This window comes from Paenibacillus puerhi, assembly GCF_009846885.1.
GTDB lineage: Bacteria > Bacillota > Bacilli > Paenibacillales > NBRC-103111 > Paenibacillus_G > Paenibacillus_G puerhi.
In genome coordinates, this window is sequence record NZ_WUWM01000003.1 from 173015 (window position 1) to 230685 (window position 57671).

A 57671-nucleotide genomic window follows, 5' to 3' on the forward strand; every position below is an offset into this window, starting at 1 on the left:
CAGGCTGTTATAAGGCTGCCAGTTCTGCTGGCTCGGCGTCTGCTCCATCAGCATAAATGGCTGTCCGTGCTTCAGTCCGCGCATATAGTCATGACGCATGGCCACCTGGCTCATCGGCTCATTCATCTGCGGATAACTATCCCAGGAGACAACGTCCATACGGTCCGCCCATTGCTGCAGATCCAGACCGTTGAACAGCCCCCAAATATTCGTCGTCACCGGCAGGTCGGGTGTGATCCGCTTGATCGCCTCGTACTCCGCCTGATAGCAAGCCAGGATTGCATCGGACATGAACCGCTTGTAATCCAGCGCCATGCCTTGGAAGCACCGGTTGTCCCCGTTCAGGTTCGTCGGCGGCACGATCTCGTCCCACTCGTATACGGTATGCCCCCAAAAGCTCATATTCCAGCGCTTGTTCAGTTCTTCAATCGTACCATAGCGAGCCCGCAGCCAGTGCCGAAACTCCGCCGCACATGTATCGCAGTAGCAGTGCGGTCCATATTCGTTGCCGACATGCCAGATCAGCAGCGACGGATGCTGGCCGTACCGCTCCGCCAGCTTTTCGGTCAGGCGGACCGCATAGGTGCGATAGGTCGGAGAGTTCGGACAGAAATTAACACGGGAGCCATGCGTCCGCTTGCGTCCGTCGATATCGACCGGAAGCACGTCCGGATACTTGCGGGACATCCACGCGGGCTGAGCTGCGGTAGAGGTAGCCAGGCAGACGTAGATTCCGTTATCCTGAACCAATTGTAAGATCCGGTCCAGCCAATCGAAGCAATACGTATCCTCCGATGGCTGAAGCTTCGCCCAGCTGAACACGGGCAGCGTCACGACATTGATGCCCGCCTTGCGGAACAGCCGCATATCCTCCTGCCAGATGTCCTCCGGCCATTGATCCGGGTTGTAATCGCCGCCATACCAGATCGCAGGCAGTTTGGGATGAATCATGAACGCCAGTCCTTTCTTTCCCCGCCGTACAAATAGAGAGAACCTGATGAGGGTTCTCTCTATACGTTCGAGCCGGTTTGCAATTTTATTTTTTGCTGGAGTCGATCAGCTTCTGAGCGCGGTCCTGCGTATTTTTGAGCATCGCATCCAGGTTTTGCTTGTCAAGAATCAGCTTCTCATACTCTTCGTTGATCACTTTGTACACATCCGCCTGGTAGGACGTCGGAGGCACCAGCTTGGAAGCTCTCGAGTTCTGCAGAACGGTGATCAGGGATTGCTTGTCGACCTTATCCGGCGATTTCGTACCGGCCAGGATCGTATCGATGATCTTGGTCAGGTCTTCATTTTTGACTTTGGTCCAGGACGGAACGTATTTGCCTTGGGCAATCGTACCGTCTGTCGTGAAGTAACGAATGAATTTATAAGCGGCTTCCTTGTTCTTGGAGCTTGCCGCTACGGCCATGAAATCTGTCGTTACCATCGAGTAGCCTGCCGGATCGGATGCCGTATTTTTCGGGAATGGAGCAACCGCTACCTCGAAGTTCAGCGGGAACTGCTCCGTACCGCCCAGCTCGGAGTTCATCCAGCTGCCGATCACGACCATGCTCGCCGATTGGTTGAAGAACTGCGGACGATAGTGCAGCTTCTGCGAGATCATATCCGTATAAGGAGTGGACGACTTGTCGACCTTCTCCATTTGATAACGAAGCTCGATCGACTTGCGGAACAGCGGGTTATCCAGGTTGGATGTTCCATCCGTCTTCAGGTAATCCGAGTTATCCGGCTGATTGGCCAGCGCAAGACGCGTGAACTCCAGCCATCCTCCGCCCTGAGGTCCATGGAAATACGTGCCGTAGCGCTTCGTCGGGCCATCGCCCTTCGTCAGCTTCTTCGCGTAGTCGGCGAACTGATCCCAAGTCCAATCGGTCGGAACTTCCAGTCCGGCTTCCTTCAGATGATTCTTGTTTAGCATGACGTACCAAGGGTTGAACTTGCCCGGCAGCGCGTAGTACTTGCCGTTCAGCTGCGTATCGACTTTATATTCCTCGGTAACCTTGAAGCCTTCTTTGTTGATAAATTCGTCAATGGGAGCTACCATGCCGAGCGCCACGCGCTGGGCGTACATGCCGGCTTCACTGAACATCATGACGTCCATCGCTTCGCCCGAAGCGGCCGCCAGGTCAAGCTTTTTCGCGTATTCCTGCGTATCGCCCTTCTCGCTCAGGTTGATCAGTTCAACCTTGATATCCGGGTACTTCGCTTCGAAGGATGAAATGACCTTTGTCCAGTTCTGCTGGGCTTCGCTTCCGAAAGCGTGGAATTTCAAGGTGACCGGCGCCGCAGGTGTCGTGCCGCCCGAGGCTCCGCCGCTCGGTGCCGCGCCGGAGCCGCCCTCCGTATTGCCGCCGCTGCAGCCAGCCAGCATGCCGACTGCCGCCAGTCCGGCGATCATTTGACTCCATCTCTTTTTGTTCAAGTGTACCCCTCCGTTATCTGTTTTTACGTTGATCTGAGATTTATCTTATACGCTGCCTTACACGCTCATTATAGCAATCCGCCTTGGCGCAAGTATGACGCGATATTGACCACTATCCACGTTATTTTTACTTTTGGTCCAGAGACCGGTACACTTCCGCGGGCCGTCAAACGCGGGACGCTCCCCGGTATTCCTGCGGCGTGAATCCCGCTACAGTCTTGAACATCTTGATGAAGTAACTGTGGTTATCATAGCCCAGCGCTTCGCCGATCTTGGCGACGGACAGATTCGTCTGGTCCAGAAGCTCCTTGGCGCGGTCGACCTTCATCCGGTTGACATATTCGATGAAGGTTTCGCCCGTTTCTTTTTTGAACAGCCGGCTGAAATAGCTCGGATTCAGAAACAAGCTCTCCGCGACTTCATCCAGACCGATCTTGCGATGAAGATGGAGGGAGACGTAGTGGCAGGCATCCAGCACCTCCGGGCGCTTGCTCAGCACCTTGGCTTCCTCGACGACAACGAAGGACGATTCGAAGAAATGGATGAGCCAGCTTTCCATCTCCGCTAATGTATCGGTTTCGAGGATTTCGCGGTGAAGAATATCGACGGAGAACGGGCTGCGAAACATCTGCATCGACTGCAGCTTCAGCTTCAGATCCAGCACGAGCTTCAGCATCCAGTCCTTCACCGTCTCCGGCCGGAACAGCTGCTCCTGCAGGAATCCGGTCCAGCGCCCGACCACCGGGCGGACATTGGACGGATTCCCGCCGATCATCATATCCCTGAGGCTGTTTAGCGCTTCGTCGTACTGTCCGAACAGATCGACTGTCGCATACAGGACCGGCAACTTTTTCTCGATCGTGCGCGGCTTCATATAGAAACGCTGCCCGCTCGACCCGAGCAGCTCGATCAGCTCCTGACGGATCACGCCCGGCTTCTCGCTGCCCACGCCGATCAGGAAGGAAAGCTGAAGCTTAAGCGTACGCTCGACGGCGGACTGCAGCTTGCCCAGCACGAGAGCGGCGCGGTCATACGGATTGGTTTTGATCCCGCCCTGATAAGGAAGCAGGATGAAGGATCTTAACGCGTCATAAGTAAAATGAACCGCCTCGGGCTCTTCCTCCCGCAGGATTTCCTCCACGATATTGTGGATGGCAAAGCGCAGCACATCATCGGAGACAAACCGCTGCCTCGCTCCTCGCTGACCATCGATATAGACGGCAGTAGGCAGACAGGTACTGCCGGTCACCCGCAGACCCAGCGACTCCGCTTCCAGCGCCCAGGCTGCCTCGCTCAGCATCGGATCATGGATAGTGCCGCGGATGAAAGCCTCCTTGTGCCGCTCGCGGCTGCGGTCGACCATATGGCGCAGCTGCTTTTGACTCTCGGATCGGTGGAGCTCCTCGTCCAGACTTACCTTGAACTGCTCCAGCAGCTTGCGCACATCGGCAGGGTCGAGCGTATCCTTCAGCATATAGTCCTGAATGTTCATCCTCATCGCCTGCTGCGCGTATTGAAATTCGCTGTGGCAGGACAAGATGGCGACGCGCAGATTAGGGTGAATCGCCTTCAGCTCGCGGATCAGCTCCAGGCCGTCCATCCTCGGCATCCCGATATCGGTTACGAGGATGTCAGGCATCTGCGCCTTGGCCGCTTCGAGCGCAAGCGCTCCATTCTCATACAATCCGACCAGCTCAAGTCCGAGCTCGGTCCAGGGAATCGTATTCGATAATAATTCGAGCACAGGATAATCGTCGTCCGCCAGCATGACTTTATACATGAGCGCTTTCCTCCTGTTTCGGGAAATAAAGGGTAATCTCCGTGCCTGCTCCGGGCTCGCTGGCCAGTACCATCCGGAAGTGGTGGCCGAACGTCATGCGCATGCGCTCGTAGACGTTGGCGAGGCCGATGCCGGAGAAGCCTCTGCCTGGAGTCTGCGGCTGTTCGTCTCCGTGCGAGTAACGGGCAAGCCTCGCCTGCAGCCGGGCGAGCTCGTTCTCTTCCATCCCTCTGCCGTCGTCCTTCACGCGGATACGGATCGTGCCGCCTTCCGCCGACGCTTCCAGCAGGATGGTTCCCGCCTGCTGGCTTAGCCCATGGATCAGCGCATTTTCGATAATCGGCTGAAGGAAGAACCTCGGCACACGTTCCAGGAAAACATCAGCCGCGATATCGAGCTGCAGACTGACCTTTTCCTTCTGTCTCATATTCATAAGCTTGACATAATCGGCGACGATCTCGACTTCTTCATGCAGCGATATCGTGCCATTGTCCTGAATCGTCATCCGCAGCAGCTTGGACAAGGAGCTGATCATATCGGCGCTTTCCCGGTCTCCCCGGCCAAGCACCTTCATCCGGATGGAGTTCAGCACATTAAACAGAAAGTGAGGGTTGATCTGCGCCTGGAGCATATCGAGCTCTGCCTTGCGCTTCCTCGCCTGCGTCGCGGTCACCTGGACGATCATATCGGAGATGCGGTCCAGCATCTGGTCGAAAGATTTGCCAAGCCGGCCGATCTCATCCTGGCCGCGAATAGAGGAGCGAACCTCCAGATTTCCCTTCTGCACCGCTACCGCTACTTTGTCCAGCTTTACTAGCGGACTCGTAAAGGCGCGCAGCGCCAGAAGCAGCAGCCCGAAGAACAGCGCGAAGGAGATCAGCTGAAACGTAAATACATTTTGAAAAATCGCATTTATCTTGGCAATAGCGGACTTGTAGGGCGTAAGCGAAACCAGCTTCCAGCTGTTAACCCGGATGTCGGACACGGACAGCAGGTATTCCTTATCCTGCATCGTCACGATATTCGAGCGGCTTGTCCCGGCTTGCTGAAGCAAGGTGAACGGTTGCCCGATCCGCCCTGGATCGACGTGAGAGACGATCCGGCCCGTGCCGTCTACAAGCATCATCTCATGTCCCGGCGGGAGATTCCGGAAATACTTGTGGATATCGCTCTCCAAGATGGAAACGACCACATAGCCGTTGATCCCCTCCGGAAGCTTCCGTCCGACCGTCAGCTGATACGGACTGATTTTTCTAAACGCCTGGAACGCGGTGGGGGATGTTCCCGCCCAATACGATTGAAAGCCGGAAAGCCCTTTGACCGAGTCGATCCAAGGCTCCTTCAACAGGTTTCGGGGATCGAAGTCAGCGATCTGGTAATTCATCATGAACAAAGCATCGTTTAATACGATCGTATAAAAGCTCTGGTCACCGGCATAAGTCAGGCTGTCTATCGTATTGGTGACCTGTCTGCGGGCCTGGTATTCCTCGTAGAGCACATTGTCCGTCGTGTACCTTCCCGTACCGATCTGCTTGAGCGCCATCAGCATATCCTGATCGACTTGAATATAATTGCAAAGGTACATCATGTGGTTCAGCGCATTGGTCACATGTCCGTTGACAAGCTGCAGCGTCTGCTGGGCGTTGGACGCCGCCTGCTCGCGCACCGCATCCCGCGTCAAGTAATTGTACACGACCATCGTGACCAGCGCGGGAAGCAGAATGCACAGAACCGAGACGACCATGAGCTTCGTACGAAAGGACTGGAACCAAAGAGATCGAAGCCAACGCATCACACACAGCCACCCTCCCCACTCGAAATAAAGCTTCTCCTGCTGCCAACCGGGCTTTTATATCCTTCTCTTTCAAGAACGGCCCGGAACGGAAAAAGAGGAAGAATCGATCTCCCTCTGTTCCATTATATAGGATCGCCTGCCCCGTCAGGAAGACAATTCGCTCCCGCTTTACCGAAAAACTCTCCGTTAGCCCTTCACACCACCGAGCGCAATTCCCTCGATCACGCTCTTTTGTCCGATGACGAAGATAATGAGCAGCGGCAGGATGGCGGATACGGCGCATGCCATAATCAGCGAGTAAAATTCGCCGTTGATCGAAGCAAACTTCTGAATCGCAAGCGGAATGGTGTACAGCTTATCCGTCCGCAGGAAGATCAGCGGATTCTGATAATCGTTCCACGTCCAGATGAAGCGCAGGATCGCATAGGTGGCGACGGCCGGACGGACGAGCGGCAGAGCGATTTGCCAGAAGATACGGGCATGTCCGGCGCCGTCGATCTTGGCGGACTCGATGTACTCATTGTGCAGACCCAGGAAGAACTGCCGCAGCATGAACGTACCGAGTACGCTGAAGGAGCCCAGGAAGATCAGACCCAGATGGCTGTCGAACAACCCGATATTGCGGTACAGAATAAATTGCGGAACGAGCATCGCCTGGCTTGGCACCATGTAGGTCGCCAGTACGATCAGAAACAGCCATTTGCCGGCGGGAAAATCGATCTTCGAGAACCCGTAGGCCGCAAGCGCCGAAATCGTACATGATACGAAGGTTGTAATCAGCGAAACCTTGATCGAATTCCAGTAATATAAGTAGAACGGATTGGCGCCCAGCCAAATTTCCTTATAGTTTTCAATCGCATGCCAGCGAGTCGGAATCCACTCGATCGGATACTTGAACACGTCGGTCTCCAGCTTGAAGGAGGTTGTCAGCATCCAGATAAACGGCAGCAGGAACATGAGGCTTATCAAAAACATGATGATCGTGATAATCACTTTGGATATACTTAACGGTTCTCTTGCCTTTTGCACGATGGCACCTCCCTAGTAGTTGACCCATTTCTTCTGACCGATCCACTGCAGCAGTGTGATGATCAGGACACATCCGAACAGTACGACAGCCATCGAAGAAGCGTAGCCGATGCGCAAGTTGAGGAAGGCCGTTTCGTACAAGTACCAGACGAGCATGCTGGTCGACTGGATCGGCCCGCCCGCCGTCAATACGGCAATCAGGTCGAATACCTTGAAGGTCGAGATGATCCCCGTAATCAGCAGGAAGAACGTGGTAGAAGAGAGCATCGGCAAGGTAATGTGGCGGAATTGAACCCATGCATTGGCCCCATCGATATCCGCCGCCTCATACAGATCTTTAGGAATCGATTGGAGACCGGCCAAATAAATGATCATGTTGTAGCCGATGGAGATCCAGACCGAGATCATCATCACGGAGATCAGCGCATAAGCAGGATCGGCGATCCACTTAGGCGGATTCTCAATTCCGAAGGACATCAGGAACTGATTGACGGGACCCGCCGAAGGGTGGAAGAGCACCTGCCAGACGATGGCAACGGCAACGACGTTGGAAATATAGGGCATGAAGTACGCGACTTTGAAAAAGCCCTTCATATACACATATTTATTGATTAGTATCGCTAGCAGCATAGAAATGGCCAGGTAAATCGGAACCGTAAGCAGGAAGATGAAGTTGTTCCGCATCGACTTGAGGAAGCTTTCATCTGCGAACAGCTTCGTGAAGTTGTCCATCCCTACCCACTTGAAGCCGTTCAGCCCCGCAACGAAATTCCAATCCCCGAAGCTGAGCACGAATGTCGCAAGGATCGGCAGCAGCGTTAGGACGGCAACCCCGATCAGCATCGGGCTGACGAACAGAAAACCAGCCAGGCTCTCCTGCCTTCGCAATGCGCTTGCTTTGTATTTGACTTTCACAGTAAGTTCCCCACTTTCGGTATGAAGTATCTCCATCGTTGTATCGTATGGGTCTAATTATAGAAAATCGGCCGACTCGCCAGATAACGTTATTTTGATTTTTTCGAGGTCTATTTTGACCAGTTAAGGGGAGTGGGATCTAACCCGGGGGCAAATGGAGTATAATCGGACCATCAAATCTAGGAGGTTGACTCACCGATATGGACACCTGGCATGTACCGATTTCCGATAACCCGCTGCGCTCCCGCGATGATCTGCGCACGGCCTTCAGGCAGCTGAGCGAACCTTTGCGCGCCTATTATAGTCCGGGATGCGCGCAGCTGCGCCTGGGCAGTACGGGAACGAGCTATTCCCGCGAGGTCGCCGGCTTGGAGGGCTTCTCTCGCGTCCTCTGGGGGCTGGCCCCCTTGCTTGCGGGCGGCGATGAGAGCGTCCTCTGGGAAACCTATGTTCGTGGAATCGTCAACGGCACGAATCCGGAGCATGACGAATATTGGGGAGAGGCCGCCGACTACGATCAGCGGCTGGTCGAGATGGCCGCCTTCGGCCTGCTGCTTGCCCTCATCCCGGACAAAGTCAAGGGAGCCTTGTCCGCTGCGGAGCTGGACAGGCTTGCGGCATGGCTGGATCAGGTAAGCAGACGGAAGCTGTGGGATTGCAATTGGCTGTTCTTTCGGGTAGTGGTGCAGACCGGATTCCGGCGGGCCGGGCTCCCCTTCGACCGGGAGCTGACGGAACGCACGCTGGACGAGCTCGACCGGTTCTACCTCGGAGACGGCTGGTATGCCGACGGCATGGGCGGTCACTCGGATTATTACGTGCCCTTCGCTATCCATTATTACGGGCTGCTGTACGCCGCGCTGATGGGTCAGGAGGACCCTGAGCGAGCGGAGCGCTACAAGACGCGAGCCGGGCTGTTTGCGAGTTCGTTCGTTCATTGGTTCTCCGATGACGGCGCTGCGCTCCCGTACGGGCGGAGCCTGGCCTACCGTTTCTCGCAAGCCGCCTTCTGGAGCGCGATGGTATATGCGGGTGTCGATACCATCCCGCTTGGCGTGATGAAGGGGATCATCCTGCGCAACCTGCGCTGGTGGTTCCGGCAGCCGATCTTTCATCCGGACGGCACGCTGTCGATCGGCTACGCCTACCCCAATCTCGTCATGTCGGAGAACTACAACTCACCCGGTTCGCCTTACTGGGCGTTCAAGACGTTTCTTATTCTGGCGCTGCCGGACGGGCATCCGTTCTGGGAGGCCGAGGAGCTGCCGCTGGACGCGCTCCGACTCGATGCGGTGTCTGTGCAGCAAGCGCCGCATCTGCTGCTCTGCCGGGATAGCGGCGACCGCTCTAGCGGGACGGCGCCCCATCTGGTCGCGTTCAACACAGGGCATCCTTCTACGAACGAGCATACGCACACGTCGGCCAAGTACGAGAAGTTCGCCTACTCCAGCTTCTTCGGCTTCAGCGTGCCGCGAGCCGAGTGGGGCTTGGCGCAAGGAGCCTTCGACTCCACGCTGGCGCTTGCCGAAGGGGACAATCAATACCGGGTGAAGCGAACAAGCGTGGAGTCCTCGATCACGGAGCAGCTCATGTACACCAAGTGGCGACCATGGAGAGATGTCGAGATCGCGACGTGGATCGTCCCCGGCTTGCCGTGGCATGTCCGGATTCATCGCGTCGAGACGAACCGTGCGCTCGATGCGGCGGACGGAGGCTTTGCGCTTGGAGTGGAGCGCCCGGGAAGGCCGCAGGCGGCTAAGAGAACAACCGGATACGGGGACGCGGCTGACCGGCCAGCTGGCGCCCCGGCGGATCTCATGTATGCGGCAAGAGAAGCTCGTGAGGTTTGGGCCGGCCAGCCTTGGGGGATAAGCGGCATGAAGTGCTTGTATGGCAGCGGAGCGTGCGAGCTGTTCGTTCCCCAGGCGAATACGAACCTGATGAATCCGCGTACGGTTCTCCCTACCGTGAAAGCCCGCTTCGAGCCGGGCGTCAGCTGGCTTGTCACGGCGGTTTGCGGAGAGCCTTTGGATGAAAATACGGGGAGCATTGACGGGCTGGCGCGTCGAGCCAGCGAACGAAGCGATGTCCCTTATGCGCTCGTGCACAACGGCGAGCTTCTGGTGTACCGGATTCGCGGCGAAGCCGAGCCGGTGTTCCGCAGCTTGCTGACCTAGCAGCGAAGCCCGGCCTATGCGGCCGGGCTTCGCTGTTTCTTCTATTCAACTCTACGATTATCGATTTTGCTGATGGATATCGGCCTTAGTCCGTGACATCGGATGATCGCCGGCAGGCTGAGGCGCTGACCGGTTATCCCTTTCCTGCTGGCGTCCCTCCTGCCGGAAACGGCTCGGCGACTGCCCGTTCAACTGCTTGAACATTTTGCTGAAGTGATACTCCTCCAGGTAACCGCACAGCTTGGCGATCTCCTTGACCGGCAAATCCGTATACAGCAAATAGCGTCGGGCCTGCTGGTTACGAAGCTGGTTATGATACTCCTTCGGCCCCATGCCGGTATGCTTCTGAAACAGCTTGCGCAGATAGGAAGCGGATATATCGTACTCCTGGGCAAGCTGTTCAATTTTCAAATTATCCTTATAAGCGTTCTCCAAGTGCTTTTTAATCTGCTCGAATGCGGCGAAGGCGCCCGACTCGGCCAAGCTCCAGTCCGGCTGCTCCAGGCTGTGCAGACGATGCAGCAGCATGAGAAGCCTGGCTTGTGAATGAGCCGCTCCATCCGGCAGACCCGGCACCCAGTCTTGTTGAATTTCTCGGAATGCCATACTCAGCTCTTCGGCTTGAGAATGGCTGTATCGACTCAGAAAGGGCAGCTCCAGCCGGTCGATCGGCGTGACTCCCTTCCACACCGCATCGTATTCCCATTGGGCGCAATCAAAGAGCAGCATGGTCATTCGCAAAGGCGCATGCTCCTCCGACCGCATCGACATCTCCAGCCCCGGTCTTAGGTAAGCCATCATGCCCCCTTGGACCTTATGCTCGGTATGGGTCAGAAACGTCCCCTCTCCTTCATGGATCCAATAGATGCTATGGACATTAACCAGATTGCGAATATCCTCCCAACCGGGATAGGTTTGTTTATCCAGCACGAAATGAATATGAAGCGCCAGGCTGTTCAAATCATAGGAACGGTGTTCCATATCGAACCGATGCTCCTCTCTCTCGTTGCGCATGCATGAGCAGGATCGTTTTTGACAAGCGATAATTCGTTTTTGCCATTCCTAACGATCAGGACTCATGATACTATCCGTAATATCAATCCATGGTCAAGTATACTACAAAATAGAGGCAAAACAAGGAGGATGTCCACTTTGCTACGAACCTTTCAAGAACATCATATCCGCCAAACCGAGCTGCTGGACGGTCCGTGGGACTTCGCGGCCGACCCCGGAAACGTAGGCATGCAAGAGAAGTGGTTTGAGCGTTTTCCACATGAAAACCGCTCGCTGTATGTTCCGGGCTGCTGGAACAACGAGCTGAACCTTTTCGACTATGAAGGCGTCGCCTGGTATAAAAAGACCATCCGCACCGAAAAGCGGCAGCATGTCCGTCTGATCTTTCATGCCGTGCTGGGGCACGCCGACATCTACCTGAACGGCAAGCATCTGGGCTATCATTACGGCGGGTATACACCTTTCGAATTCATCGTCCCGTCCTTGCCGGAAGGGGAGCATCTGCTCGTCGTTCGCACCGACAGCACGCTGGATCGCCTGACGATCCCGACCGAGCATGTGGACTGGTTTCATTATGGCGGCATCATCCGCCCAGTAGAGCTGCAAGTCTTACCGGATATCTACATAGAGCGGCTGAAAATCGACTATGAGCTGGACGGCAGCGATGCCCGACTTCATGTTCAGGTTCAAGTCACATCACTCGCAGCTGCAGGCTCATCCGAAACGTTGACGCTTTATGCCGATAACGATGTCTTTCATACGGAGCCTATTCAGCTCGCCGCCGGACAAACCCTTATATGCTCCATCGAGCAAGCCTGGCCCTCCATTCGGCTATGGAACCCGGGCAAGCCGGAGCTTTACTCGATCCGCGCGTCGACGGGTCAAGACGATAAGATCGACCGCATCGGCTTCCGCCGGATCGAAACAAGCGGTCACCGGATCCTGATCAACGGAAATCCGCTCTTCCTGAAGGGCGTCAACCGCCATGAGGAGCATCCCGAGTGGGGCTTCGCTTTTCCGCCGAGACTGATGCAGAAGGATCTGGATATCGCGAGGGAGCTGGGCTGCAACGCGATTCGCGGCTCGCACTACCCGCAGAGCGCTTATTGGCTTGACCTGCTCGACGAGCACGGGATCGTGTTCTGGAGCGAGATTCCGATGTGGGGGGCATTTCTTCCCAACGAGACGGCAGCCGAGAGCTTGTTCCAGGAGAGGGCGCTGGTCATGCTTGAGGAAATGATCACCGCCCAGTACCATCATCCGTCCGTTATCTTCTGGTCGGTTCATAATGAGATCGACAGCCGGACCCAGGAGGCCTACACGATGACGAAGCGGCTGGTCGACCTGGTCAGACAGCTCGATACGTCCAGGCTCGTAACCTATGCCACCATGCATCCGCTGGAGGATGTGCTGCTGCCTTTGTTTGATGTCATCGGCATCAATAAGTATTATGGCTGGTACGAAGGCAAGGTCGGCGGCTTCGAGGGCATGCTGCGCCAGTTCCATGAACGGGCCGAAGCCATGGGGGCCGGGGATACGCCGGTGCTGATGACCGAGTTTGGCGGAGCCGGGATTTTCGGGGATGTAGGCTGGGAGCCGAGGCTGTTCAGCGAGAATTATCAAGCGCATATCGTCAGCGAGGCGCTGCGCCTCTTTAAAGCCGATCCGAAGATCGGTGGCACCTTTATCTGGCAGTTCGCGGATACCCGGGGTGACCTGAAGAGCGGCGGAACCTACTTCCGCGACCGGGCGCGCAGCTTCAACAACAAAGGGCTGGTCAATGAATACCGTAAGCCCAAGCAGGCCTTCCGCGAGGTGCGGGACATTTACCGGTCTTGGGCGGACTCGCATTAATTTTCGCTTTGCCACCTAAAGCAGTCCCCTCTCTTCCTAGTTACAGAAGAGAGGGGACTGCTTGCTCGCGGAAAAGAAGTCCGCTTAGCGGCTATAAGCATGGTCTGCCGGCACATTCTCGCCCGACCAAAGCTTGCGCGAGGTCCACGCCTGGGGCTCACCGCTCCAGAACGGATCTTCCGCCGGCAAGCCCAGCGGAAGCAGCCCGGCCGTACATAGATACAGGCTGCCGGTCGAAATATACGACTCGGCCAGCGCGGGCTGGCTCCCGTACAGGCCGATCCGCAGCCATCCGGCGTCATCGAAGTTGCCGGGAGCTTCCATCGTGCGCCGGATCACGGCGGTAAGGGCACAGCGTGCCTGCGCCGGGCTCACCGATGCCGGAAGACTGCCCTGCAAGGCCAGCTGAGCGAGCGGCTGGAACGCCCCGAACCGGTACGTCAGCGACCTGCCGATAGCCGGATACGTGCCGTCAGGCGCGATCAGACGCTCCAGCACCTCCGCATAGCGCTGGGCTCTTTCGCTTACAGACGCTGCCATGCCGTCCCATTCCGGATGCTCGGAACGAACGGCGGACAAGATGTCGAGCAGCATCGGCTGAATAACAAAGGAATTGTAATAATCCCAGTGAAAATGCGGTCCGTCCGAATAAGCCCCATCGCCCACATACCAGGCTTCGTGCTGCCGGAGCGCATAATCGATGCGCATATGATCCCAATCCTCCGCTCCCGTCATCCGGAGCGCCGTCTCGGTCATCGCGGAAAACAGCAGCCAGTTGTTGAAGTGGGGCTTACGCCCGGTCCGTGTTTCCCTTAGCGACCGGACTACGTTCGCCTGGACTCGTGGCTCCAGCTTTTCCCACAGCTCCCGCGGCGCTCTAAGAAGAGCTTGAGCCAGGAATGCCGTATCCACGATCGGCTGCCCTCCCTCGGCAAAGTTCATCCGATCCGGAGAGTCCGGGTCTGTCGCACTGTCCAGTGCTTGTCTAGCCAGCTCGCGATAGGACTCTACAAGCTCGCGCTCCTCCTCCGGGTGCTGGCTGAGCTCCAGCCATGGGGCCAGTCCGACCAAGGTGCGGCCCAGCGCCTCCAAGTGACTGTACGGTGATCGGTCCGCTTCCCCGCCAATCTCTACCGGCATCGCCGTCCTAAGCTGCCGCTTCGCGAGATTGGTTAGGACGGGTTCGGCTATGCGAAGCAGCGTACTCAGCCAATAGCTCCGGTCTTCCTTTTCATTCATCTGGTTTCTCCCCCTAGGCTATCATTTGGATGAAGGATGGTTGTTTAGCCATTCCAGCATGTCGTCAAGCGTACGCACCGGCACGATATTCAGAGCCGGCGCGCCTTTACGCGCGTCCGCTTCCTGACCCGCAGGGACGAAGAACACGTCCGCCCCCGACTGTTTCACGGAATAAGCCTTCTGCTCGATCCCCCCTATTCGTCCCACGACTCCTGCAGCGTTGATCGTGCCGGTCCCTGCCACCCGGCGGCCGTTCGTTACGCCCCCGGGCGTCAGTTGGTCGAGAAGGGCAAGCGCCAGTACGGCGCCGTGCGAAGGGCCGCCCTGATAAGCGAGATAGGAGCGGTAAGCGACCTTGCGCGGCAGATCGGCTTGTACCAAATCCTCCACCTGAATGCCGAAAACCGTTCGCTTCGGGGCATCATCGCTTTCCTTTGTCTTGACCGAGAGCTCCAGCGGGCTTCCTGCTCGGATCAGCTTCACAGGAGCCTCCGAGCCGGGCCGAACTTCCCGCATCGCTTCTGCCAGCTCTGCCGAAGAAAGCACTTCCTTCCCCTTCAGCCCGATCAGTCGATCCCCCGGCAGCAGCTGTCCGGCTGCAGGACTGTCTGCCGGGACGCGAACGACCTGGACGCCATCCGGCATGACGCCGCGCCCGAGACCGAGCTTCTGAAAGGCTACCGCGCTGCCGATCTTATTCGCATCGGTCCGCTGCAGCTGAGCCGCTTGCTGGATGTCGCCGAGGGGCACGCGCGTATCGCGCTTCTCGATGCGGATATGGGGGAGCAGCGAGGCATAGAGCCAGTCGATCGGAAACGCCGGCCGTTCGATCACCAGAACTCCGTCGATCGCTCCCCGAGGCTCTCCCCCTTCCACCGTCGCATACCGGTTCATGTTCAAGGTAAATCCCGGGGAGGTGACTTGATAGGCGGTGGGCCAAAATAATAACCATGAGGCAGCCAGCACTAGGCTGATGACCGCGAGACTTCGCCGTGGCCATCCTGCCCTCCTGCGCTTCTCGGAGAGCAACAGATCCGCCAGCGTCAGCAGGCCGGACGTCGCCGCGCATACGGCGATTGCGAACAAGCGGCTTGCGTCGGTAAGCAGTAGGGCAGCCGCTCCGATGCCGGATATGGCGGCCGCCAGCCGGATCCATCGCTCCACCCTGCTCCGATCCGCTGCGCGGGTCAGCGCACCGATCGCCCACAGCAATGGCACCGCCGCTACCAGGGAAGCCAGCCATTGAAGCAGATCGATCCAGTACAGATCGCCTGCCCGGATCGGATCGGCAACCCAGATGGCTTCCCCCAGGACGGATAGCCCTACCACCAGCAGGTATCCGCTGATATACCATCTGCTTGATACGTTCATGGAACGCCCCCTTTGCCTGTCCCTTCGTCTCGTGCTGCACTTATTGTAAAGCTTCCCGGGCAGCGGGAGCAAGCTCAGGTTGAAGCGACGAGCGTCTCCCTTTTCCCCTTTCCCAAGGAGACATAACCCTCCGCCCCTTTCCATATAAATGATAGGGACAAGGATGAACTTGCTTGGGTAGGGAGGCGCTGACTACATGCCGAGCCGCGATCAGCTTGGAGAAGAGGCAGATATCTTCATTAAGGCATGTTACGGAGAATTAAATAAGTCTGTGAGCGAAACCAAGGACCGGTTATCGGAGGTGCGCCGCGAAATTGAAGAAAGGGGCGTCTACACGCATACCTATGAGGAGCTGGCACACGGTGCGCGGATGGCCTGGAGAAACAGCAACCGCTGTATCGGACGCCTTCCCTGGAACACGCTTAAAGCCTTCGACGCCCGCCAAGCCCAAACCGAAGAGGACATGGCAGCTCTGTTATTCGAGCATCTTCGCGTCGGATATAACCAGGGGAAAATCCGCCCCTGCATCACGATTTTCTCGCCCGCTCATCCGGATGGCCCGATACGTCTGTGGAATCAGCAGTTGATCCGTTATGCCGGGTACCGGACAGACGATGGCGTCGTGGGCGATCCGGCGTCCGTCGCCTTGACCGAAGCCTGTCTGCGCCTGGGTTGGAGAGGGCAAGGTACGCCCTATGATATTTTGCCGCTCGTCATCCGCATCGGCGACAAGGCGCCGAGATGGTTCGAGCTGCCCCGGGAGCTGGTCGTCGAGGTGCCGATCCGCCACCCCGAGCTGGATTGGTTCGAGGAGCTGCGTTTGCGCTGGTATGCCATGCCGTTTATTTGCGACATGCTGCTGGACATCGGGGGAATCTCTTATACGGCTGCCCCCTTCAATGCCTGGTATATGGGGACGGAGATCGCCGCCCGCAATCTGGCCGACCCGGGCCGGTACAACGTCCTGCCGCGGCTCGCCAGGCGAATGGGACTCGACACCTCGACCCATGCGACGCTTTGGAAGGACAGAGCGCTCGTGGAGCTGAATCTCGCTGTGCTCCTCTCCTATCAGGAGGATGGCATCAGCATGGTGGACCATCATACGGCATCCGATCAATTCAAGCGCTTCGAGCATAATGAAAAGCAACGAAACCGAACCGTGACGGGCGAATGGAGCTGGCTGATTCCCCCCGTTTCACCGGCTACGACTCATATGTACCATAAGGATTACGATAATTCCGTGCGCAAGCCGGGCTTCTTCCGTCAACCCTCCGCTCTGCCTTGACGAACGAGGTCCGAAGCCGGGGAGCAAGCCGGCGACATACGGGCCGATAGACGGCACGCTGCTCTACTTCGGGAGGTTGCCTAGATGCTCAGTACCTTTCTCACCTATATCGTTCTCGGACTATCCATGTCTGCTCCCATCGGACCGATCAATGCCGCCCAGCTGGACCAGGGACTGCGCTACGGCTTCTGGCATGCCTGGGCCGTCGGCTTCGGCGGTTTATTTGCCGATATTCTCTATATGGCGCTGGTGTATATGGGGGTTGCGCATGTTATAGAAACCCCGCTCGCACAGCTTGGGCTTTGGCTGTTCGGCAGCGTGGTCTTGTTCTACATGGGCGCGGAGGCGCTGCTGGCCGCCGGCAAGCCCGTCGAAGCATCCGGCCATGGAGAGAGCAGCATACGCCGATCCCTCGCGACCGGCTTCCTCATGTCGGTATCCAGCCCGCTTACCATTCTGTTCTGGCTGGGCATCTTCGGCTCCGTCCTTGCCAAAACCTTCTCGACCCTGGACACGCAGTCACTGCTGCTGCACAGCGCGGCCATCGTGTTCGGCATTGTGCTGTGGGATGTCGTGATGGCCCTGGCGGCCAGCGTCTTCCGCAAGCGGTTGTCGGCGAGGGCTATCTTCGTCATTTCGGTCGTATCTGGCAGCTCGCTGATCGCTTATGCCCTTTATTTCTCCCTGACCGCTGCGCGCGTCATATTCGGGTAGTCCAAGCGTCAGAGCCTGCTGCAAGCCGAATAAAACTGGCCTGCTCTTCCTCCGATCGTCCGATCGATAGAAATTAGCCGGACGCACGGCAATGAGCCGTCAGCCGCAACAGCGGCCTGACGGCTCCTTAGCATCCTGCTAACACTGGATAAGATACCGGAGTTAGAGCTCTATCCGGCTTGTATCTCCATATAGAACACGGACAAAAATTTGCGCACGTTGATGCGGCACTTGGTCGTCTTCTCCTCTTGTTCGAGCTCCTGCATCCTGACCCGCACCTCTTGAAAATCAAACAAACGCGGGGCAAAATGCTCGAAGGTGGGATTGCCGTAATCCGATAAACCAAGCGAGGATAGATGCGTAAATGCCTGCAGCACCATCCGCCGAATCCGCTGCTCCATCGCGCGAACCTCGCGCTGAAGCTCCGCTTGTCCGCAGGCCTGATCCCGAGGCCCTACCGCGCTTTGCCAGGTTTCCGCGTCAACCCCACGACCGCCATTCTCTGGGGACGAGCGGGCCTCGTCACCTGCGCTTCCGCTTCCTGTGTGAGCGCCGTTCCAGCTGTTCAGCTTCTGCAGCGTCTGGGCGTACAGCTCCTTCAGCTGGAGGTCGTACAGCAATTCGCCGCCCCGCTCCTCCTGCCGAAGCCACTGCATGATCATCAATAGATCCGGCGCCCCGGCTTCGCCGGCGATGCCGAGCTGAAGCATCAGCTGCTTGACCTTCTGCTCCAGCGCATGATGCTCATAGTCGCTATAGCTGTAGCCGCTGCCGCCCGGAGCGTTTATCTGGCCGTCCGACACCGAGACAGCGCTCTTCGGCTGCTCCAGTCCCCCGTCAAGAAGCTGCAGCGACTTGCGGATCGAATGGAGGGAGGCCGCCAGCGAGATATGGTTGGCGACGCGCTTCAATACGGACAGTACTTCCAGCCGGTTGATCGGCTTCTGAATAAAGGTGTCGATGCCCTGCTGGTATGCCTCGCCGATCATCTCCTTGTTCTCTACCTGGGAGATCATGATATAGCGGCCGGCGAAGCCGCCCGCCTGCAGCTTGCGAATCGTCTGGATGCCGTCCATGCCGGGCATCAGAAGATCGATCAGCACGACATCCACCCCGTACAGCTGATCGCAAGAGACGCGTTCGCCGTCGTCCGCCTGGCCGGCCACTTCGCCAAGTCCGCTTTCGTTAATGATTCGCTCCAGCATGCGCCGTACTACGGCATCGTCTTCAATCAGGAAGAATCGGAGCATGTACGTAACCCTCCTTCTTCAATAATCGATTGGTCGGCACCTTGACCTCGAAGCATGTTCCGCGCTCGTTCGGCACGATCTCGATCTGGCCCTCCAGGTTGTGAACAATGCCCCGGGCATGAGTTAAACCGATGCCCGTCGAGGCATTCCCTTCCGTGTCATACTTCGTCGTATACCCGGATTGGAATACCCAGTCCTGCTCTTCCGCAGGAATCCCCGGACCGTCGTCTATTACCCGAAATACGAGGTTTCGACCCTCCAGGCGCACCTGCAGCTCCACCCTTCCTCTTGGCCCGCCGGCCTCTACCGCATTGGCCACCAGATTGTTCAGCACGGACAGCAGCTCGTAGATTTGCGAGGTGACCAGATCGACGTCGCATGATTCGCGAAACTCGATGCGCTTGCCGATCATCTCAGCGTACTTGCGGTTCGTGTTCATGACAAGCTGGCAGAGCTCGCCGATGGAGATGCGCGCGGCCAATCCTTCCTGGTTCATCAGCTTGGACAGTCCGGCCAATATGCGCTGGGAGTCCTTCTTTACCTCATGCACATGCTCGGCAACGCGCAGCGCGACAGGGGCATCCGGGTGCTTGCCCTCGCCCAGCCGCCTGTACAGCTGGTAGCTCACTCTCGTAATCTCCTCGAGAAGCGCCATCGACTTGCGCAGATAGAAAGCTTCCTCGTACAAATTCGTATTGATCATCCTCAGCCGCTCCAGCTCCTGCTGGCGAAACTCTCCGACGGCACGGACTTGCCGGATGGAAAAATTATTGAACAGTCCGACGACGAACAAGCTGCGCAGCGACCCGAACAGCAAGAGCAGCGAAAGACTTTGCCAGGTCGGAGAGATGCTGTCTCCAAGCGCATGCCTCACCAACAGCTCGATAAGATTCGATCCGAAATCGATCGCCGTCCCGATCAATCCCACCCGAAACGGATATTCCAAATGGCTGCGCGCGCGGCTCAGATGCAGCAGCAGCGTAAAGCTGAGATAGTAGACGGCTGAGGGCATATGAACATGCAGAGCGTCCCGCAGCTCGATTCCGTATATCAGCGTATCGAAGCCTGTGCGAAAGCACAGGATGAACGCGCCCGTCAGCAGTCCTGTTGGGATGACTGGCACCGAGCGGAACCAGAGCAGTCCGAAGAAAAAGGCAGCGATCCCGAGCGAGAAGCGGAAGGAGCCGCCGAACGGATTGACCTTCATTTCACCGAAAAACGCCGTTGCCAACATAATGACTCCGATAATAAACAGCCGCTCCCGCACCTTGTCCCTCTTCTCCTGGTATTGAGGCTTCATAGAAATAAAGGAAGATCCCCACTTCTATTTTACTAGAAGTTGGCGATCTTTAGCTCCTGAAAATTCAGGAAGTCCTCTTCTCCAGCCTGCGCGACAGGACGGACAGCGCATAATTGACGGCAAAGTACATGATGGCGACGGCGGCGAATATCGGGATGACATAGTTAACATTGCGTCCGTTGATAATCTGGGCATGGTTCATCAGCTCCGGCAGCGCGATGACGACGGCCAGCGACGTATCCTTCAACAGAGAGATAAACTGGCTGACGAGCGGCGGCACCATCCGGCGCAGTGCCTGCGGCAGGATGATATGGCCCAGAGTTTGCATGTAGGTGAGGCCCGACGAGCGGGCCGCTTCGATCTGTCCCTTGTCCACGGACTTCAGCCCGCTTCGCACGATCTCCGAAATCATCGCCGATTCGAAGATGACGAGCGCCAGAATGGCGGCAAACATTTTTTCCAGTTTGAAGCCGATCTCCGGCAGGGCGAAATAAGTGAAGAAGATGATCAGCAGCAGCGGCAGGTTCCGGACCGTCTCCACGGCCAGCACGACCAGCCAGGAGATGACGGGAATGTTTGCGAAGCGGATCACGCCCAGCACCACGCCTATGAGGAAGCTGAACACAATCGCGTAGAAGGCTACCTCCAGCGTCACCCCGAAGCCCTGCAGCAAAAACCTCAAATGATCGGGAGAATACGCGCCAATAAAGTCCATCTGTCTCCCCCCTTAACGGTTAATCTCCAGGCGGCGCTCCAAGTAGCCGACCAGCAGGCTTAGCGGAATCGTAAGCATGAGATAAAACAAACCGACGAAAATATAGACGTCGAAGGTAATGAAGGTCTGGGTCGAAACGATATCCCCGAAATACATCAGGTCGAGACCTGCGATAACGCCGAGGATGGAAGAATTTTTAACGAGATTAATGAACTGGTTGCCGATCGGAGGGATCACAATCTTGATCGCCTGCGGCAAAATGACGTGTACCATCGCCTGGATGTAGGTCAGGCCCGACGAGCGGGCCGCCTCCATCTGTCCCTTGGGCACCGAGAGGATGCCCGCGCGGACCGTCTCTGCAATAAAGGCCGCCGTATACACGGTCAACCCGAGTGTCCCTGCGGTGAACGGATCAAGCAGGATACCGAGAACCGGCAGTCCGATGAAAAAGAGGAAGACCACGAGAATTAACGGAATATTGCGGATGAATTCCACGTAAGCCGCTCCGATCGCGTTCAGCACCCGATAAGGCGAGATGCGGAACACAGCCAGCACCGTACCGAGCAAAAAGCTGCCGATTAGCGCGAGTACGCTTGCCTTGACCGTGTTGCCGAATCCTTCCGCATACATCCCCCAATGCTCTGTCAGCACGGTTAGATCAAGCATGCGCCATAGCTCCCTTCCGCGTTACTTTTTGGGCTTGCTGCCGATCCATTTCTCATAAAGCTTGTCATACTCCCCATTCGCCTTCAGTTCCTTCAACGTGTCGTTCACGGCTTTCACGAACTCCTCGTCGCCTTTCTTGATCGCAATGCCGTATGGCTCCTCCGTAAAGGCGCCTTCCGTCACGCGGAAGTTCGGATCCTGCTTCGCCATGCCGTAGAGCAGGGCATTATCCGTCGTCAAGGCGTCGCCTTGGCCTGCCTTCAGCGCCGTGAAGGCTTCGGCGTAGTTTTCGAACTCAAGCACCGTTGCTTCCGGCGCTTTCTCTCGAATATTCGCTGCCGACGTGGAGCCCTTGGCCGTTACAACCTTGGTGCCTTTCTTGATATCCGCAATCGACTGGATCGGGCTGTCCTTCTTCACTAGGAAGGACTGACCGGCCATGAAATAAATATCCGAGAAATCTACTTCTTTCTTGCGTTCCTCCGTTACGGTCATCGTGGCAATGATGGCATCAATCTCGCCATTGCGCAGCATCGGGATACGTGTCTTGGACGTAACCTCCTTCAGCTCGATCTTGTTTTCATCGCCCAGCACCTTCTTCGCGATCGCCTTGGCGATGTCGATATCGAAGCCTTCGACCTTGCCGGTGCCCGGGTCCTTCAACCCGAACAGGTTGAGGTCGTACTTGACGCCGACTACGAACTTGTCCCGCTTCTTGATCTCGCCCAGCGTGCCGGACGCCGAGGCCGCAGGCAGGCTCTCTCCCGGTTTACCGGTCGCCGCCGGCTCCGTGCGCGTACAGGCCGTAAGCGCCGTTGCTCCCAGAAGTACCGCGAGTCCTAATCCAGCCATGCTTTTCCATGTTTTCTTCTTCATGCTTCATCCATCCTTTGTCCTGTTATAGGGAAGCTTAATGATTCAGAATGCGGCTGAGGAATAAGCGAGCCCGCTCCTCGCGCGGCTCGGCATAGAAATCGCTCGGATGAGCTTCCTCCAGGATGCGGCCCTGATCCATAAACACGATCCGATCCGCAACCTCGCGGGCAAAGCCCATCTCATGAGTGACGACAACCATCGTCATCCCCTCTTTAGCAAGCGCTTTCATGATATCCAGCACTTCTCCGATGGTTTCCGGATCGAGTGCGGACGTGGGCTCGTCGAACAGCATAACCTTAGGCTTCATGGCTAGGCCCCTGGCGATGGCTACCCGCTGCTGCTGGCCCCCGGACAGCTGGGAAGGATAGCTGGACGCCTTGTCGGCAATGCCGACCTTTTGGAGATAGAGCATGGCCGTCTCCTTCGCTTCCGCCTCCGAAATCCCGAGCACCTTCATCGGGGCCAGCGTAATGTTGTTCAGCACCGTCTTATGCGGGTAGAGATTGAAGTGCTGGAACACCATGCCGATTTCCCTGCGAAGCTTGTTGAGATCGGTGCTGCGGTCGCTCACCTTAATGCCATCCACAATCAGCTCGCCGCTGGTGATCGTCTCCAGCTGATTAATGCAGCGGACCAGCGTGCTTTTGCCCGAGCCCGAGGGACCGATGACCACTACCACTTCTCCTGAATTGATGTGCAGATTAATGTCCTTCAGCACGTGGAAGCTGCCGTAATGCTTTTGCACCTGATGAAAGCTGATCAACCGCTCCCCCTCCTTTATGGCCATTCAATGACAGTTTGTTGAACGTTTTGTGAAGTCATTGTAAATCCCAGCCTACCGGTTTCTACCGAAAACGACGAAAGAATATTCTGATTATTTCTTCGTGCATGCAAAAAGGAGGCTTACGCCTCCCTCCCTGTATCGACTTATCTGTCCATAATATCTTTAAACAACTGCTCTTTTTCCGCTTGCTGACCGTGATAAACATCCAGATAATCGAAGAGCTCGAACGAAAAATCAACAAATGCCCGCCCCTTGGCCGTAATTACGTGACCGTCTCTAACGACCCGCTGATCCCGTTCATTCTCGCGCGGGAATGGGTCCTGTACGCCTAACTGACGGATTCGCTCGACCGAGCAGGACGTGGTGAATTTTCTTTGATGCAAAATGCCCGCCCTTCCCAAGTACTGGGGCCCGTTGCATATGGCCGCCAGCAGCTTCTTCTCTTGATCCAGCTTCATGATGAATTCGGTCAGCTCGTCCGGCTGATTTCGAATCGGCCCGCCGGGGATAATCAGTCCTTCGATGTCATCCAGCTCCATAGCTTCACGGATCGTCAGCTGAGGCGCATAGAGCAGGCCGGACTCGCTCATAACAGGCACGTCCCGATAGCCGGCTGCCAAAACCTCTTTTTTCCCGACATTTCGGATCTTATGAAAAGCCAGGGTGATCTCAAAATCAGCGAAATCCTCGGAAATCCAGCAAATGATCTTGCCCATTATGTACTCTCACTCCTCCTTAGCGTCAAGCATGTCCAGGATTTTAGTAATTACGGCTTCTTTGTTAGACCAATGAATATAGTGCTGGGATTGGGGCAGCGTCTCCTGATAGCTATCGTTCGACCAATGCAAAAGCTGCTGCTGTACCTTCTCCCAGGACTTGCCGCTATCCGATGATAGAATGACTAAAGGAATATCCTTTAAATATCCTCTATCCATAACTAGCTGAGCATTTTCGCTCATGTTTTTTATAAAGCTCAGATTGCCAGACTCTCCCAGATGCTTGTAGAACATGGCGGCGTCTAAAGCTTTGACTTCGTTAGGAAGCCGCTCATAACGCAGATTTTCCCCTGTAAATGGAAGTAAGAGGCCGGCATTCCCCAATGCTCGGGCCACCCCCGTCACTCGCAATCCCGCCATCACTCTATTAATGAAATATGACTTCATTTCGGATTCATGTGCATAATATTCGGGACTTCCGCCATCCAATACTAAGATGCCTTGGACTTCACTCGGATAGGTTTGAGCATAATGGATAACTTCCAATGCTCCAAGGGAATGCCCTACCAAAATATAGGGCGGTGTTTCATTCGCTTTTTGAAGCAGCTCGTGCAGTTCTTCCACTAGGATATCGACGGTTCGAGGGATTTTTGTTGGCTCGCTCCAGCCAAATCCCGCACGGTCATAGCTTACCGTTCTTGCATAGGGCATTAGCTCGCTCTGCAGCTCATAATAATCGGTAAAAGCACTTGGCGTACCCGAGCCTGCCACGAAAACAAGGGTCGGTTTCCCTTCGCCCACCCCATATACATGCCTATCATGGGAATTTACGCTATAGATTTCTCCTTGCGGTAGAAACAATCGCGATTCTTTCTGAAGCATCATAGTTTGCCAAATAGCGCCGATGATCAGGAAGCTCGTTGCTAGGATAAGGGCTGCATGTTTCATGGCTCACCTCTGGTCTTCTTCTAATCGGATGCTGCTTTGAGAGGCATGCCTCCCTTTATTCTATAACATGAAGTCGCTATCCTGCCACTTGAACCAGCCTCACCATGCCCGCATAACGGATAAATTTCGACCGCCAAGCTGTCCATTCCAAGTCGTTAATGGTATGTTTAAGTAACGGCTCGCTAGTGATACGGGCGTGGATTTCCTTCTCCAGTAAAATCCTAGTATGGAGTGTGAGTATGCTGCATATATCCCTCGTTGCCGCCATGGGCACCAATCGAGTTATCGGAAACAACAATACCATCCCGTGGAGATTGCCTAAGGAACAAGCCTACGTGAGGAAATTAACGATGGGCAAGCCGCTGATCATGGGCCGGAAAAATTACGAATCCATCGGCAGACCGCTGGACGGAAGGCGTACAATCATCGTTACCAGAAACCGGGACTATGCAGCGCCCGGCTGTACGGTTGTGCATTCGCCTGAGGCCGCGCTTGCGGCTTGCCGGGAGGACAAGGAGGTCATCATATTCGGCGGGGAGGATATTTATCGTCATTTTCTGCCAATCGCGCACACCCTTTATCTCACCCGGATCGACCATGATTTCGAAGGCGATACCTTCTTTCCGGAAGTGGATCTGTCCAAGTGGACGGAAACCTCCGTCGAACAAGGGGTGACGGATGCGGACAATCCGTATACGTATTATTATCATGTGTATACAAGAGGAGCAGATCTAGCAAACTAGGGGAGGATACGATGTTTCAGCAAATCGACCAACACTATAAGGCCGTCTCGTATAACGGACGGGATTTAAGAGACGGCGAGCTTATTCGCTGTACCTTTGAACGCTGCACATTTGTGAACGCTTCGTTAGAGGAGATTACGACGAGCAGCTGTCGTTTCATCGAATGCGATTTTCGCGGCGCTTCCTTGAATGCTTCGACTCACATGGAATCCGCCTTTGAAAACTGCCATTTCGGCGAGGCCAATCTGTTCGTCTCGACTTTCAACACTTGTAAAATGACAGGCTCGGATTTTTCAGGCGCAAATATGGACGGCATCACGCTTGTCCAAGGGGATTGGTCCTACACGAATCTAAGTCATACCAGATTGGAAAAACAGGATTTGCGCAGAGTGCGCTTCTACGAGGCGGATCTGTCCAATGCTAACTTAACCAAAGCGGATCTTAGGGATTGCGACCTCTCCCGGGCAGCCTTGGATAACGCCAAGCTTCAGGGGGCGGATTTGCGCGGCGCTCAAATGGACGGGGTCAACTTTAAAACCCTCGCGGTCACCGGCGCACGGATGGACCGGGAACAGGCTGCCCTGTTCTTGCGCTCTTATGGCGCCAAGGTAGATTGAGTCCGGGTCCGCTACCGGAACTCCTATCATCTAGAACATACAAACCAGCCCGACGCCTTGCCGCGTACCGGACTGGTTTTTTTCTATGAAGAACCTCGATTAGGAGGGGTCAAGGCATGGTCTTGCGGCCGAATGCTCTCCCTTTATTCCAACTCTACCACGGCTTTGATCACCTTGGACTCCGGCTTCAGCCAATCCTCGAACCGCTCGATTACCTCATCGAAAGGAGCGCGGTGCGTGATAAACGCCTCCGCATCGACGAGCCCTTCGCGGAATGCCGCCATCACCTGCTCGAAGTCTTCGCGCGTTGCATTGCGGCTGCCCAGCAAAGTCAGCTCGCGTTTGTGAAAATCCGGGTCCGAGAAGGTGATATCCGCCTTCACAAGGCCGACATACACCAGCCTCCCGCCGTGCGCTGCATAGGAAAATGCCGTCGTCATAGACCGTGCGTTGCCGGTAGCGTCGAACACCACGGTCGGCAGCTCGCCGCCCGTCAGCGCTTCGAGCTGCTCCACCGGAGAGTGCAGCCCATTCATCGTATGATCGGTACGAGCCCACCTGCCGCAAAAATCGAGCCGCTCGTCATGGATATCCATCGCGATGACCCGCGCGCCTGCGCGCTTGGCCAGCAGCATAACCCCAAGTCCGATCGGCCCGGCTCCGATGACAAGCACGGTCTCGCCTTGGCGAAGCCCCGACCGGCGCACCGCATGCGCGCCGATGCTAAGCGGCTCCAGAATGGCCGCCTGGTCAAGGGTCAAGCCGTCCGTCACCAGCAAATGATCCGCCGGCACGGCGATACGCTCCCGCATCCCGCCGTCTGTATGTACACCGAGCACTTGCATATTCGTGCAGCAGTTGGTCTTGCCGTTGCGGCAAGCTATGCAGGCTCCGCATTCCAGATAAGGAATAACGGCTACCTGATCGCCGGGCCGCAGCCCGCGTACTTGATCGCCCACCTGCTCGACGATGCCGGACAGCTCATGTCCGAGCACACGCGGATAAGTGAAGAACGGCTGGTTGCCCCGGTAAGCATGCAGATCCGTACCACAGATTCCGATTCTGCGGATGCTGACGATGGCCTCGGCGGAGCCTGGAGCTAGCACGGGCTCGGGCAGTTCCACGGCCTTCAGTTGATTCCTTTCCTTGCATACGATGGCTTTCAACGCTTCAGCTCTCCTTTTCTCCGTTGGGATCGGAGCTCAGCCCCTTTATTCTTCGGCATATTTACGGATGCGATAAAACTCGGCGGCGTTCAACCCGAACAGCCGCGCCTTCTCCGCCTCGCCATATGAGGCGGGCAGCGCCTGCGTCAGCACATCGACCACTTGATCGTAGCTGGCGGCAAGCAGGCATACCGGCCAGTCGCTGCCGAACATGACCCGATCCGGACCGAAGCTATCCAGCGTATGGCGGATATAGGCGTTGAAGCTCTCTTGCTGCCACGACTCGTGGTCCGCTTCCGTCACCATCCCCGACAGCTTGACGTACAGCTTCGGATGCTTCGCCGCAAGCCCGGCCAGCTGGCTCGCCCACGGCTCCATGACCCCTTCCCGGATGCGGGGCTTGGCGATATGGTCGATGACTCCCCTAAGACCCGGAACCCGGTCGAGCAGCTGCACGACCGCATCCAGCTGATGCGACACGACCAGCAGATCGACCGGTACGTCCAGCCCGGCAAAGTAGGTTAGCGCTTCCACAACCTGCGGCTCCAGTACAGCGTAGGCGTCCGGCATATCCTGGATCATCAGCCGAAAGCCGACGTACTTCGGATGCCGGGCGCACAGCTCATAATGCCTGAGCCAGGAAGGCTGAGCCAGATCGAGCCAGCCGACGACCCCGGCGATCGAGTCCTCTTGTTCGCTAAGCGCAAGCAAATACTCCGTTTCTTCAAGCGTTGGCGCCGCCTGTACAAGAATCGTTTTATCCAGCCGATGCTGCTGCAGATGGGGCTTCAAATGTTCAGGCAAAAAATCACGGTACAGAACGGGAATCTCCGGCGTAATCCAGCCGTAGTCGCCGCGTTCGATCTTCCAGTAATGCTGATGTGCATCCAGGCGCATCGTCTACCCCTCCTCTTTCATCTCATCCTTTCATTCTATCAGCAAATTTACGCTTATAAATAGCGTGAATTTGCATCTTTATACTCGATTTTGATATATTCTAAGGAAGATTAATGCGGTTGGTAGAGGAGTGATGGCTTCCGCCATGAATCCTGTTCAGAAAACGTTCGACGCATCCTCTTCATTTCCATTCGCCTGCGTCTACCGCGACACGAAGCAGCAGCAAGCCGAGCTGCCGGATCACATTCACGATTGGTGCGAGCTGGTGTACGTTTATAGCGGCAAGGGCACCTTTTTCATTGATCAATCCTTCTATGAGATGAGTGCCGGCGACCTGTTTCTCATTCCCGGACATACGATCCATCGGGCTTTCCCCGACCAGGACGATCCGGTCACCTCGACGGCGATATTCTTCAGCCCGCAGCTTGTCACCCATCATTTCCCGGGCAATCCATTCTCCTATCTTACCGGATTTGAGCAGGCACGCAAGGACAGACGCTATAAGTGCGAGCAGCTTCCGCTGGCTCCTGCCGCGCTCGAAACAGTGCTGGACGATATTCAGGATGAATTGGTTACCGGTGAGTACGGCAACCGTCAAGCTATCCTGCTGCTGCTTCAGCGCCTGCTGCTCGCGATCGTGCGCAGCTGCCGGAAGTCCGACCCAGCGTCTAGGCGGCTGCCCCAGCAAGAGACGCTTATCGGGCCGTCCTGGATGAAGGAGATCCTTCACGATCTGGATGCCAAGCTGTCGGATAGCAAGCTTGGCCTCTCGGTGCTGGCCGACCGGGCATCCGTCTCCCCCGCTCATTTCTGCAGGACGTTCAAGCAGCTCACCGGCCTGAATGTTACGGAGTACTTGACGATGAAGCGGATGTTCAGGGCCAAGGAGCTGCTGCTACAGACGGACGCCAATATCAGCGATATCGCACCGATGTGCGGCTTCGACAGCCTGCCCCACTTCCATCGCATGTTCAAAAAAATAGTCGGAGAAACACCTGCCGTTTACCGGAGATCGCATGCGGCGGCGCAGGGAGTCGGGGATTTAACAGGGAAATAATCATACACGGGCATTATGCCTCTAGGAAAGGGACGATCTGGGATGACTTCAAACTCCTCAAAGCCGCAAGAAACTGATCTGGCCAAGGAGCTGGCGCAGCTGTTCGGTCAATACAAGCGAATCGGAAACGTTTTTCCGGCCTTTCAAGCTTTAAAGCAAAGCGAATCTCACATGCTGGCCAGCATCGTGTACCTATGCCCGCCAGGCTCGAGAGGTATCCGCGTCTCTGAGCTGAGCGCTCATCTCAACATCACCTCGGCCGCTGTCACCCATCTTATTACCGCATTGGAGCGCAGCGGCTATATCGAGCGGGCCGTAGAGCCGGCCGACCGACGGGCTGTGCTCGTAACGGCTACTGAGGCTGGCCATGCGCTGGTCGAGTCGAAGGAACAGGAGCTGCTCGCCAGCTTCCGCGACTTACGCGATTATCTGGGTACAGAAGACGCCCAGGAGCTGGTACGTCTGCTCTCCGCTTCGCTGCGCTTCCTGCAAAAGCAGCATAGAGCCTGACGGAAGCCCGTCAGGCTCTATACTATATAAATGCTATAGCTTCCAACACACGGACTAGCCGCTCCGATAGGAGCCCCTGCTCAGTTCATCGAGCAGGGAAGGAGCCTGGGCGCTCCATGCCAACAGCCGCTCGGCCTTCAAGCCCGATATGCGCTGGCTGATGCTGCCTGCCCAAGCAGCCGGCCCCATCCATTGCCCTGCCTCCTCTAGCGTCCATGACGTTGTCGAGTCCGGGTACCCTATTATCCCCCCTACTGCGGCAGCCAACTGTTTCATGGTAACGGCTTCCCGCGAACTCGCATTTAACAGCGTACCCGGCTCTGACAAGCGGAGCGCCTTACCCAGCAATTCGGCAAGATCCTCCACATGTATCGTAGACCAGGCCTGATTTCCCTCCCCGATATAGTAGGCCGCCTTCAGATGACGGGCGATTCGGAGCATCCCGCTTACGAGACCCCCTCCCCTCCCATAGACAAGAGAAGGCCGGACGACCACCGTTCGAATGTTTCGTTCGGCAGCAGCCAATACCACCTGCTCCTGATCGGCCTTCCATTGCAGAAACGGCAGCGGATCCAGTGGCGATTCCTCATGGACGGCCAGCTCCCCGGTATCGTTATAGATCAAGGTTCCGCTCGTATAGAGGAAGGCTTTGCCCGTGCCCGATAGAGCATCCAGCATCGTACGGACCGCCCACACATCCAACTGCTCGCAATCCGGCGTATGCGATATCGCCGCATGGAAGACGCCATCCGCCGCCTCAGCCCCTTCCCTTAGCACCAGATGATTCCCTAGATCCCCGATCAGCGGGGTATAGCCCAGCTTGCGCAGCTCTTCTGCTTGTTCCTCCGTTCGAACCAGACCGATGACCTCATGGCCTTGGGACAAAAAATGCTGCGCTGCGACAGAGCCGATATAACCCGTAATGCCCGTTATGAATATTTTCAAATGCAAACCTCCTGTGAATTAAGAAATGGATAACGTAAAGCCAATTATTTTATTAACTAACTAATTTATTTAATTATCTATATGGGTGTCCGTTTTGTCAATCCTTTCTTCCGAAAAGGTTCCCAGACGTGTGGTTTCGTCGGAAAAGATCTGTTTGTTGAACGGGCAGGATAGAGCAAAAAAGGTGATATGAAATAATGGTTGAATATAGTATTTATATATATTTGGTTAGATTTGTAAAAGGAAGGATAGGAGGAGCAGTCGGCGGGATTAGACATCCTGCATGGAAAGGAGAGGTATTATGAGCTCAAAAAAATCATCCTTGCCATACCCCTCTAATCACAGGCTCAACTAAAGACACTTCACTTTATAACGTTTCAAATAACCCTGATGAATTTCTAAAAGATGCAGCTATTGAAGGTATGTTGGGATCAATAAGTCAAAGGATCAACGATATCAATCATCTTATTGTTCAATTAGAACAGTAGGATGAATAAGGCCTGAATACAAGCAAAGACAGCCGCGGCTGCACTGGGAGGAACGGTTCATGAGAATTTTTGTCGCTGGAGCTACTGGAGCTGTCGGACGTTTCTTGCTTCCAAAATTGATTCGTGCAGGTCATGAAGTAATTGGAATCACGCATAGCGAGAGTAAGAAATCCATCATCGAGAATACGGGAGCAAAAGCCTTAGTCGCTGATGTCTTTGATTTCGAGGCAATACGATCAGCAGTAGATGAATCTCAGCCCGACGTTGTCATTCATCAATTGACTTCTTTGAGTAGTCGTAATTTTTCAGACAATACAAGGATACGGAGAGAAGTGGAAATCGACCATTGATGGCATATTGGCATTGGAAAATGCTGTAACGGAAATGCCGCAATATGTAATTTTACGCTATGGAATGTTCTATGGTCCGGGCACTTGGTACGAGCATAACGGATTCATGGCCGAACAAATTCATCAAAGGCAGGTTGCCGCAACCGAAGGGGTCACTTCTTTTCTTCATGTGGAGGATACCGCTGAGGCTGCACTTTTGGCCTTGCAATGGCCCTCTGGACCAGTGAACATCGTGGACGACGAGCCGGCCAGAGGAATTGACTGGCTCCCGGTTTATGCACAAGCCATAGGAGCACCTGTGCCTGAAGCTCTTACGAATAGCAACGCTTGGGAGCGAGGGGCATCGAACAGGAAGGCCCGTCTGGAATACGGCTGGAAACCGCTATATCCGACTTGGCGGACAGGCTTTACCGATTGTCTGAACAAGCCGTAATATGGTTCGATGTTCAGCGAACGGGAGCGGCGAAGCGCTTCATCCTTATAAGCGGGCGTTCCCCGTTACGCGTTGCGGCGTCACTTGGCGGTTGGTTAAGCTTTAAAGCACGAGGACTTCCAACTCCGATTGAATATATGCTGCATACCGCTGAGCCTCTTGCGACAAATAGGCATCCGTCCCCCGATCGGCGTTATAGGTGACGAATGAAGGGAGAAATATACCGTTGCAGCGGGTAATGGTGCTTTGGATCGGCCGCAGTAATTCATCAACCGTGAACCAGTTGTCACCACCAGCACGGTATCCGTTTTCCGAGCCGCCCGTCGTCGTAGCGACGATAAATGATTTACCTTTCAGATGGTCTCCGCCCGATCCGAAAGCCCAGCCGTACGTAAATACGTCGTCAAACCACTTTTTCAAAAGCGGCGGGCAGCTGTACCAGTAGAAGGGAAACTGAAAAACGATCCGATCATGCTCCAGCAACAATTGCTGTTCCTTCTCCACATCAATCCGCCAGTCGGGGTATGCTTGGTACAAATCGCGGACATAAATACCGCCATGGCGGGCAAGCTCTTGCGTAAACGTCCGGCTGGCGCGCGATTTTTTCAGGTTCGGGTGGGCCGCAATCACCATCATGTTCATGTTCATCTTCCTCTCAATCTGTATTCGTCATGGACACCCCCCATTATGATTTGGAATCTTGCGGTTGAAAAGTACGCATTTTATTCGTACTTAGTCCTGTCGAGCGTACGTTAGACGTCGCTTGGCCTGCTGTGTCGGTATCCTAAACCGTACCAAGTACGAAAATTGGTAGTACTGTTTCAAATCCGCATTCTCTGTTACAGTAAAGATAAGGGAGTGAGGACATGAGAGGGAGCACGCACGAACCGAATACGACGCAAGGAATTTCGGCGACGCTGCAGGTGATCGGGGGCAAATGGAAGCCGCTCATCCTGTTCATTTTGTTGAATCAGGGAACCAAACGGTTCGGGGAGCTGCGGCGATTGCTACCGAACGTTACGCAGGGCATGCTGACGAATCAGCTCCGCGAGCTGGAGCAGGACGGGATGGTCGTACGCAAGGTGTATCAGGAAATTCCGCCGAAGGTCGAATATTATTTGTCCGAGCACGGACAATCGTTAAGCGGCGTGCTGATCGACATGTGCGGCTGGGGCTTTAAGCATATCGATTACATGAATGAAGCCGGTAGACCCGACAAGGCAAAAGAAAAGGCATGAACCCGGTACAATACCGAACTCATGCCCAACAAAGGCGCCTGACGAATAATCGCTCTGGCTGGCCCTCTCTCCTATGATTCCACGGCGGCCAGATGGCCAGACGGGCAGACCGCCTAGGCCGTTCCGCTCTTGCCCGCCAGCCGGACGATAGCCTCGATCGCCGCCGCGATCTCGCGTTCGACGGCTTTGGCTACCGCATCCGTATGCGGATCGTATACTTCCTTCAGATCCGCGTCGGCATAGCCGTCCAAGGCGACGATCGCTCCGGCCCTCGCCCCGCGTAAGGACGCGATCACGTACAGCGCCGCGATCTCCATCTCGACGGCGAGTACGCCCGCGCGCTTGTACTTCTGATGCGGAAACTCCTCGACGCCCATGAAGAAAGCATCCATCGTCAGCGTAATCCCCCGGCCGACGACACCGCCGCCTTCCGAGGCCGCTTCATAAAGCGCTTGGGTCACCTCGGCATCCGCCACGGCGGGGAAGCCGGGCGGCACAAGCTGGCGCGTCAAACCTTCCTCGCGCACGGCCGCCGTACTGACGACGAGGCTGCCCGTCGGCAGCTCGGCATGATAAGAGCCGGCCGTACCGACGCGGATCAGCGTCTTGACGCCGCCCTTGATCAGCTCCTCGAAGCAGACAGCCGCGCCCGGCGAACCTACGCCATGGCTCGTTACGGTGATGGGTACGCCGGATGCCTCTCCGACAAACGTGCGGTATTCCCGGCTAAAGGCAAGCTCCCGGACGTTGTCCAGCTTGCTCGCAATCGCCTCGGCCCTAAACGGATCGCCGCAGACGATCGCATAGGGCGTAAGCTCTTCAGCATGAACTTGCAGGATTGGCAATAGCATCCTAATCAAACTCCTTCTTCTCCCATTCGTCTTCCGGTATCGGCAGCGCCTCGCCCGAGAAGCGCTGCTCCTCGAACGGATCGGCCACATTGTGGAACCCGTTCCGCTCCCAGAAGCCCTCGCGGTCCTCCGTCATAAACTCGATACCCCTGAGCCACTTGGCGCTTTTCCAGAAGTAACGATGCGGCACGATCAGACGCAAAGGCCAGCCATGCTTAGGGCTAAGCGGCTTTCCTTCATACTTCAACGCCAGTAAAATATCGTCGCCGAGCAGCTCGTCGAGCGCTATATTCGTCTCGTAGTCCTGATCCGCATGCAGCATCACATAGCGGCCCAAGGGCTTAATATTCATCAGCTTCAGAAAATCCCGGAACAAGATGCCTTCCCACACCGTGTCCAGCTTGGACCAGCGCGTGACGCAGTGGATGTCGCAGACGAGCTGCGTTTGCGGTAGAGCGAGCAGATCGTCGAACCGAAGCAGCCGCTCCTCCTCGACCGCGCCGAACACCCGAAGGCTCCATTCATTTAGGTCGTATTCCGGAACCTCTCCCTCATGCAGGATAGGGAACCGCTCCGTCACAATTTGACCCGGGGGCACCCGGTGCGCGAGCGCCTTATCGACGACAGGTACCCGCATCTGCTTGATCCGGTCGGCTTTCGCCATTTTCTTCGATCCCTCTGTCATTACGTGTTCTCTCCTCTCATCTGGAGCTGCCGTTGGCCTTGCGGGCATCCTCCATATAGCTGTTCGTACGGAAGAAGAGCATTGCCAGCAGGGTAACTACGTAAGGCAGCATTTGGGTGAAATGCGTCGGCAGCGAGAAGCCCTGCAGACGAAGACTAAGCGCATCCATCAGCCCGAACAGCAGGCTGGAGGCCATCACCCCGACCGGATGGGCTTGACCGAGCATCGTCGCGACCAGGGCGATAAACCCGCGGCCTGCGGTCATCCCTTCCGTGAACATGGTAACTTGGCCAAGCGACAGCTGAGCGCCGGCCAGCCCGCAGAGCGCTCCGCAGATCAGCACCGCCGTGTACTGCATCCGGTTGACCTTGATCCCAATGCTTCTCGCCGCTACAGGGTTTTCCCCTACGGCGCGCAGCCGGAAGCCCGTCACGGAACGGAATAGAAAAAGATGCAGGCCCGCCACAAGGACGAACGCCAGATACACCAGCGGCGAATGGCCGGATACGATGCCGCCGACAATCGGAATATCCTGGATGAACGGGATATCCCACTTGGGCAGCCCTATCATATTTTTATCGTAAAACGCACCTTTTACCTTAAAGATCGCTTGCAGGCAAAATGCCGTCAATCCCAGTGCCAGAAAGTTAAACGAGATCCCGACGATAATGACGTTGGCCTGCAGGTGAATGCTCATGAAGGCAAAGACAAGCGAGAATAGCAAGGTTACCCCTACCGCGATCAGCACAGCCGTAAACACATTTCCGGTAAAATGATTGCCGACAATGGCTGCAAACGCGCCGACCAGCACGAAACCCTCCAAGCCGACATTAAACAAGCCGACCCGGGAGCAGATGGCGCCGCCGAGCGCCGCGAGCAGGATAGGGGCCACCATTCGAAGCATGGCGCTGAACAGCGATACGTCAAACAGATGCTCCATCGCCTCGTCCCCCTTTCCTGCGTTTCCAGAACGTATAGGTAAACCTTGCCGTGACGAACAGAATCAGCAGCGACTGGATGACGCCCGAGATAGCGAGCGGCACCTCGGTATTGCGCTCCACGCCCATGCCGCCCGTCTGCAGCGCGGCAAGCAGCACGGCTGCGATGACCGTCCCGAGCGGATGGGCGCCGGCCAGCAGCGCCGCCATGATGCCGGACCAGGCATAGCCCGGATTGGTAATCATGCCGTCCACGTACCGGTACTGCGTACCGAGCACTTCCACCGCTCCGGCGAGGCCCGCGATGCCGCCGCTGGCGAACATGCCGGCCAGCATCAGCTTGACGCGGTTGATCCCGCCATAGGCGGCAAACAGCGGATTATACCCGAGCATCCGGATTTCGTAGCCGGACACGGTATAGCGCATAAACAAATACAGCAGCACGGCCAGAACGATCGCAATCACAAATCCGGCATGCATCGTCATGCCCGGCAGCAGCTTAGGCAGCCACAGGCTGTTGTCGAGCATAGCCGTCTGCGCCAAGGCCGCCGAGCCCTTCGTATCCTTCAGCGGGTAGGCGACCAGATAACCTGCGAACAGAGCCGCGATATAGTTCAGCAGCAAAGTCGTAATAATCAGATTCATGCGAAAGCGGGCGTCCAGCCAGCCGGCAAGCGCCGACCACATGCCGCCGGCCGCGATCCCGCCCAGTACTGCAGCGAGCAGCTTGACCGGAGGCGGCGCCGGGAGATAAAGAGAGATCAGCGCTGTCGCAAGAGCTCCGAGTATCATTTGCCCCTCCGAGCCCATATTGAAGAAGCCGGCCCGGAAAGCAACAGCCACCCCGAGCCCTACCAGGATCAGAGGCGTGGCCCGCGTCAGCGTGTTTGTAAGGTAGTAAGTATTGCCGAAAGCGCCCTTCCACATCTGCACGTAGGTATCGGTAACCGAGCCTCCGATCAGCAGAACGGCGACCGCCCCGCCAAGCAAACCAATAAAGACCGCAATAAGCGGCTGCAGCCAGGCCGAAGCATGAGTCCTCCAGTTAGACACGAAGCTCGCCTCCCGCCATCAGCAGACTAATCGATTCTTCCGTCGCGTCCCCCGCAGGCAGCTCGCCTGCAATTCGGCCCTCATACATGACGAGAATCCGGTCGGACAGCTTTAATATTTCCGTTAATTCCGATGAAATCAATAATATGGCCCCCCGCTCGCTGCGTTTGCGCAGAAGCTCCTCATGGATTAATTCCATCGCCCCGATGTCGACGCCGCGCGTCGGCTCGGCGGCGATCAGGAAAGGCTCGCTGCCGGCCAGCTCCCGGGCAACGATCAGCTTCTGCAGATTGCCCCCGGATAGCACCCCGGCCTTCGCATCCAGGGAGCCCGCCTTGATCTGGAACCGGCGGATCCAGTCGCCGACCATCGCGCGCAGCTTCCTTCCGGCGAGCAAGCCGTAGCGGGCCGAAGCGCGATGATGCCCCATCATGCCGTTCTCCAGCACGGTAGCAGCCTTCGCCGCCCCCCATTGATAACGGTCCTCGGGAATATGCGCTAAGCCGAGCGACCGGACAGCCAGCGGCGAACGCCCGGCTATATCGGCGCCCTGCAGACGAATCTGTCCGCTGTCGAGAGGTGTAAGACCCGCGATCACCTGAATCAGCTCGGATTGCCCGTTGCCGGAGATTCCGGCTATGCCGACGATCTCCCCGGCTCTGACCTCGAGATCGATACCGTTGAGCAGGGGCTTCTCCCCTCTCGCTATAGCCTGCCGGCTCCGGCCGCCGTACAGCGTCGCGTCCCGAACCTCCAGCACGATCTCGCCTGGATCAGGCGCTGGCTTCGGCGAATCATTCAGCTCGCGGCCGACCATCAGCCTCGACAGCTCGTCCACATTCGTGGCAGAGGTGTCCATCGTACCCGTGATCCGCCCATCCCGAAGCACCGTGACCCGATCAGCGACCTCCATCACTTCATGGAGCTTATGCGTGATGATAATAAAGCTCTTGCCCCGTGCGGCCAGACTTTTCATCGTGACCAGCAGCTCCCGGGCTTCGAGCGGCGTCAGCACCCCGGTCGGCTCGTCCAGAATGATGATATCCGCTCCCTGGTACAGCACCTTCAGAATCTCCACCCGCTGCTGCAGCCCGAGGGGGCAATCGCCGACCTTCATCAGCGGATCGATCGGCATCCGGTAGTCCGCGCATAGCTGCTCTACCTGACGCACCGCCTTCTTGCGATCGAAAGCAGGGCCAAGCCTCGGCTCGCGGCCGATGACGATATTTTCCGCCACCGTAAAGGAAGGGAACAGCATGAAATGCTGATGCACCATGCCGATACCGGCATCGATGGCATCGACCGGGGAGGCAAACGCTACGGCCTGTCCCCGCAGGCGGATCGTGCCTGAGGTCGGCTGCTCCATGCCGTACAGCATGCGCATTAGCGTCGTTTTCCCCGCTCCATTCTCTCCGACCAGCGCGTGAATTTCGCCTTCCTTCAGCGTGAAATCCACTTGCGTATTGGCCGTAACCGTCCCGTAGGTTTTCGTAATCTGACTCATCTCAAGCAGCATGAAAGCTCCAAGGCTCCTCTCCCCGGACATGCGGAAACTGTTTACGTCTGGCGTAAACAGTTTCCTTTGTCGCTATTGCGCTTTACCATTCCCTTATTTCAGCGGATTGGATACCGTAATCTTGCCTGCCACAATGTCGTCGCGGATCGCTTTCACTTTGTTCACGACCTCTTGACCGATGAACGGGCTAAGCGGCGACTTGCTGTCTCTGGTCACAAACGTCAGGCCCACTCCGTCTTCCTTCAGTCCATAGTCCACCGAACCGAACTTGAACGTGCCCGAGGCAAAATCCTTCACAGTCTCGTAGGCTACCGCATCGCTGCCCTTCAATTGGGACAAGACGATATGCTCGGGGTCCGTCTCGGTGCGGTCAATATCTTGACCCGACGTGTAGAAGCCCTTCTCCTTGGCTGCTTCGAATACGCCCAGATCTCCGACTGCCGCAGCGCCCGCGATAAAGTCGGCGCCTTGGGCGAACTGGGTCAGCGCAAGCTCCTTGGCCTTGGCCGGGTCGGAGAAGCCGCCCACGTAGTTGACGATGAACTTCGCGTTCGGGTTGGTCGATTTCAGGCCTTCCTGAAAGCCGACCGTATATTTCTTAATCAGAGGAATATCCACGGCGGCTACCATACCGACCACATTTTTCTTCGTGGCAAGACCCGCGGCTGCGCCCAGCAAGTAAGCCGCCTCATGCTCGCGGAATACGACGCTCCGTACATTCGGCAGGTCGACGACCGTATCGATGATCGCGAACGATTTCTTCGGATTCTCAGCCGCTACCTTCTTCAGGGCATCCTCCGCCTCGAAGGAGCTCGTAATAATCAAGTCATAGTTATCGGCTACGGCAGCGCGCAGATTTTGCTCGATCGCACTGTGATCGGCGGATTCGACCGTCTTCACTTCAACGCCGAATTCCTTACCAGCCTTCTTCACGCCTTCATCCTGCTGAGCGAAGAAAGGGTTCAGACCGATCTTCTCAGGCGTAACCAGGACGATCCGTTTGGCCGTCTTAGCATCAGGCGCTTTCGTTTCCGCCTGGTTAGCCCCTGGCGTTTCCGCAGGCTGAGCCGAGGAGCAGCCCGTAATCATCAAGGCAATCGCAAAAATAGACAATATAGCTTTTTTCATCATTTCTCTCTCCCTAATCCAGCTTATGTAGCTTCTCTTCTGTGCAGGGGCATCCCCTTCACATACCCTACCAAATAACTCGGATATAGTCAAAGGTTTTTTATTCCAATTCGACAAAATCAGACAAACCCTTTTTTACTTTATCACAGGTTGGCCGAATCGCCAACTCCCGCCTCTTTCCATACCAACCTTCCCTCTCGGAGCGATATTTTCTATTATTAACCACTATTATGGCTTTAGACTCAATTTTTGGAATATGAATAAGACATTTTGCCCAGCATTTTTGTTTAGTTATAAAATTTTTTCGAATTTTACGGATTTTTTGTGTGACAAAATACCCTCTTATGATGGAAAATATAAGTATGATATCCGAATTGGAGGATCGTTGATGGAGTTCTTTCGCAATGACAGCTTCTCTCTTCAAGCCGAAGAGAACAAAGTGTATCTGAACGTCGTCGCCCCCGGTTTCGAGATCAAGGAATTTGACCATGTGCTGAAACTTCACCCCCGCTTGCAGATAACCAGCTTTGTTGCGCTGCGGGACGCTCTGCAGCAAGCGGCAGCCGTCCCGGTTCTGATCGGCCTGCTGAAGCCTCGCTTCGAAATCCAGATCAGCGGGGATTGGATGGAAGCGACGCTCAAGCTGAATATGACGGAGAACGACCTGGCGGAACAGCGCGCGGACCTTTCCGACCAGGTCATCCAGGAGCTTCGCCAGCGGCAGATCGTCGAAGGCATACGGTATGAGGCTCTCCAAGACCCCCCGGTCCAGCGAGGCTTCGTCATCGCCAAGGGCATCGAGCCGGAGCCCGGACACGATGCCGTGCTTACGTACTACGCCTTTTCCGAGCGGAAGCCTACGCTCCGCCAGGACGGAAGCGCCGACTATTATGAAATGAGCTTTATTGACGAGGTGCAGCCAGGCGAATGGCTGGGCGAGAAAATCCCCCCGACCTCGGGCAAGGACGGCCGCAATCTGAAGGGAGACCGGCTGCCGGCGAGCAAAGGGATGGACATGCCCCTGCAATACGACAAGCAGCATATCGATGAGCAGTGGGAGGAGGACCGGTATGTCCTTCGCTCCCGGGTGGTCGGGTCGGTCTATAAGACAGGCAAGCTAATCACAGTCGAGGAGCTCTTGCTGATCCAGGGGGATGTCGGACCCCAGACGGGGAATCTAGACTATGACGGCGCCATCAAGATAACGGGCACCGTTCATGATGGATACTCGGTCAAAGCGACCAAAGACATCAGCATTCTGGGCGAGAGCGGGGTCGGCGCCGTCAGCCAGATCGTTTCGGTGACCGGAGACCTCTACATCAAGGGCGGCTGCTTCGGCAAGGAGCGGGCCTCTCTCCGCGCTGCCCGTCATGTCTATATCAAGCATGCCAAGGACTGCAGCATCGAAGCCGGAGAGAGCATCCACATCGGGCTTTATGCCATCGGCTGTCAATTGAAGGCCAAGTATATTCTGCTCGATAAGAAACGCGGCAAGCTGATCGGCGGTCATGTGCACGCGATGGTTCAGCTTACGACTGGCTATATCGGCAACGAATTCGAAAGACCTACCAAGGTACAGGTCGAAGGCTTCGATCGGAGCAGTATCATCAGGCAGTTGGATGAAGTCCTTGCCGAGTACAAGCGTCTTCTGACGGAGCTGGAGCATTGCCGCCGGGAGGTCGTCATGTACGAGGGGTACATCGATCTGCTGACGGATGGGCAGAAAGACGAGTTTAACGGATATACGGAAAGATACGAAGCGACGGCAGCCGCCTTGCTTGATCTGGAGGAGCAGCGTCAGAGGCTGATGGCTTACATGAGCGCCAAGGGCGACGGGGAAGTCGCCGTCTTCCAGAAGGCATACCCCAGAACCATGCTGCAGATCAAAGAAATAGAGAAGCTGATTTTGAACAGTACGGGGGGCTTTTTCTATGTCGACAAGAATAAGTTCGTTCAGGAATAGGGAATTGCCACTTGCGAGGAGGACATTACGCTTATGGAGCATCTAAGCCTGTCATATCGGTTTGAGGGACTCTTGCATGCCATCGAGTTTTTCACACAGCGCTTCGATATGGAGCAGCTCTCGCAGTATTCCTTCGAATTCGTCAATGAAATTTTAACGCTGAACGCCTCCGCCCTGTTCATACACGACGGCCATAAATACGTACTCCGGCAGAAGCGTCTATATCCTCATATCGCAGCCGATTACGTGATCCGGGATACCGACAAAATGAAGCAGCTGGCCCTGTTCCGCGGACATACGCTGACCCGGGGCTTCGAGCATTTCCTGGAGCCTGGCGACATCGAACGCCTTCGGATCAAATGGCTGATGCCCTTGATGGTCAATGACAAGCTGCATGGCTTCATCGTCTCTAACGGCAACATCGAGGATCACTTTTCTAGCAGCGATCTGGTCATGTCCGGCACTCTGATGCGTCTGATCAACAACTCTCTGGAGAACAGCTATCATCTCGCTCAGCTTCAGGCCTCCAACGCTAAGCTTGATCAGAAAAATTTCAACCTGCTCGCGATTAACCAAAGCACGAAGGTGCTGCTCTCCGAAATGTCGCTGACTCATCTATACGATATCGCTACCGATGTATTTAGCGAAGTAACGTCGAGCCAGGTAACGTCCTTCGGCGTCGTGGACCCGATCAGCGGCAAGCTCAAAATAACGGGCTTCCGGAATGTGCTGGCCTATAACCGGTATTACGGCGAGTTCGAGCTGAAGAGCAGAGCATACGCAGGACCGATCGTCCTGCATATGGAGCGCGACCGCGGCCGCCTGGACGCTCTGTTCGTCAACAGGGAGCAGTTGAAGGAGCTGGAGACGGAATACGTGATCCTGATCGTCCAGAAGCAGCTCATCGGCATGGTTACCCTGAGCAGACCCGTTAACGACGAGCGAAGCTATGACGACGCTACCTTCGAGCTGATCGAATCGCTGGCTAACTCCAGTATGATCGCGCTGTCCAACGCCACCCTGTTCGCCGAGGCGGGCCGGCAGCGTACGAGTGCCGAGAACAAGCTTCGCCTGCTGCTCAACCTGAACCGGCTCGTCAGCAACGTCAATGAATCGAGCGATCCGGAGGAGCTCTGTTATTTTACGATCAAAACGCTGCGTCTCGCTTTCGGCGTACGAAAAGCCCTTCTCTGCCTGCGCGAAGGGGACGCCTATGTAGTAACCGAGCAGACCGGCTTCTCCTGGGCGAATGGCGGAACCGCCGCGAACAAACCGAATGCCGACCTCAAGGGACAAGTCTTGCTGAGGCTGGAGGAGGTTCCCCCTTCCCTTATGGATCGCCAGCTCCTGTGCGACTACACCAGCCGCGGAGCGGAGCGTTATTTGCCCCCGCACACTTTAGACTGGCTCGAACCCGGCTCCACCAACTGCTGCGTCATCGCCCCCCTTGCCGTATCTAGTGAACGCGTCCGCCGCGAAGACCCGTATCCGCTGGGCTTTCTGGTCATTCTGGAAACCGAGAGCAGCCTGCTGGAGGAAGAAGTACTGCTGCTCGATACCGTCGCCAAAAACATCTCCCCTATCCTTCACCAGATGTTTCTTGCCCGGTCTGTACAAAAGCTGCACAAGCGCGACAATCGAGCCGGGATGCTGGAAGCCGTGAAACGAAGAATCGCCGAATGGGATTCGTTCAAGCTGGAGTATTTCCTCTATTATAAGCCGTATCGTCAGCCTCCTTTCGCCGAGGACGATTGGATCGGACTGGAGCTGGCGGCCCTCGACCGGCAGGCCGGTTCTACTAGCGGCAGGAAGCCGGAGCTGTACGCCTTCGATGGACATTTGTTCGCCCTTACGGGCTCTCCTGTCAAGGAAGAGTCTTGGATTGAGATTCCGCATCGATACGAGTTGGAGGCTGTCCTTTCGTTCTCCTATCCTAGCTGAGGGGATTATCGCCTGCCCGATTAGGGTAAAGTATAGTGTGGTTCACCGAAGATCTATTTACGAGGAGGGATACGGATGAAAAAAGTAGCGTTCCTGCTTGCCTCTGAATTCGAGGATTCGGAAATGCAAAAACCGTATGAGGCGATTAAGGCGGCCGGCCATGAGGCTGTCATCGTCGGGCTGAAAAAGGGCGAGAAGCTGACCGGCAAGCAAAAACAGGCCACCTACACGGCAGAGGCTTCCATCGATGAAGTGAAGGCCGAGCAGTTTGATGCGGTCGTCATCCCCGGAGGCTCTTCACCCGAGGGGCTTAGGCTTCATCCGGGCATCCTGCAATTCGTACAGGAGCTGAATCAGAAAAACAAGCCGATCTCGGCGATCTGCCACGGGCCGCAGGTGCTGATCAGCGCCGGTATCGTAAGCGGCAAAACACTAACCAGCTACCCGCCCCTGCAGGATGATCTCACCAACGCGGGCGCCACCTTCATCGATCAGGAAGTCGTTGTAGACGGCAACCTGGTTACCTCGAGGACGCCTGCCGACGAACCGGCCTTCATCCGGGAAACCTTGAACAAGCTTGGCACTCCCGTAGGCCAGAGATAGGGGCCGGGCAGAGCTGCTTGGGAGAAGGAAGGCTCCGATCCGCCATGCGCTGCGGATTCGGGGCTTTTTCTATGCTTGATTTGCCAGCCCCGCGCCATCATAATGACATTTATACCCTGCTTGCGACGAGCGACGGAGCTTCAACAAGATTGCTGCCCGACACGCCCAACTATATTAGATCCTGAAAGAGGTCTGCCCGTGATGAAGATCGGATTAGTAAGACATTTTAAAGTAAAGAAAGGGTTTCCCTCAAAAGGCTGGCTCACCAGAGACGAGCTGGTCCAATGGTTTAAAGAGTACGACGAGGCCGATATTGAGCCTGTAGCAACGGATCTGCAAGCCATCGCCTGGAAGAGCTGCCATGCCAGCGATATGCCGAGAGCGCTGAGAACAGCGGAGCTCCTCTACCACGGAGAGATACGGGCAACGGCGAAGCTTAGGGAAATTCCTTTGCCCCGCTTTCGAAGGAATTGGCGCCTTCCGTTTCTGCTCTGGGCGATTGCGGTTCGCTTGTCACCGTATCTTGACCCCAAGGTTAAGGAAGAAATCAAGCAAACGAAGGAACGAATCAACCATGTCCTGGACGACATCCTGCTGCAAGGCGAAGAAGAGATGCTGCTGGTCAGCCATGCGGGCTTGATGATGCTGATGCGCCAAGAGCTGCTTAAACGGGGCTTTCGTGGTCCCAGGTTCCGCACGCCTGAGAACGGAAAGCTGTATGTGTATGAGAAGCGGCCTCAAGCATAATCCCGGAATCATCATGGGGGCACGGTTTAGCTTGACTCTTGTTCGGGTAAAAAGAAATAAACCCGCCTGGAAGGCGGGCTGGGGCACATACGAGTTGACTTAAGCGAGGGGGACGGGATAGCCGGTTCCGAACTAAGAGACCGCGGCGACCCGCTTGGCGCCTACATAGCGCTTGCCCCAATATCCGCTTGTCAGGCTGGCGACAGACACGCCGCCGGAGGAAGCAGCCGAAATAAACTGACCGTTGCCCAAATAAATCCCAACATGAGAGGTTTTATTTTTCTCGGCAAAGAAGACCAGATCGCCCTCCTGCAGGTCGATCACATCCTGACCCGCGTTGTCATACATATCGACGGAGGTTCTGGGCAGCCAGACGCCGTGTGATTGAAATACATAACGTACGAAACCGGAGCAATCGAACCCGCTCGCCGATTGGCCGCCATATACATAAGGGGTTCCCAAATATTTATTCGCGGTCTGGACCACGGCCGGCGTCGGCTTGGGCTTGTACCAAGCGGGAGCGTGATACTGGCCGTCCTGGTTAATAATCGCAATCCGGTTGTTTGAGTCCCACTGGACCCGGTAACCGAAAGTCTCGGATACGAATCTGAGCGGCAGGTAAACCCTTCCCTGGTTGAACTGGGCCGGGACATCCATGTCCACCGCTTTGCCATTCACGATCGCTTGCTTTTCGCCGGTCTGCAGCTCGATGGTTTGCTGATCATTGGTCAGCGTAACTTTCACGATGTTGGCTTCTTTGCTCCAATCCAGCTTGTAGCCCAAATTTTCGACCAACAGGCGCAAAGGGATCTGCAGCGTATTGGCTGTGTCAATATAGGGCTGCGCATCGGGGAACGAGACCAGACTATCGTTCACCTGCACTTTGACTTCGGAAGACGCCGCGTGAGCAGAACCAGCCGCATAGCCCGATACGAGTCCGGCAGCAGTCAATGCGCACGAAAAAACAAGCGTTTTGTAAAAACGGTTCAAACTTATTCCTCCTGTAGCCTTCGAGGTTAGTTGACGGATTCGGAAGAGGTAACTCCCTAGCTCGCGATTCGCAAGCATTCACCCCAAGTAAATCATCCCCCGTACCAATTCTTCTGCTGAAATGGATTCGGCCTTTTTTTTAATAGACTAGCACAGGGCCGTCCCTTTATTCAATGAATGCCCATCCATAACATCCAGTATTTCCCTGAATTTCGACTTTATTTTGTCATATTCGACAGCTACCCCCCGATTCTTTCTATCTTCCGATTTCATAAACTTTACGTTTACCTCCTCCGCTCCCATAAAAAAATCGGCATTCGAAGTCATTCTCCGAATGCCGATCGGCCGTTCCTGCACGCCTATGCTTCTCCCTTTTCAAAGCCTGCGGCTTTGACAGCTGATGCACGGTCAGCCTTCCTTCTCTCCCTTAGTCTCGGAGCGGTCCGTTGCGGCCGTTCCGCCCTTCTTCTTATCATCCGCGTTAGGCTTGGCTTTTTCTTTTTCTTTTTCTTTTTCTTTTTCTTTTTCTTTTTCTTTTTCTTTTTCTTTTTCTTTTTCTTTTTCTTTTTCTTTATCCTTCTTTTTCTCCTGGTCCTTGTCGCCGCTTGCGCTGCTCACGCTGTCGGTACCCGGCTTGCTCTTGGCAGCATCGGGCTCTGCTTCGGACGAACTGCGCCCTTCCGAGGCCACCGGCTTTTTATCCTCGGGGTCCTTCCCCCCTGCCGGCTTTCCTCCCTGATCCGTCTTCTGATTCTGCGGGCCGGCTACTTTCTCCTCTGGCGCATCGGCCTGCTCAGCCGATGGCCCCGATCCGGCCGCAGCCACAGCTGCGGCCTCCGCTTGCTGCTGCGCTTGTTGAGCGGCAGCAAGCGCTGCGGCTTCCTCCTTGGCCCGGGCCACTGCTTTCTTCTCCTCGGCCAGCGCATATAAGGCTTCTTCCGTGCCGTTGATCAATTTGCTGCCTCCGGCGATCATCTTGTAAGAATCCGGCTTGGCGAACGGCTGCACGGGTACACCGTCCAACGCACGGCTCACGACTTCCTTGAATAGGGATGCGGGATATTTGCCCCCCGTCGTAGTCAAGTACTTCTCTCGATTCGTCCGTTCATAGCCAAGCCACACCGCACCTACCAGCTCGGGCGTATAGCCGACGAACCAGGCGTCCTTGGAGCCGTCCAGCTGGTTTCCATACTTATCCTTGAATTCCGGAATATCGGGAAGCTGCGTAGTACCTGTTTTGCCCGCCACCGGCCGGTTCATCCGGGCCGTCCTCCCGGTACCCGAGGATACTGCCTTCTCCAGCATCCGGGTCATCGTATAGGCCGCACTCGGATCCAAGACCTGCTGCAGCTCGGGCTTCGCTTCTTCCCCTACGAGGCTGCCATGCTTGTCCATAATCTTCGTAATTGCGTAGGCTTTGGCCCATGTCCCGTTATTGGCAAACACGGTATAGGCCTGAGCCATCTGCAGAGGCGACGTCCCCTTGGTCATCCCTCCCAGGGCAATGCTGAACACCCGGTCGGAATTCTGTACGGGCAGTCCGACCTTACGAGCGAAGTCCAGCCCTTTGTCGATCCCGATTTCCTTCAGCATAGCGACGGCCGGGATGTTGTAAGATTGGATCAGCGCCTCCTCCAGCGTGACCCAGCCATGAAACTTTTTGCCGTAGTTCATAGGCTTGTACCCGCCGCCGAAGTCCGTCTCCTCATCATAGATCCGGTCGGCCGGACCATAGCCTTGATGGAGCGCCGGCGCATACACCACGACCGGCTTCATCGTGGAGCCAGGCTGCCGTTCGGCTTGGGTGGCATAATTGAAGCCCCGGAACGTCTGCTCCTGGTTGCGGGAGCCTACGATGCCTCGCAAGGCGCCCGTCTTAGGCTCCATCAGCACGATAGCGCTCTGCAGCCCGCCCAGATCCTCAGGAAAGTAGGAAGGCTCCCGATATACGTCCTCCGCCGCCTGCTGTACCTTGGGATCGAGATTCGTGTGAATATGATAGCCGGACGACAAGATCTGCTGCTCGGTTAAGCCGTATTTCTCGATAGCCTCCTGGATCACATGGTCGATATAAGAGGGATAAACCTTGGACGTCTTCGTCTCGGACTTGTCGACGAGCTTTACCTCCTCCTTCATCGCCTCATCGCGCTGCTCAGCCGTAATCTTGCCCTGCTGAGCCATCAAGCTAAGGATGAGATTTCGGCGATCTACAGCCGACCCCGGCTTTTTAACAGGGGAATAGTTGGTGGGAGACTTGGGAATACCCGCCATAAGCGCCGATTCCGCCAGCGTCAATTGGGCCGCCTCCTTGCCAAAGTAGGTCTTGGAAGCTCGCTGCAATCCCCAGGACCCTTCGCCGAAATAAATATAATTGAGGTACAGCTCCAGAATCTGCTCCTTGCTGTAGGTGTTCTCAATCTTGATGGAAGCGATTGCTTCCTTGATTTTGCGTGTGTACGTTTGCTCCGTGGACAAGAGCATTGTCTTCGCGAGCTGTTGGGTAATCGTGCTGCCGCCCTCTACCGTGTAGCCCGATCTCCAATTTTTATAGAAAGCCCGCGCGATTCCATACAAATCTACCCCTTGATGGTCATAGAACCGGGCATCCTCGACTGCGATGACTGCATCGATCATCTGTTTCGGATATTGATCCAGGGGAGTATATTCCATCCTGGCATTCGTGACTTCCGTAATGATCTGACCATGACGGTCGTAGAAATAAGTGGACCGCGCCGGTTCTTGATCCAGTAAAGAAATATCGGTAGCGGCATACATCGACTTATACGTATTCCATGTCCAATTTAGCCCCCAAACCCCGAAAATCGCGAACGCAACGGCAAACAGAGCCAAGGACATTTTGAGTACAAATGCTGTCTTCTTTCGCCAATTCGATGCTTTCTGCGCTGTCGGCTCCATCCCTTGATCCCCCTAAGCTACCTGTTTTAACCCTTGATTACCACTTAAGGCCAAGGCTCAAACAGAAAAGCGCATAGGAAAGTGAGCCGGCTGCTTCACATCAGGTCAAAGGAACGACTAAGCGTCCTGCGGTAAACATGCGGACTGACACCCTTGCGCTTCTTGAACAGCTGGCAAAAGTGCGAGGAACTGAATTGACCGACGTCCCGGGCAATTTCCCCTACGCTCTTGGTCGTCGACAGCAGCTGATCGCATGCTTCTCGCAGGCGTCTGTCCGCGATATACGCGGTAAGGCTCATACCTGTATACTTGCGAAACAAGTGCGAGACGTAGTAGGACGAAAGGTGCAGGTCGCTAGCCATCCGTTCTAGCTGAAACGGCTGCTTATAGTTGGCCTCAAGCCAATCCATCATCTTCTCAACGTGCGAGGAGGTTTTGGCCGAAAGTTCGGGGACTCGACCGCCGGGAACGACATGCAGATGCAAATACCGCAGCAAGCCCGTCAGCAGCAAAGCCTGCTCTTCCTTTTCGTTGGCATCCGGCGACTGCATGGACTGTTCATAGTCGTCCAGCAGCATTGACAGCCGGGCATCCTCGCCAAGATCGAACACCTGCTGGGGGAGCGCCCCTTTCCAAAAGTGAAGAAACCAGGCATGCAGCCGGGGAAATGGGCTTAGCAGCAGATCCGCCATCCTGGGGTCGAAGGTCAGAATCGAGCGGACATATTGTCCTCCCGGCTTTCCGGGTACGTCGACCTTATGCAGCTGAAAGGGCTGGAAGCACATCAGCATGCCGGGCCGCATCGGAAAGCTTCGGCCTTCGACGGTAACTTCTCCTTCCCCCTCGTATACGTACAAAAGCTCGATGCCCTGATGAGCATGCAGCATTATCCAAGGCCACTGGGTGGTCTTGGCCCGGTGTGTCACGCGGAAAGCGGTCGGTCCGAGATCCATCGGGTCAATATAACTCATAGCATCCGTTCCCTTATAGCAAGATAGCTATATTTTAGCACAACCTCGCCCCATCCGTAACGGACTATAATAGAGGGAGATTAACCCATACTTTGACTGTAGGCCAGGAGGAGTCGACATGTGGAAACAAGCGATTGAAGATGCATTACGGATAACGGAAGCGAATATCGGCAAATTTAAGGGGAAATTCCCCCATGTCAGCGATGGCGGCACGAATTATGTGCTAAATGACAATAATGAATGGACCGACGGTTTTTGGTCGGGAATTCTGTGGCTGGCATACGAATATAGCAAGAAAGAAATATTTCACGAAGCAGCGGTCAAGACTGTCGACAGCTTTAACAGCCGGATGGAGAACAGGGTCGGACTGGAGCATCACGATATCGGCTTCTTGTATTCGCTGTCCAGCAAGGCCCAATGGATCATTGAGGGTGACGAACAAGCTAAAGCGCTTACGGTCAAGGCGGCTGACGTGCTGCTGGAACGCTGGCGCGAAAAATCGCAATTGCTGCAAGCTTGGGGTCCCAAGGACGATCCGGACAACGGCGGCCGTATCATTATCGACTGCCTGCTGAATCTCCCTCTGCTGTATTGGGCAGCCGAAGCGACCGGCGACAGCCGCTACCGCGAACTGGCCGCCATTCATGCGCATAAGAGCCGCCGGTTTCTCGTGCGCGGCGACGACTCGTCTTATCATACCTTCTACTTCGATCAGGAAACGGGAGACTCGCTGCGGGGCGGAACCCACCAAGGCTTCCGCGACGGCTCGACCTGGACTCGCGGCCAGGCATGGGGCATCTACGGCTTCGCCTTATCCTACCGCTATCTGAAGCAGCCCGAGCTGCTGGAGACAGCGAAGCGGATGTCGCGCTACTTCTTGGAGCATCTGCCTGAGGACGGCGTCGCCTACTGGGATTTCGACGTGCCGCAAACCCCGGAATCTAAGCGCGACAGCTCCGCTTCGGCCATCGCCGCAGCAGGCATGCTGGAAATTGCTGACATGCTCCTGGACAGCGATCCCGATAAGGACTTTTTCCGGAAAGCCGCTGCCGACGCGGTCAGCGCCCTCTATGAGCTTTATTCGACCCGGGGGGAAGCGGAGGCCGAAGGCTTCCTGAAGCATGGCTCGTACTCCGTACGCGGCGGCGCTTCGCCGGATGATTACACCATCTGGGGCGATTACTATTACCTCGAAGCGCTGATGCGCCTGGAGCGTCAAATCCCCGGCTACTGGTACGAACGCGGACGGTAAATGGAGCTTGTTTCACATCATCACAAACAAGGGAACGAAAGCCGGGGATCGCTCCCCGGCTTTCGCTGCTGCCTAGCTATCTCGTTTCACGGTGTAAAGTTACTTTCTTCAAGCGGGGGCAATACTTCTTAAGCTCCATCCGCCCGGGATGCGTTTTTTTATTCTTGCTCGTCGTATAATTGCGGTCTCCCGTCTCGGTGCATGCTAGCGTAACGACTACTCTCATCTTCGTTCACCTCCTCTGCCATAGGCCTTATCCGATTAAGACAAGGCTGCTTCCACCCCGTCCACGGCCCGCGGAAACGGGTCCGGGAATCGGCTCCAGTCCTGCCTCATCTCCTCCTCCGTCAGCAGACAGCCGTCCAGCTCCGCTATCAATGCCTCTTGATCCATGCCGATGCCGATCAATACGATTTTGTTGATCCGATCCCCGTGCAAGGGGTGCCACGCCTTTGCCAGCTCCGGATCTTCCAGCAGCGTGCTGGTTCGTTCGGCCTCCGGCAGCGCAGCTACCCAATACCCTGCTGGGCCGAATTGGATCGAAGGCCCCGCCTGGCTCAGGCTCTGCCCCATATCGCTGCGGCTGGCCAGCCAAACCATGCCCTTGGCGCGGACGATCTCGGCCGGCCAGGCCTCCATCCATTCCATCAGCCGCTGCGGGTGGAATGGCTTGATCCGCTCGTACACGAAGGAAGCGATCCCGTATTCCTCGGTCTCGGGCGTATGCTCGGCCTTTTCCATTTCCTTGATCCAGCCCGCGGATGCGCTCGCCGCATCGAAGTCGAACAGCCCCGTGTTCAGGATATCCGATGGCTCCACCGCCCCCTTCTCCGCACGGATCAGCTTGGCCCGCGGCTGCAGCTTGCGCAGGACGGCTTCCAGCTCATCCAGCTCCCCGGCCTCCACCAAGTCGCACTTGTTCAGAACAAGCACATCGCAGAACTCGATCTGATCGATCAGCAAATCCACCACATCCCGCGTATCGTCGCCCCCTACGGCCTCTCCGCGCTCCAGCAGCGTCTCTCCCGAAGAGAAATCATGCCAGAACCGGTACGCATCCACCACGGTAACCATCGTATCCAGACGGCAAAACTGCGAGAGATCGATTCCGTTCTCTTCACTTATATACGTAAACGTCTGGGCTACCGGAACCGGCTCGCCCACTCCTGTAGACTCGATCAGGATATAATCGAAGCTGCCCATGCGCGCGAGCCGCTCTACCTCCTTAAGAAGATCCTCCCGCAGCGTACAGCAGATGCAGCCGTTGGACATCTCTACGAGCGTTTCGTTCGTACGGGACAAGCCTCCCCCGTCGCGGATCAGCCCGGCATCGATGTTCACCTCGCTCAAATCATTAACGATCACGGCAACCCTCAAGCCTTGGCGATTATTCAGCACATGATTGAGAATCGTTGTTTTTCCGGCTCCAAGATAGCCGCTCAGCACGGTAACGGGAATTTTATTTGTCGACATGTCCAACCTCCAAAATCGTAATAATTACTATTTAACAGATTGTATAAATAAACGATCCGGTTGTCAAGCAAAGGATTCGCAAATTAGGAAGCACTTGTATGCAAAAAAGACCCGATTCTCTTATCCTTAAAGGATAAAGCTCGGGTCTCATTAAAAACGCGATATCGCAACAAATGAGGTTTGATTAGGTAACTTGCTTATGGTGCCAACCGATATCAGTAGACTTTTTCCATTCGCCAATGATTTTCTTATCGAATTAGAAAGGAGCAACGAGCATAATCTGTGTGCCCTTTTTATCCACAATCAATTGTTTGATTTCACTATTAACTACTCGCAATAGCTGTTATTGGAAAACGGCCATATATAGGATTATTATTCCATTCTTCAATTGATAGGATCTCAAAATCTTCAATCAGCCTTCTGGAAAACTCCTGCCCGTTCTGCAAATCAAAAGGAAGCTTGGACCGGATTTTCGTTCTGATCCTGAGTCTTTCTGTGCTACCTGCCGCAGCGCACTCCAGTACATAAACATACCTGTACGGCTTGTTCCGCCCGCTAACAAGTGCATAGAGGATACTACCGTAATATTTTAAGGCGATACTTCTGTAATGTTCATCAGATTTTAGTTTCTGGACAAAAGCTCCAGGGTTTGCCGCATTCTCCACATCAGCATTCTTGTATTCCATAAAAATAATCTCCTGATCCGTCTCTGCAATAAAATCTACATCGCTGAGAATGGAAGAAATCTTTCGATACATTTGATTTAATTCATCCGTAGCCCATACGGCATTGCTAAAATCAAACTGATATAGGTTGTTTTCTTCCTTAAATATTCGTTTCTCCACAACCTAATCCCCCAAATTCTTGTTAAAAACATCTTCAAGTAAGCGATCAAAGGTTTCGACAATGGCATTCACCCTCAGATCCTTAAAGTACCGGTTACTTTCAACCTCTACGCCATTTTCCTTTGGATAAAGGGAGTAAAAAATGACGTCATCTTTTTCATTTCTTTTGACTTCAAGATACTTCGAAAAAACATAATCATGCGTGGAAATAAAAATCTGAACGCCGCTTCGCTGCAGTTCCAGCAGCATGTCAACCATGACAGGAATATGCGCCGGATTAATATTGGCTTCCGGCTCATCCCAGAATAATACAGCGCCTTTCTCCAACGTACCATTTTTAATTAATTGCCAGAGTAACGCTATTTTGCGGATACCTTCCGCCACAAGTGAAAATTCAATTTTAGCATGACTTCCGGGTTTTAGGTAAAACCTTTCATTCTCTACCGTCACCTTGCCAGAGGTTATATTTTGTAAAATATCTAGGTACTTCTTTCTTTCCTTGGAGTCCTTTCCAGCCGAAATATCAACTTTAGCCGATGTGATAATGTCGATATAAGTCTCATCAAAATCGACGTTATTTTTATCAACTGCGGCCTCCAAGTTCCAGGCATTGGACAATATTTCTTTGGCCGGAATGAACGTGCTGGTCAATGAGGATAGCTGCTTCTCCCATTTCGCTTCGCCCGTAACCTCCGCATCCCATTTATTGGTTTTAGAGTGAAACTCGGCCGAGATTCGGGCAGCGTCCGATTCAACAACAACCATGGATCGAAAATTTCCAGGCTTTCTCCTAGCTAACCGGGAAATTCTCAGATTATCCGGCTTAAATACTTTTACTAACTTTTCGCTGAATGATACATCTATCCGGGCCGCCTGACAAGCACTGTATATGACTTTCATAATATGAGTTTTCCCGGTACCATTCTCACCGATAAATACATTAATCCCATTTGAGAACGAAATATCCAGCTTTTCAAAAACAGTGAAATTTTCCAAATTAATTTTGTTTATAGCCATTGTCCCACTCTCCTATTTCATAGAGCACATTCACAAGGATTTATTTTCCATTATATCATAGTAAATGAGGAGCCGCTTATATAGATCATCATGAGCTTTACTGATTCGGGCATCGCCTAAACTTCAAACTTCCGGCACACAGAGCTGGGGGAGTAGGCTTCTGGGTGTTGGAGTTGGATTAATGCTCTTTGTACGGCTATATAACCCCAAATCCCTGTACCTCATATGAGGAATTATAGTTCGCCATAATCCGAACAAATTCCTGCCTAAGTTGTCAAGTCACTATCTTCGTGGGATAATATACCTATATAACTAAATCTAAGGAGCGATATCCATTTCCATGCAGCCAACTGCTATATCTTCCCGATCTCATCCCTACATACTAACCGAATGGACCTCAGATACCATAACAAGCCAGCTACCCATCCACCTGTACACGCTTCCAGTCCGCAATATACAGGAAAAGCATCAGGAGAACAAAAGAGTCAGCCATGATCTAAAGAGACTCAATCGTATCCAACTTATCGAGTTCTACGAGCATCTGATTGCAGCCTGGGAACCCATTCACTCCTGGGACAATCACCGATATGTCCATTACGAATATCGTCCTATTGACCCAAGTATGCGGGCCGAGCGGGAGATGTTGGAGCGATTGTTGCTTCGGACACTCGAAGCTGCACAGCCCCTGAAAGAGATTTCGGCCCGAAACCGAAAGTTCACTTGGCTGAAGCCGGAAAAAGTCGTGGAGAATATCTCCATTCACCGCACCATCTATTGCGACGTTCGTGTCGACGAAGACCAATCCATTACAGTGGGCTTTGACATGAGCCATCAGTATCGGACTGAGGCAACCGTGCTGGATTTGCTATCCACGAACTCTATTCATCCAGGCGACCGGGTAATTGATAAATACAGTAACATGCATTATGAATTTGTCAAGCAGTCGGACCTAACGCTGGAACAGCCCGTCCCGGAACTTAACCAGTCGATACTGGATTACTTTCTAAATCAGCCCAGTCAGGCTTGGAAGGTTAAGGGTCTTAATCCCGGTATGCCAGTCGTTTATGTGAAGAACATCGGAAATCCCGTTGCTTATGCTCCGGTTATGTTGCAAAAGGAACTTGCCTTGACCACGCTGCCTAAATCGGTCATTGACCAAACTTCCGACGTGTACAAGCAAAATGCAGACACCAAGATGTCAACTCTGCTTAAGCAAATTCAACTCATTTTCTCCAGGACAGACAAACTAACTTTTTCAAGAGAGAAGTTTCCAGTGCATGAAGCCGGTTACCACATCGAGCACTTACAGCCCCCGGAGCTATTGTTCGGGAAAAGCACGTCTCATGACAAGTTCAAACACGGGCTTGATCGAGGGGGAGTCTATGCTCCCAGAACCTTGATCATCCATTTGTTCGCGAATCCCGGACTGCTCCAAGCCAAACGTGACTTAATATTAAATTTTACGAACAAGTTGTCCAAGCAGTCGGTACAATGGGGGGTTGAATTGAAATTTTCCAAAACTTCGGACAGCTATATGAACACGGACACGGACTTTTCAAATCCTCACCAATTGGCCCTGCTTATGAAGCGTTTGACGAAAGCTGTATTTCAAGAACCTACACTTATAATCGGCAATGAGAAGGAGGCCGAGATGTGGTACGACTTGATTAAGAAAGAATTTGGCGCCCGCGCGTCCATTCCTACCCAATTCATTAATGTGAACACGATATCCAAGGCCAATGAATATGTAATAGGCAATATTCTGCTGGGTCTTTACGCAAAGGCGAACATTCAATCCTGGATATTAAATCAAAGCCTATCCTCCGACTGCTTCATCGGCCTTGATGTATCGCATGAGGAGGGGCGGCATTCCACGGGCATAACGCATGTGATCGGAAGAGACGGGATGGTATTGTCCAGTAAAGCGAATACGTCCAATGAAGCGGGGGAAAAAATTCGTCATGAAACGATGTGCCAGATTGTTTATTCGGCTCTGGATATTTATGAGCAACAGTATGGGGAAACGCCTCGTCACATCACCTTTCATCGCGACGGTCGCTGTCATGAGGATCTTGCCCAATTGGATGAAGTGATGGCAAGTCTGAATGTCTCCTATGACATGATCGAGATCATCAAAAAATCCAATCGGCGAATGGCTTATTTTACGAGAGAGAAGAAATGGGAGACCAAGCAGGGCTGCTACTACCTGAAGGGAAACACAGCATATCTGACTTCCACCAATCCTCACCCCAAGATCGGTGTAGCTCAGCCTGTTAAAATTGTCAAGAAACAAGGCTCTCTGTCGATGCAAAAAATTGTACAAGACGTATATCATTTATCCTTTATGCACGTAGGCTCTCTGTTAAAGCCGAGACTTCCCGTCACAACTTATTATGCGGATCTCAGCTCCACCTTTTTCAATCGACAATGGATGCCTGCAGACCCTGGCCAAGCGCTGCATTTTGTGTAGAGTCGCTCGGCAAAAAGCCTATGTCCGCTTTGGACAGAGGCTTTTTGCGTGCAAAGCCTGCCCCCGCATGATCTCCTTCAGCGTCAGGATCGACTACCGCACACCGTTCCGGGTGATCGCAATCGCCGAAGCACGCTACGTCAGTTCCATGGCCTCGCCCATCCATGCTGCTTAAGCGCGAAAAAAATCAGACGGGCTTTTCCCCGTGACCATTTTGAACACCTGACTAAAGTAGGCGGCATTTTTATAACCGACCATTTCCCCGACCTCGTAGACCATATGCTGGCCGGATTGCAGGTAAGAGATAGCCTTTTGAATACGGTATTGGTTCAGATACTGGACGAAATTTTGCCCGGTCACCCGCTTGAACAGCTGGCTCAAGTACTTGGGATGTACATACAGCTCCTTCGCGATCGCGGCGAAACTGATATCCTCCCCGTAATACTGCTCCACATGCTGCTTGACGCTTTCCACCAGACGATTGCCCCTCCTGCCGGATAACTCCTGCTGGGAGATTTGCAGCCACTCCGACACCAGCTCGTGCATCCAGCCTATGAGATCCTTCAAGGCATACCGCTGCTGAATTTCCTGCAGAAACCGGGACATCGTAAGAGGAGGCGGCTGCTGCGGATGATCATCGTGCCAGACCATCATCAGCGAGCTGAACACGCCCACGCAGATCGTCTGGACATCGGCCAGCGACCCGCTCGCCTCCCCTCCCAGCCGCTCGTGAATTTGCGCCCATTGAGCTTTGGCCTGTTCCGCAAGCTTGCCCGCCAGGGCTTCGTTCCACTGCTTCAGCAGCGGAGCATAGGAATCGAAGGTCGTATCGAGCCGGGCGGACTCCCGGTAAGGGTATACCTGGCAGGAGCCTTGGTACTCCGCCGTGTCCAGCGCCTTGCGGCTCTCCAGGTAAGAGTCGATCAACTCATGCAGGCCGCTCTTGACGGAGCCTATACCGGCCAGAGCCTCGATCTTGAGCAGCGTCCTGATCCTCTCCGTCGCCATCCGC

At 55.0% G+C, this 57671-nt stretch carries 50 protein-coding genes, 1 pseudogene and 1 riboswitch (2 of these 52 running past the window's edge); of the genes and pseudogenes, 16 read left to right on the forward strand and 35 right to left on the reverse strand.

Annotated elements, in window-relative coordinates:
* The 6 genes from GSF01_RS04225 to GSF01_RS04250 form a co-directional block, all read right to left on the reverse strand.
* A protein-coding gene (locus GSF01_RS04225) for a beta-galactosidase (RefSeq protein ID WP_159881768.1) crosses the window boundary here: on the reverse strand, positions 1–951 show its 5' portion. 1074 nt of this gene lie to the left of the window's left edge; the window shows 951 of its 2025 coding nt (coding positions 1–951); the start codon lies at positions 949–951; the stop codon falls past the left edge of the window.
* Positions 952–1036: 85 nt separating this feature from the next.
* On the reverse strand, positions 1037–2404 hold the full coding sequence (locus GSF01_RS04230) for an ABC transporter substrate-binding protein (RefSeq protein WP_159881851.1): 1368 nt from the start codon (positions 2402–2404) through the stop codon (positions 1037–1039).
* Between the two features lie 190 nt (positions 2405–2594).
* Complete coding sequence (locus tag GSF01_RS04235) at positions 2595–4208, reverse strand: response regulator transcription factor (RefSeq protein WP_159881769.1); 1614 nt, start codon at positions 4206–4208, stop codon at positions 2595–2597.
* On the reverse strand, positions 4201–6000 hold the full coding sequence (locus tag GSF01_RS04240) for a cache domain-containing sensor histidine kinase (protein ID WP_159881852.1): 1800 nt from the start codon (positions 5998–6000) through the stop codon (positions 4201–4203). The genes GSF01_RS04235 and GSF01_RS04240 overlap by 8 nt, the downstream gene beginning before the upstream one ends.
* A 189-nt stretch (positions 6001–6189) precedes the next feature.
* On the reverse strand, positions 6190–6978 hold the full coding sequence (locus GSF01_RS04245; RefSeq protein WP_159881853.1) for a carbohydrate ABC transporter permease: 789 nt from the start codon (positions 6976–6978) through the stop codon (positions 6190–6192).
* A gap of 66 nt (positions 6979–7044) precedes the next feature.
* A complete protein-coding gene (locus GSF01_RS04250) occupies positions 7045–7983 on the reverse strand; it encodes a carbohydrate ABC transporter permease (RefSeq protein WP_159881770.1) in 939 nt (312 codons plus the stop codon).
* 164 nt (positions 7984–8147) lie between these two features.
* Here GSF01_RS04250 and GSF01_RS04255 point away from each other — a divergent pair, with 164 nt between their 5' ends.
* The gene (locus GSF01_RS04255) at positions 8148–10124 is read left to right on the forward strand and encodes a DUF2264 domain-containing protein (RefSeq protein ID WP_159881771.1); all 1977 of its coding nucleotides are present in this window, start codon (positions 8148–8150) and stop codon (positions 10122–10124) included.
* Positions 10125–10181: 57 nt separating this feature from the next.
* Here the strand turns inward: GSF01_RS04255 and GSF01_RS04260 are convergent, their stop codons facing one another.
* The gene (locus GSF01_RS04260) at positions 10182–11105 is read right to left on the reverse strand and encodes a helix-turn-helix transcriptional regulator (RefSeq protein WP_159881772.1); all 924 of its coding nucleotides are present in this window, start codon (positions 11103–11105) and stop codon (positions 10182–10184) included.
* Positions 11106–11276: 171 nt separating this feature from the next.
* On the opposite strand from GSF01_RS04260, the gene GSF01_RS04265 reads away from it, so the two are divergent.
* Positions 11277–12992, forward strand: a complete 1716-nt coding sequence (locus tag GSF01_RS04265) for a glycoside hydrolase family 2 protein (protein ID WP_159881773.1) — start codon at positions 11277–11279, stop codon at positions 12990–12992.
* Between the two features lie 84 nt (positions 12993–13076).
* Here GSF01_RS04265 and GSF01_RS04270 read toward each other — a convergent pair whose 3' ends face one another.
* Together GSF01_RS04270 and GSF01_RS04275 are read right to left on the reverse strand one after the other, a co-directional pair.
* Positions 13077–14231 carry a DUF2264 domain-containing protein gene (locus GSF01_RS04270; RefSeq protein WP_159881774.1) on the reverse strand — a complete coding sequence of 385 codons (1155 nt, stop codon included), beginning with the start codon at positions 14229–14231 and terminating at the stop codon, positions 13077–13079.
* 21 nt (positions 14232–14252) lie between these two features.
* The gene (locus GSF01_RS04275) at positions 14253–15602 is read right to left on the reverse strand and encodes a PDZ domain-containing protein (RefSeq protein ID WP_159881775.1); all 1350 of its coding nucleotides are present in this window, start codon (positions 15600–15602) and stop codon (positions 14253–14255) included.
* A gap of 196 nt (positions 15603–15798) precedes the next feature.
* On the opposite strand from GSF01_RS04275, the gene GSF01_RS04280 reads away from it, so the two are divergent.
* Entirely contained in the window at positions 15799–16887 is a 1089-nt protein-coding gene (locus GSF01_RS04280) for a nitric oxide synthase oxygenase (protein ID WP_159881776.1), read from the forward strand.
* Positions 16888–16971: 84 nt separating this feature from the next.
* On the forward strand, positions 16972–17601 hold the full coding sequence (locus tag GSF01_RS04285; protein ID WP_159881777.1) for a LysE family translocator: 630 nt from the start codon (positions 16972–16974) through the stop codon (positions 17599–17601).
* A 170-nt stretch (positions 17602–17771) separates the two neighbouring features.
* Here the strand turns inward: GSF01_RS04285 and GSF01_RS29535 are convergent, their stop codons facing one another.
* The 8 genes from GSF01_RS29535 to GSF01_RS04330 all read right to left on the reverse strand — a co-directional run bounded on the left by GSF01_RS29535 (position 17772) and on the right by GSF01_RS04330 (position 24856).
* Positions 17772–18851, reverse strand: a complete 1080-nt coding sequence (locus GSF01_RS29535; protein ID WP_235941275.1) for a response regulator — start codon at positions 18849–18851, stop codon at positions 17772–17774.
* Positions 18829–20118 (reverse strand): sensor histidine kinase, encoded by a 1290-nt coding sequence (locus tag GSF01_RS04300; protein WP_159881854.1) that lies wholly within the window; start codon positions 20116–20118, stop codon positions 18829–18831. Before GSF01_RS04300 ends, GSF01_RS29535 begins: the two co-directional genes overlap by 23 nt.
* Before the next feature lie 97 nt (positions 20119–20215).
* A complete protein-coding gene (locus tag GSF01_RS04305; protein WP_159881778.1) occupies positions 20216–20866 on the reverse strand; it encodes an amino acid ABC transporter permease in 651 nt (216 codons plus the stop codon).
* A 12-nt stretch (positions 20867–20878) separates the two neighbouring features.
* Positions 20879–21532: an amino acid ABC transporter permease gene (locus tag GSF01_RS04310; RefSeq protein WP_159881779.1), complete on the reverse strand. Its 654-nt coding sequence runs from the start codon at positions 21530–21532 to the stop codon at positions 20879–20881.
* 21 nt (positions 21533–21553) lie between these two features.
* Positions 21554–22408 carry a transporter substrate-binding domain-containing protein gene (locus GSF01_RS04315; protein WP_159881780.1) on the reverse strand — a complete coding sequence of 285 codons (855 nt, stop codon included), beginning with the start codon at positions 22406–22408 and terminating at the stop codon, positions 21554–21556.
* 34 nt (positions 22409–22442) lie between these two features.
* On the reverse strand, positions 22443–23171 hold the full coding sequence (locus GSF01_RS04320; protein WP_159881781.1) for an amino acid ABC transporter ATP-binding protein: 729 nt from the start codon (positions 23169–23171) through the stop codon (positions 22443–22445).
* Between the two features lie 164 nt (positions 23172–23335).
* Complete coding sequence (locus tag GSF01_RS04325) at positions 23336–23908, reverse strand: DJ-1/PfpI family protein (protein ID WP_159881782.1); 573 nt, start codon at positions 23906–23908, stop codon at positions 23336–23338.
* Between the two features lie 9 nt (positions 23909–23917).
* Positions 23918–24856, reverse strand: a complete 939-nt coding sequence (locus GSF01_RS04330) for an alpha/beta fold hydrolase (protein ID WP_159881783.1) — start codon at positions 24854–24856, stop codon at positions 23918–23920.
* A gap of 242 nt (positions 24857–25098) precedes the next feature.
* On the opposite strand from GSF01_RS04330, the gene GSF01_RS04335 reads away from it, so the two are divergent.
* Entirely contained in the window at positions 25099–25599 is a 501-nt protein-coding gene (locus tag GSF01_RS04335; protein WP_159881855.1) for a dihydrofolate reductase, read from the forward strand.
* 11 nt (positions 25600–25610) lie between these two features.
* Positions 25611–26216 carry a pentapeptide repeat-containing protein gene (locus GSF01_RS04340; RefSeq protein WP_159881784.1) on the forward strand — a complete coding sequence of 202 codons (606 nt, stop codon included), beginning with the start codon at positions 25611–25613 and terminating at the stop codon, positions 26214–26216.
* A 143-nt stretch (positions 26217–26359) separates the two neighbouring features.
* Here GSF01_RS04340 and GSF01_RS04345 read toward each other — a convergent pair whose 3' ends face one another.
* Both GSF01_RS04345 and GSF01_RS04350 read right to left on the reverse strand, forming a co-directional pair.
* On the reverse strand, positions 26360–27382 hold the full coding sequence (locus GSF01_RS04345) for a zinc-binding alcohol dehydrogenase family protein (RefSeq protein WP_159881785.1): 1023 nt from the start codon (positions 27380–27382) through the stop codon (positions 26360–26362).
* A gap of 45 nt (positions 27383–27427) precedes the next feature.
* Positions 27428–28279, reverse strand: a complete 852-nt coding sequence (locus GSF01_RS04350; protein WP_159881786.1) for an amidohydrolase family protein — start codon at positions 28277–28279, stop codon at positions 27428–27430.
* A gap of 145 nt (positions 28280–28424) precedes the next feature.
* Here GSF01_RS04350 and GSF01_RS04355 point away from each other — a divergent pair, with 145 nt between their 5' ends.
* Complete coding sequence (locus tag GSF01_RS04355) at positions 28425–29336, forward strand: helix-turn-helix domain-containing protein (protein WP_159881787.1); 912 nt, start codon at positions 28425–28427, stop codon at positions 29334–29336.
* Positions 29337–29378: 42 nt separating this feature from the next.
* Positions 29379–29846 (forward strand): MarR family winged helix-turn-helix transcriptional regulator, encoded by a 468-nt coding sequence (locus GSF01_RS04360; protein ID WP_159881788.1) that lies wholly within the window; start codon positions 29379–29381, stop codon positions 29844–29846.
* Between the two features lie 54 nt (positions 29847–29900).
* On the opposite strand, the gene GSF01_RS04365 is transcribed toward GSF01_RS04360, so the two are convergent.
* Positions 29901–30791: an NAD-dependent epimerase/dehydratase family protein gene (locus tag GSF01_RS04365; RefSeq protein ID WP_159881789.1), complete on the reverse strand. Its 891-nt coding sequence runs from the start codon at positions 30789–30791 to the stop codon at positions 29901–29903.
* Positions 30792–31338: 547 nt separating this feature from the next.
* Between GSF01_RS04365 and GSF01_RS04370 the strand changes: the two are divergent.
* Positions 31339–32062: pseudogene (locus GSF01_RS04370) on the forward strand (NAD-dependent epimerase/dehydratase family protein).
* Positions 32063–32164: 102 nt separating this feature from the next.
* Here the strand turns inward: GSF01_RS04370 and GSF01_RS04375 are convergent.
* Positions 32165–32704: an NAD(P)H-dependent oxidoreductase gene (locus GSF01_RS04375; RefSeq protein ID WP_159881790.1), complete on the reverse strand. Its 540-nt coding sequence runs from the start codon at positions 32702–32704 to the stop codon at positions 32165–32167.
* Between the two features lie 224 nt (positions 32705–32928).
* Between GSF01_RS04375 and GSF01_RS04380 the strand changes: the two genes are divergently transcribed.
* Positions 32929–33300, forward strand: a complete 372-nt coding sequence (locus tag GSF01_RS04380) for a winged helix-turn-helix transcriptional regulator (protein WP_159881791.1) — start codon at positions 32929–32931, stop codon at positions 33298–33300.
* Positions 33301–33413: 113 nt separating this feature from the next.
* On the opposite strand, the gene GSF01_RS04385 is transcribed toward GSF01_RS04380, so the two are convergent.
* The 6 genes from GSF01_RS04385 to GSF01_RS04410 form a co-directional block, all read right to left on the reverse strand.
* The gene (locus GSF01_RS04385; protein WP_159881792.1) at positions 33414–34151 is read right to left on the reverse strand and encodes a nucleoside phosphorylase; all 738 of its coding nucleotides are present in this window, start codon (positions 34149–34151) and stop codon (positions 33414–33416) included.
* A gap of 1 nt (position 34152) precedes the next feature.
* Positions 34153–34815 carry a sulfite oxidase-like oxidoreductase gene (locus GSF01_RS04390; RefSeq protein WP_159881856.1) on the reverse strand — a complete coding sequence of 221 codons (663 nt, stop codon included), beginning with the start codon at positions 34813–34815 and terminating at the stop codon, positions 34153–34155.
* A gap of 37 nt (positions 34816–34852) precedes the next feature.
* Positions 34853–35776, reverse strand: a complete 924-nt coding sequence (locus GSF01_RS04395) for an ABC transporter permease (RefSeq protein ID WP_159881793.1) — start codon at positions 35774–35776, stop codon at positions 34853–34855.
* A complete protein-coding gene (locus tag GSF01_RS04400) occupies positions 35760–36827 on the reverse strand; it encodes an ABC transporter permease (protein WP_159881794.1) in 1068 nt (355 codons plus the stop codon). Before GSF01_RS04400 ends, GSF01_RS04395 begins: the two co-directional genes overlap by 17 nt.
* On the reverse strand, positions 36820–38343 hold the full coding sequence (locus GSF01_RS04405; protein ID WP_159881795.1) for an ABC transporter ATP-binding protein: 1524 nt from the start codon (positions 38341–38343) through the stop codon (positions 36820–36822). Before GSF01_RS04405 ends, GSF01_RS04400 begins: the two co-directional genes overlap by 8 nt.
* 93 nt (positions 38344–38436) lie before the next feature.
* On the reverse strand, positions 38437–39471 hold the full coding sequence (locus tag GSF01_RS04410; protein ID WP_159881796.1) for a BMP family protein: 1035 nt from the start codon (positions 39469–39471) through the stop codon (positions 38437–38439).
* 388 nt (positions 39472–39859) lie between these two features.
* Between GSF01_RS04410 and GSF01_RS04415 the strand changes: the two genes are divergently transcribed.
* The 4 genes from GSF01_RS04415 (at position 39860) to GSF01_RS04430 (ending at position 44725) form a co-directional block, all read left to right on the forward strand.
* Positions 39860–41434, forward strand: a complete 1575-nt coding sequence (locus GSF01_RS04415) for a DUF342 domain-containing protein (protein WP_159881797.1) — start codon at positions 39860–39862, stop codon at positions 41432–41434.
* A 33-nt stretch (positions 41435–41467) separates the two neighbouring features.
* On the forward strand, positions 41468–43375 hold the full coding sequence (locus GSF01_RS04420; RefSeq protein WP_159881798.1) for a GAF domain-containing protein: 1908 nt from the start codon (positions 41468–41470) through the stop codon (positions 43373–43375).
* Positions 43376–43450: 75 nt separating this feature from the next.
* Positions 43451–43978 carry a type 1 glutamine amidotransferase domain-containing protein gene (locus GSF01_RS04425; protein WP_159881799.1) on the forward strand — a complete coding sequence of 176 codons (528 nt, stop codon included), beginning with the start codon at positions 43451–43453 and terminating at the stop codon, positions 43976–43978.
* Between the two features lie 201 nt (positions 43979–44179).
* Complete coding sequence (locus tag GSF01_RS04430) at positions 44180–44725, forward strand: histidine phosphatase family protein (RefSeq protein ID WP_159881800.1); 546 nt, start codon at positions 44180–44182, stop codon at positions 44723–44725.
* A gap of 132 nt (positions 44726–44857) precedes the next feature.
* Here the strand turns inward: GSF01_RS04430 and GSF01_RS04435 are convergent, their stop codons facing one another.
* The 3 genes from GSF01_RS04435 to GSF01_RS04445 form a co-directional block, all read right to left on the reverse strand.
* Positions 44858–45715: a C40 family peptidase gene (locus GSF01_RS04435; protein WP_235941276.1), complete on the reverse strand. Its 858-nt coding sequence runs from the start codon at positions 45713–45715 to the stop codon at positions 44858–44860.
* A riboswitch (cyclic di-AMP (ydaO/yuaA leader) is annotated at positions 45716–45858 on the reverse strand.
* Positions 45859–46123: 265 nt separating this feature from the next.
* The gene (locus GSF01_RS04440; protein WP_235941277.1) at positions 46124–48631 is read right to left on the reverse strand and encodes a transglycosylase domain-containing protein; all 2508 of its coding nucleotides are present in this window, start codon (positions 48629–48631) and stop codon (positions 46124–46126) included.
* Positions 48632–48726: 95 nt separating this feature from the next.
* Positions 48727–49602: a helix-turn-helix domain-containing protein gene (locus GSF01_RS04445; RefSeq protein ID WP_159881802.1), complete on the reverse strand. Its 876-nt coding sequence runs from the start codon at positions 49600–49602 to the stop codon at positions 48727–48729.
* Between the two features lie 118 nt (positions 49603–49720).
* On the opposite strand from GSF01_RS04445, the gene GSF01_RS04450 reads away from it, so the two are divergent.
* Positions 49721–50854 carry a glycoside hydrolase family 88 protein gene (locus GSF01_RS04450; RefSeq protein ID WP_159881803.1) on the forward strand — a complete coding sequence of 378 codons (1134 nt, stop codon included), beginning with the start codon at positions 49721–49723 and terminating at the stop codon, positions 50852–50854.
* 76 nt (positions 50855–50930) lie between these two features.
* On the opposite strand, the gene rpmG is transcribed toward GSF01_RS04450, so the two are convergent.
* From rpmG to GSF01_RS04470, 4 genes are all read right to left on the reverse strand, one after another.
* Positions 50931–51080, reverse strand: coding sequence for a 50S ribosomal protein L33 (gene rpmG / locus GSF01_RS04455; protein ID WP_159881804.1), 150 nt, complete (start codon positions 51078–51080; stop codon positions 50931–50933).
* Between the two features lie 35 nt (positions 51081–51115).
* Positions 51116–52327, reverse strand: a complete 1212-nt coding sequence (locus tag GSF01_RS04460) for a GTP-binding protein (protein WP_159881805.1) — start codon at positions 52325–52327, stop codon at positions 51116–51118.
* Between the two features lie 323 nt (positions 52328–52650).
* Positions 52651–53172, reverse strand: coding sequence for a hypothetical protein (locus tag GSF01_RS04465; RefSeq protein ID WP_159881806.1), 522 nt, complete (start codon positions 53170–53172; stop codon positions 52651–52653).
* A 3-nt stretch (positions 53173–53175) separates the two neighbouring features.
* Positions 53176–54189: an AAA family ATPase gene (locus GSF01_RS04470; RefSeq protein WP_159881807.1), complete on the reverse strand. Its 1014-nt coding sequence runs from the start codon at positions 54187–54189 to the stop codon at positions 53176–53178.
* Between the two features lie 340 nt (positions 54190–54529).
* On the opposite strand from GSF01_RS04470, the gene GSF01_RS04475 reads away from it, so the two are divergent.
* Positions 54530–56659, forward strand: coding sequence for a Piwi domain-containing protein (locus GSF01_RS04475; protein ID WP_159881808.1), 2130 nt, complete (start codon positions 54530–54532; stop codon positions 56657–56659).
* A gap of 171 nt (positions 56660–56830) precedes the next feature.
* On the opposite strand, the gene GSF01_RS04480 is transcribed toward GSF01_RS04475, so the two are convergent.
* Positions 56831–57671: the 3' portion of a response regulator transcription factor gene (locus GSF01_RS04480; protein ID WP_159881809.1), read on the reverse strand. The gene runs 779 nt beyond the window's last position; 841 of the gene's 1620 nt are visible here — the last part of the coding sequence; its start codon lies off the right edge, out of view; the stop codon is at positions 56831–56833.

What these genes read in the sequence shown, in the direction of transcription:
- GSF01_RS04230 (WP_159881851.1), bottom strand. Translation starts at nt 2,404, where the DNA reads ATGATCGCCGGACTGGCGGCAGTCGGCATGCTGGCTGGCTGCAGCGGC.
- GSF01_RS04235 (WP_159881769.1), bottom strand. Translation starts at nt 4,208, where the DNA reads ATGTATAAAGTCATGCTGGCGGACGACGATTATCCTGTGCTCGAATTA.
- GSF01_RS04240 (WP_159881852.1), bottom strand. Translation starts at nt 6,000, where the DNA reads ATGCGTTGGCTTCGATCTCTTTGGTTCCAGTCCTTTCGTACGAAGCTC.
- GSF01_RS04245 (WP_159881853.1), bottom strand. Translation starts at nt 6,978, where the DNA reads ATGTTTTTGATAAGCCTCATGTTCCTGCTGCCGTTTATCTGGATGCTG.
- GSF01_RS04250 (WP_159881770.1), bottom strand. Translation starts at nt 7,983, where the DNA reads ATGGAGATACTTCATACCGAAAGTGGGGAACTTACTGTGAAAGTCAAA.
- GSF01_RS04255 (WP_159881771.1), top strand. Translation starts at nt 8,148, where the DNA reads ATGGACACCTGGCATGTACCGATTTCCGATAACCCGCTGCGCTCCCGC.
- GSF01_RS04260 (WP_159881772.1), bottom strand. Translation starts at nt 11,105, where the DNA reads ATGGAACACCGTTCCTATGATTTGAACAGCCTGGCGCTTCATATTCAT.
- GSF01_RS04270 (WP_159881774.1), bottom strand. Translation starts at nt 14,231, where the DNA reads ATGAATGAAAAGGAAGACCGGAGCTATTGGCTGAGTACGCTGCTTCGC.
- GSF01_RS04275 (WP_159881775.1), bottom strand. Translation starts at nt 15,602, where the DNA reads ATGAACGTATCAAGCAGATGGTATATCAGCGGATACCTGCTGGTGGTA.
- GSF01_RS04280 (WP_159881776.1), top strand. Translation starts at nt 15,799, where the DNA reads ATGCCGAGCCGCGATCAGCTTGGAGAAGAGGCAGATATCTTCATTAAG.
- GSF01_RS04285 (WP_159881777.1), top strand. Translation starts at nt 16,972, where the DNA reads ATGCTCAGTACCTTTCTCACCTATATCGTTCTCGGACTATCCATGTCT.
- GSF01_RS29535 (WP_235941275.1), bottom strand. Translation starts at nt 18,851, where the DNA reads ATGCTCCGATTCTTCCTGATTGAAGACGATGCCGTAGTACGGCGCATG.
- GSF01_RS04305 (WP_159881778.1), bottom strand. Translation starts at nt 20,866, where the DNA reads ATGGACTTTATTGGCGCGTATTCTCCCGATCATTTGAGGTTTTTGCTG.
- GSF01_RS04310 (WP_159881779.1), bottom strand. Translation starts at nt 21,532, where the DNA reads ATGCTTGATCTAACCGTGCTGACAGAGCATTGGGGGATGTATGCGGAA.
- GSF01_RS04315 (WP_159881780.1), bottom strand. Translation starts at nt 22,408, where the DNA reads ATGAAGAAGAAAACATGGAAAAGCATGGCTGGATTAGGACTCGCGGTA.
- GSF01_RS04325 (WP_159881782.1), bottom strand. Translation starts at nt 23,908, where the DNA reads ATGGGCAAGATCATTTGCTGGATTTCCGAGGATTTCGCTGATTTTGAG.
- GSF01_RS04330 (WP_159881783.1), bottom strand. Translation starts at nt 24,856, where the DNA reads ATGAAACATGCAGCCCTTATCCTAGCAACGAGCTTCCTGATCATCGGC.
- GSF01_RS04340 (WP_159881784.1), top strand. Translation starts at nt 25,611, where the DNA reads ATGTTTCAGCAAATCGACCAACACTATAAGGCCGTCTCGTATAACGGA.
- GSF01_RS04350 (WP_159881786.1), bottom strand. Translation starts at nt 28,279, where the DNA reads ATGCGCCTGGATGCACATCAGCATTACTGGAAGATCGAACGCGGCGAC.
- GSF01_RS04355 (WP_159881787.1), top strand. Translation starts at nt 28,425, where the DNA reads ATGAATCCTGTTCAGAAAACGTTCGACGCATCCTCTTCATTTCCATTC.
- GSF01_RS04360 (WP_159881788.1), top strand. Translation starts at nt 29,379, where the DNA reads ATGACTTCAAACTCCTCAAAGCCGCAAGAAACTGATCTGGCCAAGGAG.
- GSF01_RS04375 (WP_159881790.1), bottom strand. Translation starts at nt 32,704, where the DNA reads ATGAACATGATGGTGATTGCGGCCCACCCGAACCTGAAAAAATCGCGC.
- GSF01_RS04380 (WP_159881791.1), top strand. Translation starts at nt 32,929, where the DNA reads ATGAGAGGGAGCACGCACGAACCGAATACGACGCAAGGAATTTCGGCG.
- GSF01_RS04385 (WP_159881792.1), bottom strand. Translation starts at nt 34,151, where the DNA reads ATGCTATTGCCAATCCTGCAAGTTCATGCTGAAGAGCTTACGCCCTAT.
- GSF01_RS04390 (WP_159881856.1), bottom strand. Translation starts at nt 34,815, where the DNA reads ATGGCGAAAGCCGACCGGATCAAGCAGATGCGGGTACCTGTCGTCGAT.
- GSF01_RS04395 (WP_159881793.1), bottom strand. Translation starts at nt 35,776, where the DNA reads ATGGAGCATCTGTTTGACGTATCGCTGTTCAGCGCCATGCTTCGAATG.
- GSF01_RS04405 (WP_159881795.1), bottom strand. Translation starts at nt 38,343, where the DNA reads ATGCTGCTTGAGATGAGTCAGATTACGAAAACCTACGGGACGGTTACG.
- GSF01_RS04410 (WP_159881796.1), bottom strand. Translation starts at nt 39,471, where the DNA reads ATGAAAAAAGCTATATTGTCTATTTTTGCGATTGCCTTGATGATTACG.
- GSF01_RS04415 (WP_159881797.1), top strand. Translation starts at nt 39,860, where the DNA reads ATGGAGTTCTTTCGCAATGACAGCTTCTCTCTTCAAGCCGAAGAGAAC.
- GSF01_RS04420 (WP_159881798.1), top strand. Translation starts at nt 41,468, where the DNA reads ATGGAGCATCTAAGCCTGTCATATCGGTTTGAGGGACTCTTGCATGCC.
- GSF01_RS04425 (WP_159881799.1), top strand. Translation starts at nt 43,451, where the DNA reads ATGAAAAAAGTAGCGTTCCTGCTTGCCTCTGAATTCGAGGATTCGGAA.
- GSF01_RS04430 (WP_159881800.1), top strand. Translation starts at nt 44,180, where the DNA reads ATGAAGATCGGATTAGTAAGACATTTTAAAGTAAAGAAAGGGTTTCCC.
- GSF01_RS04440 (WP_235941277.1), bottom strand. Translation starts at nt 48,631, where the DNA reads ATGGAGCCGACAGCGCAGAAAGCATCGAATTGGCGAAAGAAGACAGCA.
- GSF01_RS04445 (WP_159881802.1), bottom strand. Translation starts at nt 49,602, where the DNA reads ATGAGTTATATTGACCCGATGGATCTCGGACCGACCGCTTTCCGCGTG.
- GSF01_RS04450 (WP_159881803.1), top strand. Translation starts at nt 49,721, where the DNA reads ATGTGGAAACAAGCGATTGAAGATGCATTACGGATAACGGAAGCGAAT.
- rpmG (WP_159881804.1), bottom strand. Translation starts at nt 51,080, where the DNA reads ATGAGAGTAGTCGTTACGCTAGCATGCACCGAGACGGGAGACCGCAAT.
- GSF01_RS04460 (WP_159881805.1), bottom strand. Translation starts at nt 52,327, where the DNA reads ATGTCGACAAATAAAATTCCCGTTACCGTGCTGAGCGGCTATCTTGGA.
- GSF01_RS04470 (WP_159881807.1), bottom strand. Translation starts at nt 54,189, where the DNA reads ATGGCTATAAACAAAATTAATTTGGAAAATTTCACTGTTTTTGAAAAG.
- GSF01_RS04475 (WP_159881808.1), top strand. Translation starts at nt 54,530, where the DNA reads ATGCAGCCAACTGCTATATCTTCCCGATCTCATCCCTACATACTAACC.